This is a genomic window from Streptomyces sp. NPDC058051 (assembly GCF_042885475.1).
Classification (GTDB): domain Bacteria; phylum Actinomycetota; class Actinomycetes; order Streptomycetales; family Streptomycetaceae; genus Streptomyces.
In genome coordinates, this window is the sequence record NZ_JBHVRW010000019.1 from 112,200 (window position 1) to 165,241 (window position 53,042).

Here is a 53,042-nt window from a genome sequence, read left to right on the forward strand (position 1 = left end):
TTGCCGGGTCCGTGGATCCGGCCGCAGGCTCCTGTTCCGCGGCCGGCCCCTCCGCCCCCTCCGCACGCGCCCGCGACGCGCCCTTGCCGAAACCGTCTTTCCGGAGCATCCCCGTACGTGCGGGGCGCGGGCGGGGGATGCCGCGCCCCGCACCCGCGGCAGGGTCCGGCTGCTGCGGCAGCTCCACCGCCCCGCCCGCCGACGCGGCCGCGGCGGCGACCAGTTCATCCGGTGTGCCGAGCCTCCCGATGATGCGGCGGACCGCCGCCGGGGTGTCCGCGGACTGCGTTCCGCGCTGCCGGTCGATCTCGCTCCGCAGCGTCGAGACGAGCCTCATCCGGACGCCCGAGGACAGCTGTTGCTGCTGCGCCACGTCCCCGACACGGCTCAGATAGTCGTAGACGAGCTGGTCGCTCTCGATCCCCACGCGATGGTTCCCCTCTACCGCCTTGCACCGACGGTAGCGCCCTCGGGCCTGTCCGGAGCGACTACCGTGGGACGGATGGGGATGACCACACCACCGCGGACGCTCGCCGAAGCTCTCCGCGCCCGGGACGACGCGTCGTTGGCGGGGCTGCTGCGCGCCCGCCCCGATCTCCTCACCCCCGTACCGGGCGACATCACTCAGCTCGCCACGAGAGCCGGCACGCGTGCCTCCGTCGTCCGCGCGCTGGAGCACCTCGACCGGTTCGCCCTGCAGGCCGCCGAAGCGCTGGCCGTGGCACCCGATCCCGCCCCGTACGAGACGCTGCTCGGCCTCCTCACCGGCGACGGCCGGGGCGACGGCGAGCACCGTGACGACGCGGGCGCGGCGATCGAGGACGCGCTGCCCACCGCTCTGGCCACTCTGCGCGAACAGGCCCTCGTCTGGGGCGACGACGACCGGCTGCGGCTGGTGCGTACCGCGCGCGAAATCCTCGCGCCGTCCCCGCAGCACCCCTCCCCGACCGGCCTCGGCCCGACCGTCGCGGAGGCGACCGCCGGAATGTCACCGGGCCGCATCCAGGACATCCTGGCAGCCGCCGGACTGCCCACCACCCATGACCCGGTCTCCGCCGTGACGTCCCTGTCCGCGCTCTTCACCGACCGGGCCAGGATGGCCGCGCTGCTGGACACCGCCCCCGCCGAGGCCCTGTCCGTACTGGACCGGCTGGTGTGGGGACCGCCGTACGGCGAAGTGACGGCGAACCCCGCCCCGCCCGTGCAGTGGCTGCGCGACCGCGGACTGCTGCTGCCCGTGTCGACCCGCACCGTGGTACTGCCCCGCGAGGCCGCCCTGCACCTGCGGGCCGGGCGGGCCCACCGGGTACCGGAACCCCTGCCGCCCGCCGTCGAGCCGGTCGCGAAACGCGATCCCCAGGCTGTGGACAGCGCCGCGGCCGGGCAGGCGTTCCTGGCGGTGAGCACCGTCGAGGACCTGCTGAAGAGCTGGAACGGCGGTGGCCCCCCGATACTGCGCGCCGGCGGGCTCAGCGTCCGCGAGCTGAAGAGAACCGCCACCGCCCTCGACGTATCCGAACCGGTCGCCGCGTTCTGGGTCGAACTCGCCTACGCGGCCGGGCTGCTGGCCTCCGACGGCGAGGCCGACGAACGGTACGCGCCGACGCCCGCGTACGACGACTGGGCCGAACTCCCCGCCCAGGACCGCTGGACGCGCCTGGCCACCGCCTGGCTCGCCGCCACCCGCACCCCCGGACTGGTCGGCGGCCAGGACGCCAAGGGCCGTGCCCTGTCCGCCCTCGGCCCCGACCTCGACCGCTCCGCCGCCCCCGGGGTACGCCACCGGGTCCTCGCCCTCCTCGCCGCCCTGGAACCGGGCACCGCCCCCGACCCGGCGACGGTCCTCGCCCGGCTGCGCTGGGAACGCCCCCTGCGCGGCGCCTCCACCAGCACCGGAGACACCTCCGACCTGAGGTCCCGGATCGCCCTGTGGACGTTGAACGAGTCCGAGATCCTCGGCATCACCGGCCGCGGCGCGCTCGCCGCGCACACCCGCGCCCTGCTCGACTCCGGGCCCGCCGAGGCGGCAGCACTGCTCGCGCCCCTCATCCCGGAGCCGCTGGACCACGTCCTGCTCCAGGCTGATCTGACGGCGGTCGCCCCCGGCCCGCTGGAACGCCCCCTGGCGGACATGCTCTCCGCCCTCGCGGACATCGAGTCGAAGGGCGGCGCGACGGTCTACCGCTTCACCCCCGGATCGGTGCGCCGAGCCCTGGACGCCGGGCAGTCCGCGGCCGATCTGCACGCGTTCCTCGCCACCCACAGCCGCACGCCGGTGCCGCAGCCGCTCAGCTACCTCATCGACGACGTCGCCCGCCGCCACGGCCATCTGCGGATCGGCGCCTGCTCCTCGTACGTCCGCTGCGACGACGAGGCCGTGCTGAACGAGATCCTCGCCGACAAGCGCTCGGCCGCTCTGCGCCTGCGCCGCCTCGCGCCGACGGCCCTGGCCGCCCAGGTCGACCCGGCGTCCCTGCTCGACGGGCTGCGCGAGATGGGCTACGCACCGGCCGCCGAATCCGCCGAGGGCGACGTCCTGATCACCCGCGCGGGCGCCCGCCGCACCCCGCCCCGCACGGCCCCCGTCCCCGTGCCCGAGGGCCCTCCGGTCCCGGACGCCACGCTGCTCGGCGCGGCGGTACGGGCGATCCGCGCCGGGGACACGGCCGCCACAGTGGTGCGCAAGGACCAGGGTGCCCCCGACGCGCCCGGCTCCCTGCCCCGTACGACCTCCGCCGAGACCCTGGCCACGGTCCAGGCCGCCGCGATGACCGGCTCCGCGCTGTGGATCGGCTACGTCAACGCGGACGGGGCGGCCAGCCAGCGCGTCATCGCCCCGGTCCGGGTCGAGGGCGGGTTCGTCACGGCGTACGACCACACGGCGGACGAGGTCCGCACGTACCCGCTGCACCGGATCACCGGCGTCGCCGAACTGGCCGACGACGCCACGTCCTGACCGGCGTCCGGGAGGTGCCGGTCAGGACGTGGCGTCTGCGGAACCCCTGAGGTGCTCAGGCCCGTCCGTACCGTGACGCCTTCAACAACCCGACCAACCGGTCCACGTCCGTCCACGGATTGTCCGCGTGTCCCTTCGCCCCCTGCCGCCGCAACATCCGCGCGCGCTCCTCGGCCCGGTCGTATCCGTCGCGCAGACTCTCGTACGCCAGGTGCTTGCGACTGACGGAGTAGCCGCAGGAGTCGAGTCCCGCGAGCGCTTTTTGTGCGTCGGCCGACGTGCACGTCGGCCGACGTGCACGTCGGCCGACACGTCCTTGAAGTGCAGGAGAAGCCAGAGCTCGAAACACGGATTGGTGAGCGCCACCTCGATCCCGTGCTGTCCGGCCAGCTTCAGCGCATCCGCCAGCCCCTCGTGCGGAACGGGTGCTTCGACATCGATCACACACCAGACCTCGTCGTACTCCATCCACCGGTCGCTCGCGGAACGGAGAGCCCGCTTCTTATGCTCAATCGCCGCCTTGACAAGCGATTTCGGCTCGCCGTGCTCACCGCCGAGACAGATGGCGACGGGCAGCGTCCGCAGTTCGGTCCGTAACCCTTTGAAGTACTGGTCCTCCGTGCGCTCCCCTTCGCAGTGGACCAGAAACCTACGCTGCTCCGGGCGTGCGCCCTTCGTCCGCCTCAGCGGCTTGCCCCGCTTCACGTCCACCCCCATGCCGGATTGCCACGGCGACGTCCCGCAGCAGTTCGTCGTCCAAGTGGGGCACCGCCCCGTAGCGTCCGCCCAGGTATCGCTTCTCCAGGTTGTCCGTGGAATCGCGCACCGAGAACTCCGTCATGGGGAACAACCGCGTCGCGAGCGTGTGCGGATCCTTCTCCGTGAACCACACCTGGTCCCTGAAGAGTTCGGTCCGGACGTTCCGGCCCAACAGAGCCGCCTCGTGTGTGCTGAACACCAGTTGGGCTCCGGTCCGATTGGTCTCGGGCGACTGGAACATACCGACCAGAGCATCCACGAGGTACGGATGCAGACGTGCGTCCAACTCGTCCACGCAGAGCACACCTCCCTGCGCCAGTGTGGTGATCACCGGGCCGATGAGGCCGATCCACGTTCGGGTTCCGCTCGATTCCTGCGCGAGGTCGAGCGGGAAGACTCCGTCCGCCGTCCGGTGCTCGACGCGTACGCGCTTCCCGGGGTCGTGCTGGATCCTGACCTTCTCCCCCAACGCGTCCCTGAGCGCCCGGGTGATGCGTTTGTGGTCCTCCTGCGACCACTCGTCCGGCTCCTTGATCTCCAGCCCGGACACACCGAGATCCGCGAAACGGAGCAGAGCCATCGTCGATGCTGTTGTGCGCTCCACATCGTCGGCGAGGCAGAGCTGCACCGTCTGGTCGACCCGCTGCGGGAAGTCGTGATCGGTCGCCATCCGCAGACCGCGTCCGAACCAGCGGAACACCTCCCCGAGCTGGTCGTGCCCCTGGGCCGCCGCGACCGACAGGTAGAGGCTGTTCGGCCTCAGCAGTTCGGCGATCAGCTTGCGCCGCCCGGTGAGCCAGCGTCCGAAAACGACGCTGTCGTCGGAGCCTCGCTCGTAGATACGGCGCTGTCGGCCCTCGGGGTAGTAGTAGAGCCATTCCTCGGTCACCCGATCGTCATCGACGGAGAAACCGAACTGGTGACGCACTCCGTTCATGCCGAAGTCGACGGCGAACGAACTCGGGTACGAGGACGCGTCCCGCCTGAGGGCGAACGGCCGACGCGGGACTCCGCCACTCGGATCCCAGTGGCGGAACGACGAAAGCACCGCCGATCGCATCCAGCCGAGGGAGTCGATGACGTTCGACTTCCCGGAGGCGTTGGTGCCGTACACGGCCACGACAGGAACCGCACGGAACTCGCCACCCGCCAGTCCCGCCTCGGCGCGCTCCGGGTGGTGATCGGTGGCGACGAGAGACAGTTCCTGCTCCTCCAGGAGCGACGTGTGATTCGTGACCTGGAACCGAAGCAGCACGGCAGCTCCTCCAAGCATGGAACAGTGTCGCTGGACAGGGTTTTTCGTCGGAATTCGACGATACCGCCGGTCAAACGACATCGCAGAGGTTTCTCACCCTTCCGGGTCGGTGCGACACCGTGCTCACACCGGCCGGCAGCCGCCCGCTCCGGTCCGTCCGTCGCCGCGGAGTCCGACCGCTCACCGCCCGCATGCGGCACACTGGACGTTTGGCCGTTCCCGGCCGTCCCCGCAGCAGAAAGGGCTGACGCGCGTGACCGGACCCCTCATCGTCCAGAGCGACAAGACGCTGCTCCTGGAAGTCGACCACGACCAGGCGGACGCCTGCCGTCGTGCGATCGCGCCCTTCGCCGAGCTGGAGCGCGCGCCCGAGCACATCCACACCTACCGGCTGACGCCGCTCGGGCTGTGGAACGCGCGCGCCGCCGGGCACGACGCCGAGCAGGTGGTCGACGCGCTCGTGCAGTACTCGCGCTACCCCGTTCCGCACGCGCTGCTCGTCGACATCGCCGAAACGATGGCCCGGTACGGCCGCCTCACGCTCTCCAAGCATCCGGTGCACGGTCTGGTGCTGACCTCCACCGACCGGCCCGTACTGGAGGAGATCCTCCGGTCGAAGAAGGTCCAGCCGCTCGTCGGGGCACGGATCGACCCGGACACCGTGGCCGTGCACCCTTCGGAGCGCGGGCAGATCAAGCAGACGCTGCTGAAGCTGGGCTGGCCGGCGGAGGACCTCGCCGGGTACGTCGACGGCGAGGCGCACCGCATCGAACTGGCCGAGGACGGCTGGGCACTGCGGCCGTACCAGAGGCAGGCCGTCGAGGGCTTCTGGCACGGCGGCTCCGGTGTCGTGGTCCTGCCCTGCGGCGCGGGCAAGACGCTGGTCGGGGCCGGTGCGATGGCTGAGGCCAAGGCGACCACGCTGATCCTGGTGACGAACACCGTCTCGGCCCGGCAGTGGAAGCACGAGCTGGTGAAGCGGACCTCGCTGACCGAGGAAGAGATCGGTGAGTACAGCGGTACGCGCAAGGAGATCCGGCCGGTCACCATCGCCACGTACCAGGTGCTGACGACCCGCCGCAAGGGCGTCTACCCGCACCTGGAGCTGTTCGACTCCCGCGACTGGGGTCTGGTGATCTACGACGAGGTGCATCTGCTGCCCGCGCCCGTCTTCAAGTTCACCGCCGACCTCCAGGCCCGGCGGCGCCTCGGCCTCACCGCGACGCTGGTGCGTGAGGACGGCCGCGAGTCGGACGTCTTCTCACTGATCGGGCCCAAGAGGTTCGACGCGCCCTGGAAGGAGATCGAGGCCCAGGGCTACATCGCGCCCGCCGACTGCGTCGAGGTGCGCGTCAATCTGACGGACTCGGAGCGGCTCGCGTACGCGACGGCGGAGACCGAGGAGAAGTACCGGTTCTGCGCGACGACCGCGACGAAGCGGAACGTGACGGAGGCGCTGGTGCGCAGGCACCGGGGCGAGCAGACCCTGGTCATCGGGCAGTACATCGACCAGCTCGACGAGCTGGGTGAGCATCTGAACGCCCCGGTGATCAAGGGCGAGACGAGCAACGCCCAGCGCGAGAAGCTCTTCGACGCGTTCCGCGAGGGCGAACTCAGCGTCCTCGTGGTGTCGAAGGTCGCGAACTTCTCCATCGACCTCCCGGAGGCGACCGTCGCCATTCAGGTGTCGGGGACGTTCGGCTCACGGCAGGAGGAGGCGCAGCGGCTCGGCCGGGTGCTGCGGCCCAAGGCCGACGGGCACGAGGCGCGCTTCTACTCGGTGGTCGCCCGCGACACGATCGACCAGGACTTCGCGGCGCACCGCCAGCGGTTCCTGGCCGAGCAGGGGTACGCCTACCGGATCGTGGACGCGGACGAGCTGCTGGCCGAGGACTGAGGCCCGCGCGCGGGACGGTGGACGTCCGCGTTCTGCGCGTGCTCAGTGCGCGCGCCGGTGGACGCCTGCCTCCTGCGCCCGCGCGTGCTCAGTGCGCGCGCCGGTGGGCGTCCGCATGCTGCGCCCGCATGCGTTCAGTGCGCGCGCCGGTGGACGCCTGCCTCCTGCGCGTATTCACCGAGGACGGCCACGCCGAACGCGGCGCGGGCGTAGACCTTGACGGCGCGCAGGGCGTCGCCGACGAGGTGGTGGTACCGGTGACCGGTTGCCGCGGTCGCGCCGTGCGCGGGGCCGGTCCTGCGGGGGTTCAGAGAGACGGTGCTCATGTCTCCATGGTCCTGCGGTGGGCCCGTGCGGGCATCGGCCCGCGGTCGGAACCCGGGAGCGGTACGTGTAGGTCTCCGGTCGCATGCCGTCCCCTACGGGAAGGACCCGCCGCCGACGGACCCGCTACGGGACGGACCCGCTACGGGACGGACCCGCTACGGGACGGACCCGCTACGGGACGGCCCGGCCACGGGGAGAGGCGCGTCCGGCCGAAGGCCGGGCCCGGTCACGGACCGCGGCGGCACGGGGCGGGGCCGGCGGCAAACCGTTCGACCCCTACGGGAGCGGTCGATAGACTCGCAGGTCTGCCCGCCTCCCGCACCGTGGTACCGGCCGTCGCCGGCAGCCGGGGGAGCGCCGCCGACCGGACGGAAACCGGCCGACAGCCGTACGCGCACCTGCGTGCGTATCCCGTGACCGATCCCCGAGCGGACCGCATCGCCCCGAACCGTGACCGGGGCGAGGTGCGGCCCGCCGTCCTGCGTTGAAAAGCCGGAGGCAACACCGTGCCCGCGCACGCCTACGAAAGCGACACCACCACCGATCCCCTGGCTCGTGAACGCGCCCATCTCGCCGCGTCCCGCTCCGCGTTGCGTGCCATGCGCGAGGACGCCCAGGCCCTCGACATCCGCGACGTCACCGCGAACTGGGTCAACGCGGTCGTCCTGCAGGGCCAGATCGACGCGCGCATCAAGTCCCTCGCCGATCTCGCCCACACCCCGCTCTTCTTCGGCCGCCTGGACTATCTGCACCCGGTCGGTGCCGAGCAGGCGGAGGGTTCGCCGAAGGAGGCGGCGCACGGCGCCCCGGCCGAGGGCGGCGGGGAGCCGAGGGAGGGCGAGCAGTTCTACATCGGGCGACGCCACGTCCACGACGCCAACGGCGACCCGATGGTGATCGACTGGCGTGCGCCCGTCTCGCAGCCGTTCTACCGGGCCTCCAGGAAGGACCCCCAGGACGTCGGCCGGCGCCGCCGCTTCGGCTACACCGGAGGCGAGCTGACCGCGTACGAGGACGAGCACCTCGACGACCCCACGGAGGCCGAGCAGACCAGCAAACTCCTCCAGGCCGAGATCGAGCGGCCGCGTGTCGGTCCGATGCGTGACATCGTCGCGACGATCCAGCCCGAGCAGGACGAGATCGTCCGCAGCGGCCTCGGCGGAACAGTCTGCGTACAGGGCGGGCCCGGCACCGGCAAGACGGCCGTCGGCCTGCACCGTGTCGCGTATCTGCTGTACGCGCACCGCGAACGCCTCGCCCGTACCGGCACGCTGGTCATCGGGCCGAACCGCTCCTTCCTCCACTACATCGAGCAAGTGCTCCCGGCCCTCGGCGAGTTGGAGGTGCGGCAGGCGACCGTCGACGACCTGGTGACGGCCCACATCGAGGTGCGCGGCACGGACACGGCGGCCGCCGCCGTCGTCAAGGGCGATGCCCGGATGGCCGAAGTGCTGCGCCGGGCGATCCGTTCGCATGTGACGCTTCCGACGGAGCCGGTGATGGTGGTGCGCGGTTCGCGCCGCTGGCGGGTGCCCGCGTACGAGCTGGAGGAGATCGTCACCGAGCTGCTGGCCCGCGACATGCGGTACGGGGCCGCCCACGAGGCGCTTCCGCAGCGCATCGCGCATGCCGTCCTGGTCCGGATGGAGGAGGCCGGCGAGGCGCCCGACGACCGGGTGCAGAACGCGGTGGCCCGCAACCCCGCCGTGAAGGCGGCCGTGAAGGAGATCTGGCCGGTCGTCGAACCGGCCAAGCTGGTGCTGCGGCTGCTGGCGGACGCGGACTTCCTGGCCGCGCACGCGGAGGGGCTGCTCACCGAGGACGAGCAGAAGACGATCCTGTGGACGAAGGCGGTCCGGAGCGTGAAGTCCGCGAAGTGGTCGGCGGCGGACGCGGTGCTGATCGATGAGGCGAGCGACCTGGTGGCGCGTACGCACTCGCTCGGCCACGTCGTGCTCGACGAGGCGCAGGACCTGTCCCCCATGCAGTACCGGGCGGTGGGCCGCCGCTGCACGACGGGCTCGGCGACGGTCCTCGGCGACCTCGCGCAGGGCACGACGCCGTGGTCGACGGAGAGCTGGGCGCAGGCGCTGCACCACCTGGGCAAGCCGGACGCTCTGGTGGAGGAGCTGACGGCGGGCTTCCGTGTGCCGCGCGAGGTGATCGCGTACGCGTCACGGCTGCTGCCGTCGATCTCGCCCGGCCTCGCGGCGGTGGAGTCGGTGCGCGAGTCGCCGGGTTCGCTGGAGGTGCGGAGCGTGGGCGATCCGGCGGAGCTGGACGCGGTGGTGCTGGCGGCGTGCGAGGAGTCGCTGGCGCGCGAGGGGTCGATCGGGCTGATCGCTGCGGACGCGCGGATTCCGGCGCTGGCGGACGCGTTGGCCGCGGCAGGCCGCTCGTATCTGTCCCCCGGTGAGGAGACGACCGCCGAGTCCCGGCTGACCCTGGTTCCGGCGACGCTGGCGAAGGGGCTGGAGTACGACTACGTGGTACTGGACGAGCCGGCCGCGGTGGTCGACGGCGAGCCGGACGAGCGGACGGGGCTGCGGCGGCTGTACGTGGCACTGACACGTGCGGTGTCGGGGCTGACGGTGGTGCACGCGGCGGACATGCCGGGGGAGCTGGCGTAGCGGGAGATCGGGGGAGCGGGGGAGCGGGAGAGCGGGAGAGCGGGGGAGCGGGGGAGCCGACGGAGGGCCGGGAGCCGGGGAATGGCGTAGGGGCGGGGGCGCTGACGGAGGGCCGACAGCCGTGCGCCGGCGTAGGGGCGAGGGCGGGGGAGCCGCCGTCGGGTCGGTGCGGGTGGGCGTGCCTGGGGCGGGCCTGGTTCGGCCGGTGGTGCCCGGGGGCGGGCCCTGGAAACCGCCGGGCGGGGTGGCCCCAGGACCCTCGGGACGCCGATGGCATCCCCTCGGTCCGGGACCACCGGGCGCCCGGCCCTACGCGTCGAGGACCGTCCGCCACTCCCGTACCGCCGCGGCGTCCACCGGGCCCGCCCAGCCCTTCGGGCGTGCGGCGCCGCCGATGTGGACGGCGTCGATGCCCGCGGCCAGCAGCTCCGGCAGGTGTTCCAGGCGGAGCCCGCCGCCCACCAGGATCTGCGGCTCGTACCCGGGGGCGCCCTTGCGCGCCGCCTCGACCAGCAGCGTCGGGATGCCGTCGTCGACCCCCTTCGGCGAACCCGCCGTGAGGTAGGTGTCCAGGCCCGGCATGTCCGCCAGCTGTTTGCGCAGGGCGTCCCGGTCGGCGGCCCGGTCGATGGCGCGGTGGAAGGTCCAGTCGCAGCCGTCCAGCTCGGCGACGAGGCGTTCCACGGCGACCAGGTCCGCCTGGCCCTCGGCGTCGAGGAAGCCCAGGACGAATTCCTCGGCGCCCGCCGCCCGCAGCTCGCGCGCCCTGGCCACGAGCGCATCGATGTCGCCGGCCGCGAAGCCGTCCGCCAGCCTGAGCATCACCCGCAGTGGAATGTCCACCGCCGCCCGGATCTCCGCGAAGGTCGCACACGACGGGGTCAGGCCGTCCGCCGCCATGTCGGTGACCAGCTCAAGCCGGTCCGCACCACCCGCCTGAGCAGCGACCGCGTCCTCCGCGTCGAGAGCGATCACCTCCAGGACTGCACGGTTGCTCATGGGATCCCATCCTCCAGGAAACAGCGATACGTCAACAGGTCTAGTCCAATGGCCAGCCTACGGGGCGGTAGCCCGAGGGCGCAGCCTCCACGCGGTGTGGAGATATGTGAGGTCGGGCGCATATCAGGCGATCGGGTGCATGCGCCCGGGGTCCGGTGACGGGCCGGTGGCGGACCGGCCTTGCGTTCCATAGGGGTGGGGGGTATACCTGAATGAGTAATGCATACCCCCTAGGGGTATCAGGATCTCCGGCAGGGAGGACACCGTGTCCGCGCACACCGCCACAACCGGCACCAGCACCGGCCCCGGCACAACCACCGGCACCACCGTGGAGGTCGAGCTCGCGATCGGCGGCATGACCTGCGCGTCCTGCGCGGCCCGTATCGAGAAGAAGCTCAACCGGATGGACGGTGTCGAGGCCACCGTCAATTACGCCACCGAGAAGGCCAAGGTCGGCTACCGGGGCGAGGACGTGTCCGTGCGGGATCTGATCGCCACCGTCGAGAAGACCGGCTACACCGCGCAGGAGACCGCTGCCCGGTCCCGTGCCGAGGACGGCTCCGCCGCCGCGGAGACCGACGAGCTGCGGCCTCTGCGGCAGCGGCTGCTCACCGCCGTCGTGCTCGCCGTGCCGGTGATCGCCCTGTCGATGGTTCCCGCGCTCCAGTTCGACTACTGGCAGTGGCTCGCGCTGATTCTGACGGTCCCCGTCGTCACGTACGCCGCATGGCCCTTCCACCGTGCCGCCTGGACGAACGCCAGGCACGGCGCGGCCACGATGGACACCCTGATCTCGGTCGGCACCTCGGCCGCGTTCCTGTGGTCGGTGTGGGCGTTGTTCTTCGGCACGGCGGGCATGGTCGGCATGACCCATCCGTTCGAGCTGACCATCGGCCGCGGCGACGGCGCGGGGAACATCTATCTGGAGGCCGCCGCCGGAGTCACCGCGTTCATCCTCGCCGGGCGCTACTTCGAGGCCCGTTCCAAGCGAAAGGCGGGCGCGGCTCTCAGGGCGCTTCTGGAGCTCGGCGCCAAGGAGGTGACCGTGTTGCGCGGCGGCCGTGAGGTGACCGTGCCGACCGCCGGCCTCCGGGTCGGTGACCGGTTCCTGGTCCGGCCCGGCGAGAAGATCGCCACGGACGGCACCGTCGTCGAGGGCGCGTCGGCGGTGGACGCCTCCATGCTCACCGGCGAGTCCGTACCCGTGGAGGTCGGTGTCGGTGACTCCGTCGCCGGGGCCACGCTCAACGCGGGCGGACGGCTCGTCGTCGAAGCCACCCGGGTCGGCGCCGACACCCAGCTGGCCCGGATGGCGAAGCTCGTCGAGGACGCGCAGAACGGCAAGGCCGCGGCGCAGCGTCTCGCGGACCGGATCTCCGCCGTGTTCGTGCCCGTGGTGCTGGTGCTCGCGCTGGGCACCCTGGTCGTGTGGCTGCTCGTCACGGGGGACGTGACCGCCGCGTTCACCGCCGCGGTCGCCGTACTGATCATCGCCTGCCCCTGCGCCCTGGGTCTGGCCACCCCCACCGCCCTCATGGTCGGCACGGGGCGCGGCGCCCAGCTCGGCATCCTGATCAAGGGCCCGGAGGTCCTGGAGACCACCCGGCGCGTCGACACCGTCGTCCTCGACAAGACCGGCACGGTCACCACCGGCCGGATGACCCTGCTGGACGTGCACACGGCGGACGGCACGGACGAGGGTGAGGTGCTGCGGATCGCGGGCGCCCTGGAGCACGCCTCCGGACACCCCGTCGCGCGCGCCGTCGCCGCCGGAGCCGCCGAACGCACCGGCAGCCCGCTCCCCGTCCCCGAGGACTTCACCGACCTCGCGGGCCTCGGTGTCCAGGGCGTCGTCGAGGGCCACGCCGTTCTTGTGGGCCGCGAACAGTTGCTCGCCGAGTGGGAGATCGGCCTTCCGGCCGGTCTGGCACGGCGGAAGGCGGCGGCGGAGGCTGCGGGACGTACGGCCGTCGCGGTCGCCTGGGACGGCGAGGCGCGGGCGGTCCTCGAAGTCGCCGACGCGGTGAAGGACACCAGCGCGGAGGCCGTCGAGCGGCTGCGGGCCCTCGGCCTGACCCCGATCCTGCTCACCGGCGACAACCGGGCGGTGGCCGAGGCGGTCGCGGCCGAGGTCGGCATCGGGACGGTGTACGCGGAGGTCATGCCGCAGGACAAGGTCGACGTCGTCAAGGGCCTCCAGGCCGAGGGCCGTTCGGTCGCCATGGTCGGCGACGGGGTCAACGACGCCGCCGCCCTCGCCACCGCCGATCTCGGCCTGGCGATGGGCACGGGCACGGACGCCGCGATCGAGGCCGGTGACCTGACGCTGGTACGGGGCGACCTGCGGGCCGCGGCGGACGCCATCCGGCTCGCCCGCAGAACGCTGGGCACCATCCGTACGAACCTGTTCTGGGCCTTCGCGTACAACGTGGCCGCTCTGCCGCTGGCCGCGGCCGGGCTCCTCAACCCGATGATCGCGGGCGCGGCGATGGCCTTCTCGTCGGTCTTCGTGGTCGGCAACTCGCTGCGGCTGCGGGGATTCCGGGCAGCCGCGTAGGGCGGGGCGGGTGACTGCGTACGACGGTGCGGGCCGCCGCGCAGGGCCGTCGCAGGCCGCGGAGGTCGCAGGTCGCCGCAGGGGCGGAGGTATCAGGTGGCCGCGGGGGGCAGAAGTCTCAAGTGGCCCCAGGGCCGGGGCGGCCGGCGTGGGTCCTCAGCCCGCCCGCACGAAGCGCACCGGGGTTCCCGGCACCGCCTGTGCCGCCCCCGCGAGCGCGGTTTCGTGCACCACACCGGCGACCGGGTAACCCCCGGTCGTCGGATGGTCGTTGAGGAAGACCACCGGGCGTCCGTCCGGCGGCACCTGAAGGGCGCCGAGCACCATCCCCTCACTGGGCAGTTCGTCCTCGCGGGCGCGTGCCAGGGCCGGGCCCTCCGTACGCAGGCCGATCCGGTTGCTGTGCGGTGAGACCCGGTACGTGGCCGTGGTGAGCGTGCGCAGCGCCTCGTCCGTGAACCAGGTGTGGCGGGGGCCGAGGCTCAGGGGAAGGACGAGTGCGGTGGGCACGCCCGGCCACGGCACGGCGTCGGTGCCGAAGGGGCTCGGCGTCCCGTGCCCCAGGGGCAGTACGTCCCCCTCGCGCAGCGGGGCCGGGCCCAGCCCGGAGAGCAGGTCGGCGGACCTGCTGCCCAGCACCGGTTCCGGCAGCAGGCCGCCGCCGAACGCCAGATAGCTGCGCAGGCCCCTTACGGCGGGGCCTGCGTCGAGCACCGCGCCCGCCGGTACGCGCACGGGTGCCCCCCAGGCCACGGGCCGCCCGCCGACCGTGACCCGGCAGGGCGCCCCGCCGACGACGGCGACCACGGACCGGTCCGGGCGGACCGCACAGCCGGTGACCGTCGTCTCCAGCAGTGCCGCGTCCGACGGGTTCCCGGCCAGGCGGTTGGCCAGGAGGCGGGCCGGTGCGTCGAGCGCGCCGGCGCGCGGCACCCCGAGGTGTGCCCAGCCGGTGCGGCCCGCGTCCTGAACGGTGGTCAGGGCGCCGGCCCGGACCACCTCGATGGAGCCGGTCACGGCCGCACCTCCGCCGCGACGAAGCGCACCCGCGCCCCGGGGGTCAGCAACGCGGCCGGTTCGCGGGCCGGGTTCCACAGCTCGCCCGGCTCGGGCATCCGCCCGATGAGCTGCCAGCCGCCGGGCGACGGGCGGGGGTACACCCCGGTGTACGCCCCCGCGACGGCGAGCGCACCGGCCGGCACCCTGGTGCGCGGGGTCGCGCGGCGCGGCAGGTGCAGGTGTTCGGGGAGGCCGGTGAGGTAGCCGAAGCCGGGGGCGAACCCGCAGAAGGCCACCCGGAATTCGGTCCCGGCGTGGATGCGCGGCACGTCGGCGACGGTGACGCCCCAGGCCGCCGCGACGTCGTCGAGGTCCGGGCCGTCGTAGACGACGGGGATCTCGACGCCGTTGCCGGTGTCACGTCGCAGCGGCGGTATCGGCCAGGAGACGAGGGTGCGAGCGAGCCGCGCGGTGCCGTCCGGGGAGCGGTCCGCGATGCCGTCGAGCAGAACGGTCCGGGCGCCGGGAACGATCTCGCGTACGACGGGCAGCTCACCGAGCGCCCGCCGTCGCAGCAACTCGGCGTGGAAGGCCTCGGCGTGTTCACCGGACGGCAGCTCGACGAGCAGCGCTCCCGGTCCGGCGGGAAGAACCTCGATGCCGGCTCCGACGCCGCGCGCCCGCGCGCTCACGCGAACGCCCGCACGGCCACGCCCGCTTCTTCCAGCGCCGTCCTGATCCTGCGGGCCAGCGCCGCCGCGCCCGGGGTGTCGCCATGGACGCAGAGCGAGCGCGCCGCGACCGGTATCCGGCTGCCGTCGGACGCGGTGACGCCCCGGTCCACCGCCATGCCGACACTCCGGCGTACGACGTCGTCCTCGTCGTGCACCACCGCGCCGGGCTCGCGGCGCGGGACCAGGGTGCCCTGGGGGGTGTAGGCGCGGTCGGCGAAGGCTTCCTCGACCGCTGTGAGGCCCGCGGCCCCGGCGTGGGCGAGCAGGCGCGAACCGGGGAGTCCGAGGACCGCCAGGTCTCCGCCGGCCAGCCGGACCCCCCCGACCACGGCCGCGGCCTGGTCGTCGTCCCAGACGGCGCGGTTGTAGAGGGCGCCGTGCGGTTTGACGTACGAGACCGTGGAGCCCGCCGCTTCGGCGAAGACCCGCAGGGCGCCGATCTGGTAGGCGATCTCGGCGGTCAGCTCGGCGGGCGGCACGTCCATGGAGCGGCGTCCGAAGCCGGCCAGATCGCGGTAGGCGACCTGGGCGCCGATCCGTACGCCCCTGGCGGCGGCGGTGTCGCAGACCCGCCGCATCACGGAGGCGTCGCCCGCGTGGAACCCGCACGCCACGTTGGCGCTGGTGACGCAGCCGAGCAGCGCGTCGTCATCGGTGAGGGTCCAGTGTCCGAACCCTTCGCCGAGATCCGCGTTGAGATCCATCGGGTTCGCCGGGCTCACCGGGCTCACCGGGTTCGTCAGATCCGTCACGGGCGCACGCTAGCGATTGTTCAACAATCCGACAAGACCCGACTTGGGGCGTGAGACAGCCGTACGGTTCACTGGGCCCGGACCGCGCACCGGAAGAAGCGCGCGACGCCGTCGGGCTGCGAGGCAACGGGACGCCAGGACGGCAGGGCGCCAGGACGGCAGGGCGTCAGGGCAGCAAGGCGGCAGGGCGCCACGGCAGCAAGGCGGCAGGGTGTCAGGGCGGCACGGCGACGGAGCAACGAGCAGGGGACGGGGCATGGCGGGGACTGCGGGCGGCGGCCGGATCGTTCCGGATCTCTCGGACCTGGCCGCGGACAGCGCCTCCCCGGCTCGGTCCGGCACCGCCTCCCCGGCTCGGTTCGGCACCGCCGAGCGGGTCGCCGCCATCCTGCGGGACCGGATCGCCGAAGGGTACTTCCCGCCGGGCAGCCGGCTCTCCGAGGAGAGCATCAGCGGCGCCCTCGCCGTGTCCAGGAACACCCTGCGCGAGGCGTTCCGGCTGTTGTCGCACGAACGCCTCCTGGAACACCGCCTCAACAAGGGTGTCTTCGTGCGCATCCTCGCGGTCCACGATCTGGTGGACATCTACCGGGTCCGGATGCTCGTCGAGTGCGCCGCGCTGCGGACGCTGGGGGAGCCGCCGTACGACCTGACGGCTGTCGAGGCCGCCGTGTCGACGGGGGAGCGGGCCGCGCAGTCGGACGACTGGCCCGTCTGCTCGACCGCCAATATCCGCTTCCACCAGGCCCTGACCGGCCTCGCGAAGAGCCCCCGCACGGACGAGCTGATGCGCAGCGTCCTCGCCGAGCTGCGGCTGGCCTTCCACGTGATGGCCGACCCGCGCCGCTTCCACGAGCCCTACCTGACCCGGAACAGGGAGATCGCGGACCGGCTGGCCGAGGGTGACGCGGCGGGTGCCGAGCGGATGCTGGCCCTCTACCTGGAGGATTCGCGGCGCCAGTTGGCGGAGGCGTACGCGGAGCGCCTGACCGGGCTGTAGTGCCCGGTGCGTGCGGCACGACGTGACACTTCCACCCCGAGGTGTCACGTCCGTACAACACCCCACCCCCCGGAAGGCCGCTGACCGCCCGGGGGGCGTCCGTCCCTGGCCATGGGACAGCCCGCACGTACAGCCCGTAGGGTCGTTCCATGACCGACCGCCCGCACGGACACAGCGCCGGCGCCTCTCTCCGCGACCGCTGGCAGGAAGCGCTCATCGGCGCCCGGGGCACGGCATCCGGGCCCGACCCCCTGCCGTACGCCGACCGTCTGCTGGTCCACTGGGCCGAGCCGCAGCGGCGCTACCACACCACCGCGCACCTGGTCGCTGTGCTCGATCACATCGACGCACTCGCCGGATACGCGGCCGACGCGGACGCCGTGCGCCTCGCAGCCTGGTTCCACGACGCGGTCTACCGGCCCGACCGGTCCGAGAACGAGGAACGCAGCGCCGCCCTCGCCGAACGTGCCCTGCCGGAGGCCGGCGTACCGGCCGACGTCACGGCCGAGGTCGCCCGGCTCGTCCGCCTCACCGTCACCCACGATCCGGCGGACGGCGACACCAACGGCGAGGTGCTGTGCGATGCGGATCTGGCCATTCTGGCGTCGGACCCGAAGGAGTACGCGGCCTACGCGGCGCAGGTGCGCGAGGAGTACGGCTTCGTGCCCGACGACCTGTTCCGGGAGGGGCGGGCGGCCGTGCTCCGTCAGCTGCTCGGGCTGCCGCGCCTGTTCCGTACACCGCACGGGGTGGCCCAGTGGGAGCCGCGGGCACGACAGAACCTGCTGACCGAGTGGGAACTGCTCAGCCGCTGAGCACGCGGCGGGACGGCGGCCGGAAACCGGCAGGGGCGGATGACGACGGGAAGGGGTCCGGGAATGCGCCGCCCGTAGTGGCTGTTGCGAGCTGTCATGCCCGACTCTCCCGCACGCCGCTCCCGCATGCCCCTTGCCGTCTACATCCTGGGCCTCTCGGTCTTCGCCCTGGGCACCAGTGAGTTCATGCTCTCCGGCCTGCTGCCGCCCATCGCCGAAGACATGAACGTGTCCATCCCCCGGGCCGGGCTTCTCATATCCGCCTTCGCGATCGGCATGGTGATCGGCGCCCCGCTGCTCGCCGTCGCCACGCTCCGGCTGCCGCGCCGCACCACCCTGATCACCCTGATCTCCGTCTTCGGCCTCGGCCAGGTCGCCGGTGCGCTCGCGCCGACGTACGAGGTGCTCTTCGCCTCCCGTGTCGTGAGCGCCTTCGCCTGTGCCGGGTTCTGGGCGGTGGGGGCGGCGGTCGCCATCGCGATGGTGCCGGTGAACGCCCGGGCCCGTGCGATGGCCGTGATGATCGGCGGCCTGTCCATCGCCAACGTGCTGGGCGTGCCCCTGGGGGCCTTTCTGGGGGAGAACCTCGGCTGGCGGTCGGCGTTCTGGGCCGTGGGCGCGGCGTCCGCCGTGGCGCTGGTCGGCGTGACGACACTGATCCCGCGCATTCCGATGCCGGAGCAGAGGCCGCAGCTCAGGCAGGAGATGAGCATCTTCCGGGACCGGCAGGTGTGGTTGTCGATCGTGATCACGGCGCTCGCGGCGGGCGGTGTCTTCTGCGCGTTCAGCTATCTGGCGCCGCTGCTCACGGACGTCGCCGGGCTGGACTCGGGCTGGGTGCCGACCGTGCTCGCCCTGTTCGGGATCGGTGCGCTGGTCGGTACGACGATCGGCGGCCGGGTCGCGGACGCGCACCTCTTCGGCGTGCTGATGAGCGGAATCGCGGCGTCGACGGTCTTCCTGATCGCGTTGGCGCTGCTCGCGTCGAACCAGGTCGCCGCGGTCGGGCTCTCGTTCCTGCTCGGCCTGTCGGCGTTCTACACGGCTCCGGCACTGAACGCCCGGATGTTCAATGTCGCGGGCGCCGCTCCGACGCTGGCGGGTGCGACGACGACGGCCGCGTTCAACCTGGGCAACACGGGCGGCCCCTGGCTGGGCGGCACGGTGATCGACGCGGACTTCGGCTTCGAGGCGACCGCGTGGGCGGGAGCGGCGATGACGGTGGTGGCGCTGGTGGCCGTGGTGTTCTCGCTGCGTCTGCACAGCGGAGGCCGGTCGCGACGGGTGACCGGATCGTCCGTCGCAGCCGCGGCGGACGTGCCGGCCAGGACGTCGGAGACATCACCCGCGGCGTAGGCGAGAAGAGCGGTCCGCGGAGGCACGGAACGCCGCCCGGGCCGTACGAACAGCACGACGCGTCCCCGTCGGCCGTACGAAGAGCACGACGCGTCCGCCCGGCCGTACGAAGAGCACGACGCATCCCTCCCCGGTCGTACGAAGAGCACGGCCGGGGCGCCGAGAGCGCGGTGGGGCATGGCACTCAGCGGCCGGGAGCCGGACGCCCCTTGGGCCGTCGCAGTCCGGCCGCCGTGATCCGGCGGACGAGTTCCTTCGAGCCGATCTGCCGCGCCCCGGCTCGTACCGCGTCCTCGTAGCGCGATTCCGGTACGTCGTAGTGGTCGCGCTCGAACGCGCGTGGCGGGCAGCCGATGGAGGCCGCGAAGGCGTGCAGTTCGTCGAAGGACACATCGCTGACCAGATGCGACCAGAGCCGCCCGTGCCCCGGCCAGTCCGGCGGGTCGATGTAGACCGTCACCGCCGCAGTATCCCGCCCAGCGAACCGACCGGTGCGACGGCCACGGCCGCTTTGGAGCACACCCAGTGCGGGTCCGGGCCCAGCTCCGGTTCGACGTCCAGGGCGTGCGGGTCTCCCGCGTCGCAAACCGGGCAGAGCGGCCACCGCCCGTACCGTTCGAGCAGGGCGTCCTGCACGTCCTGAGCGACGAGGCCGACGACGAACGACGCGCCGTCGGGCCACTGCTCGACCCACCAGCGGCGGTGGGTGACCGCGTCCTCGACCAGCGAGACGATCCCGGCCTCGGCAACGTCACCTGCGGCGAGATCGGCCATGACCAGCGCGCGGGCCGTGTGCAACGCCTGTTCCAGGGGATTCATCTCCATGCGCCCATTGTCGCCCCGCCCGCGAACCCGCTTCTCGCACCCGCGCGCACCATTTCCGCGCTGTCTGAAGGGTTACCGGACGGGGCTGCCGGACGGGCCGCCGGAGGTGAAGCGGAGACACTCCCGGATGCCGAGTCGGAGGAAGGGACCAAAGGGGGGTTGACGGACACCCCGGTTGAAAATATCTTTCAAAGGTGACCCGTGATGTGAAGGAAAGTTTCAGCGCTGACTCGCCGCCCGCGCCGGCGGCGCTCGCGGCCAAGGTGCGTACGCTCGCGCCGTCCATGACCCGCTCCATGCAGCGCGTCGCCGAGGCCGTCGCCGGTGACCCCGCAGGCTGCGCCGCCCTCACGGTCACAGGTCTCGCCGAACTCACGGGCACCAGCGAGGCGACCGTGGTCCGCACGGCCCGCCTCCTCGGTTACCCGGGCTATCGCGATCTGCGCCTGGCGCTCGCCGGGCTCGCCGCGCACCAGCAGTCGGGCCGGGCCCCGTCCGTCACCGCGGACATAGCGGTCGACGACCCGATCGCCGATGTGGTCGCCAAGCTGGCCTACGACGAACAGCAGACCCTCGCCGACACGGCCGCAGGGCTCGACACCGTCCAGCTCGGTGCCGCGGTCGCCGCCGCCGCCACCGCCCGGCGCATCGACATCTACGGTGTGGGCGCCTCCTCCCTCGTCGGCCAGGACCTGGCGCAGAAGCTGGCCCGTATCGGGCTGATCGCGCACGCCCACATGGATCCGCACCTCGCGGTGACCAACGCAGTGCAGCTCCGCTCCGGCGACCTGGCCATCGCGATCACGCACTCCGGCTCCACCGTCGACGTCATCGAACCGCTGCGGGTCGCCTTCGACCGCGGTGCGACGACGATCGCGATCACCGGCCGGCCCGACGGCCCCGTGACCCAGTACGCCGACCACGTGCTGACCACGTCCACCGCCCGGGAGAGCGAGCTGCGGCCCGCCGCCATGTCGAGCCGCACGAGCCAACTGCTCGTCGTGGACTGCCTGTTCATAGGCGTCGCTCAGCGCACGTACGAAACGGCCGCACCGGCACTCTCCGCCTCCTACGAGGCGCTGGCCCACCGCCACACGCCACGTCCACGCTGACCCCGCCCCGAACCGCCCCGGCAACGACCGGCCCACGAACCGCCCCCGACCACGAACCGCACCCGCCCCGTAGCCGCACCCGCCCCGTAGCCGCACCCGCATCTGCACCCGCACCCGCACCCGCTGAACCGTACGAGATCGAGAAAGCAGAGCCGCTCTCCATGACCTCCAGCACCGGCGCCGACACCACCCCCGACGGATACGGGGAACTGCGCGCCCAGCTCGACACCCTCACCACCGAGGCGTTCCGGCCCGAGCTCGCCGAGATCGACCGCCTGGGCACGCTCGACATAGCCCGCATCATGAACGGCGAGGACCAGGCCGTCCCGTCGGCCGTCGCCGCCCGGCTGCCCGAGATCGCCGCCGCGATCGACGGCACCGCGGAGCGCATGGCCCGCGGTGGCCGACTGATCTACGCGGGGGCGGGCACCGCGGGCCGGCTCGGCGTGCTGGACGCCAGCGAGTGCCCACCCACCTTCAACACCGACCCGTCCGAGGTCATCGGCCTGATCGCGGGCGGCCCGTCCGCCATGATCAAGGCCGTCGAGGGCGCCGAGGACAGCAAGGAGCTGGCAGCCGCCGACCTCGACGCCCTGGGCCTCACCGCCGACGACACCGTGGTCGGCATCTCCGCCTCCGGCCGTACCCCGTACGCGATCGGCGCAGTCGAGCACGCCCGCACCAAGGGCGCACTGACCATCGGGCTCTCCTGCAACGCGGACTCCGCGCTGGGCGCCGCGGCCGAGCACGGCATCGAGATCGTCGTCGGCCCGGAACTGCTCACCGGCTCCACCCGGCTCAAGGCGGGCACGGCCCAGAAGCTCGTCCTCAACATGATCTCGACGATCACGATGATCCGGCTCGGCAAGACGTACGGGAATCTGATGGTCGACGTCCGCGCCTCCAACGAGAAGCTGCGGGCCCGCTCCCGTCGCATCGTCTCGCTCGCCACCGGAGCAGCCGACGAGGAGATCGAGGCCGCCCTCGCCGCGACCGACGGCGAAGTGAAGAACGCCATTCTCACCATCCTCGGCAGGGTCGACGGCCCCGCCGCCGCCACCCTGCTGTCCGCGTCCGAAGGCCACCTCCGGGCCGCCCTCGCCGCAGCCCCCCGCACGACCACCTGACCCACCGGCTCCACCCCCGCACAGCAAGTTGCCACGCACCATGGCAACAGAAGACAAGAACCGCGCCACGGCCGCCGCGATCCTTCCGCTCGTCGGTGGCGCCGCCGACGTCAGCTCCATCGCCCACTGCATGACCCGGCTCCGGCTGGGCCTGCACGACCGCTCACTCGTCGACGACGAGGCCCTGAAGGCGATACCCGCCGTCATGGGCGTGGTCGAGGACGACACGTACCAGATCGTCCTCGGCCCGGGCACCGTCGCCCGGGTCACGGCCGGAGTTCGAGCAGCTGGTGGAAGAGGGCAGACCCTCTTTGGTCTCCACCTCGGTCTCTCCACGGCCATCGGCCCGTCCGGCTGGGCCCTGTTCCCCTCCTCGACGGCGACCACGGCCTGGGCACCACGATCGCGATCTACGGGGGCGGGCTGCTGGTCGGCTACCTCGCCGGCTTCCTCGCGACGTACTTCTTCGGTTTCGGCAAGGACCTGCTGGCGGAGTTCAACGTCTCGCGGGAACCGGCGGGCTCCACCGCCGTGACAACGGGCCCGGCAGCCCCGACGACCGGCCCGGACACCCCGACGAAGGAACCGGCCGGAGTCTGACCCCGGCCCGCGGACACGCGTGAGGGGCGCCACCCGGCACCCGGGTCGTTGTTGGTGACCAACAGCGTCCCGCGTGTCGCTGCCGCCCCTCATCCGCGCGGCGCGCCCCCCTCGGGCACGTCCAGTTCGCGCCATGTCTGCAGCAGGCAGTCCCACGGGTGGCCTGCGGAAACCTGGTCGTTCTCGACCAGCGCGGCAGGCATCGCGGATCCCTTCTCCTGCGGCCTGTGCGTGGGGGCGCGGATCGACGGTTCCGCGGCAGTCCACCACTCCCGCGTGCGTCCCACGATCGTGTGACGCACGCACCGAGCCGTCCCCGTCCGCTCCCTCCCGTCACAGCTGTGGTGCCCGCCGTGCTCAGTCGCTGGGCACGGCCGCTGGGCACGGCCGCTGGGCACGGCCGCTGGGCAACCCCGGCGTTACCGCTGGGGCGACCCCGCCCGGACGGACCGCACCACGCCCGCCGCGGCGATCAGGAAGCCCACCCCCATCAGCATGCACAGCGACCACGCGATGGGCGGCAGCGGATGGGTGCCGAGGAACAGCGGGGCCATGGTGGCCAGCGTGGCCAGGGCGCCGATGAGGAAGACGATCGCGCCGATCCGGACGAGCCGGTCACCTGCGCCAGAAGGAGTAGTGCTCACCCCGTCAGGGTAGTGGCCCGCGCCGGCGGTCCCGGCGCACGCCCGCACCCGCGGCCCCACAGCATGGTGGACCACGCACAAACCGAGCATGGTTTCTGGACAGCGGGCCGGATGACCAGGCTTGACGAGGGGTACGTCCCCTGGGGAGGCTTCTGCCAGCAGGGGAGCACCACCACTGGATAGCCTGACCTGCTGAGGCTTTGTTCCGGCGTACGGGTTGAGATGGGGTGCGTGCTTTGCCGACTGGCAAGGTCAAGTGGTTCAACAGCGAGAAGGGCTTCGGCTTCCTCTCCCGCGATGACGGCGCTGACGTCTTCGTGCACTCCTCGGTGCTCCCCGACGGTGTCGACGCACTCAAGCCCGGCCAGCGCGTCGAATTCGGTGTCGTCGCAGGCCAGCGCGGAGACCAGGCACTCTCGGTGGCGATCCTGGACCCGACTCCGTCCGTCGCGGCCGCGCAGCGCCGCAAGCCGGACGAACTCGCGTCCATCGTGCAGGACCTGACCACCCTGCTGGAGAACATCACTCCGATGCTGGAACGCGGGCGCTACCCCGACAAGGCGGCAGGCAAGAAGATCGGCGGCCTGCTGCGCGCGGTCGCCGACCAGCTCGACGTCTGAAGACGTCTGAAGACGTCTCAACCGGACCTCGGACCTCGGAAGTCGGAAGTCGGAAGTCGACAGACCTCGGACGTCGCCGGATCTCAGACGAACGACAGCGCGTCCGGGCCGAGGGGCGGTACCAGCCCCTCGGCCGCCGCGCGTGTCAGCAGTCCGCGGATCGCCGCGTAGCCGTCCTCGCCGAGGTCGGCGGTGAACTCGTTGACGTACAGCCCGATGTGCTGGTCCGCCACGGCCGGGTCCATCTCCTGCGCGTGTTCCAGCACGTAGGGCCGTGACACCTCCGGGTCGTCCCAGGCCATCCGTACCGAGGTGCGCACCGACTCGGCGAGCAGCTTCAGCGTGTCCGCGCCCAGTGACCGCTTGGCGATGATCGCGCCCAGCGGGATCGGCAGCCCGGTCGTCTCCTCCCAGTGCCGGCCCATGTCGGCGAGGTTGTGCAGGCCGTAGTTCTGGTACGTGAAGCGGGCCTCGTGGATGACGAGACCGGCGTCCACCTTCCCGTCGCGCACGGCGGGCATGATCTCGTCGAACGGCATGACGACGATCTCGCCGACCCCGCCCGGCACCACTTCCGCCGCCCACAGCCGGAACAGCAGATACGCGGTGGAACGCTCGCTGGGCACGGCGACGGTCTTTCCGGTCAGATCCGTGCCCACCTCCCTCGTGAGGACGAGCGGTCCGCACCCCCGGCCCAGGGCCCCGCCGCACGGCAGCAGCGTGTACTCGTCGAGTACCCACGGCAGCACCGCGTACGAGACCTTGAGCATGTCGAGTTCGCCGCGCTCGGCCATTCCGTTGGTGAGGTCGATGTCCGCGAAGGTGACATCGAGGGCGGGCGCGCCGGGAACCCTTCCGTGCGCCCAGGCGTCGAAGACGAAGGTGTCGTTCGGGCACGGCGAGAAGGCGATGTTCAGCGGCGCGCCGGGCAGGTCGTGCGTCGTGTCGGTCATGGTGGGTTCAACCTTCCAGTACGGGGACGAGCTTCCCGAACGCCCCGGTGAGCGCGGCCAGTGCCTCGCCGATGCGCCAGGCGCTCCGGTCGCGCGGGCCGACGGCGTTCGACACCGCTCTCAGTTCCAGCACCGGTGTGCCCGTCCGTTCGGCGGCCTCGGCGACACCGAAGCCCTCCATGGCCTCGGCGGCGGCGTGCGGGTGCGCGGCGATCAGGGCGGCGGCGCGCTCGGCGCTGCCGGTCACGGTGGAGACGGTGAGGACCTCGCCGGTGAGCGCGCCGGTGGCGGTGGCCACGTCGCGGACCAGCGCCGGCGACGGCGTGAACCGGTCGCGGCCGAAGCCCAGACCGGTGACGGGCACGAAGCCCTCGGGCGTCTGCGCACCCAGATCCGCCGCGACGATTCCGCTCGCCACGACGAGCGAGCCGACGGGGGCGGTGGGCACGAACCCGCCGCCGATGCCGGCCGAGACGACGAGGTCGTACGGTCCGCGGGCGAGGCCGAAGGCCGTCGCGGCGGCTGCGGCGGCCGGTCCGGCGCCGCCTGCGAGGACATCGACGACACCACGGCCGCCGGGGCCGCCCACGCGGTGCAGCTCGGCGCCGGGTACCTGGCGCACGGTCATGTCCGGCCCGTCCCCGAACGCACGCGTGACCGCGTCCCGTTCTGCGGGGACAGCGGTCACGACGAGCACACGCACGGGGGAGATCCTCCGGGGCCGGGAGGGGGTCAGGAGGTCTTCTTCAGCTCGAAGTGCCAGATGCCGATGAGGTTCTTGCCCTTGGTCTCCACGATGCTGATCTGCGTCTTGTCCGTGGTCTCGCCGGTCTGGCTGGAGAAGAAGGCGCTGCCCGGGATGGACCGGTAGGTCTTCTTGTACGGCTCCTGCTCGGCCTGCTGGCCGTTGATGAACAGCGTCCAGCCGTTGTCCGCGATCTCCGGGTCGACGCCGAAGCGGACCTTGTCGTCCATCGCGACCTTGACGGACTTCTCCGCCTTCATGTTCAGGCAGCCCTGGAGTTTCGACGTCTTGATGGCCTTGCCGTCGTTGTAGCAGGACGCCTCGGTGCTCACCGAGTTGCCGCCGACCGTTACGGTCGCGAGCGGCGTCGGCTTGTCGCAGGCGGAGAGGACGAGAAGTCCTGCGGACACGGCACCAAGAGCGACGCCGATTCGGCGGCCCTTACCGGAGAAGAACGCAACGGTCATGGGCCGAAGGTTATCGGTCGCTCCGGCTCACGCCACGCGGGGGTGCGGCGAGCCGCGCCGCGCGGCGCTCAGCAGCCCCCGTACGGACGTGACGGCGCCGAGGGCGAGGAGGCTCGCGGCGACGGACATGCCCAGTACGCCGTTGAGGGGGAGGGCGATGCCGATGCCGCCGCCGACGACCCATGCCATCTGGAGCACGGTCTCGGACCGGGCGAACGCGGAGGTCCGTACCTCCTCCGGCACGTCGCGCTGGATCATCGCGTCCAGCGACAGCTTCGACAGGGCCTGGGTGAAGCCCGCGGTCGCGCTGAGCGCGGCGACCATGACGGTGCTGAAGAAGAGCGCGGCGAGCACGGCGACGCCCAGGGCCAGGGACAGCACGGAGGCGACGATCACCTCGGGGCCGCGGGCCCGGAGCCAGGCACCGACCGCCGTACCGAGCGCGTTGCCCAGCCCGGCCGCCACGCCGGCGATGCCGAGCGAGACGGCGGCGCTCTGCCCGGCGAGCGGCTGCTCACGGAGCAGGAACGCCAGGAAGAAGATGAGGAAGCCGGAGAGTGCGCGGTGCGCGCTGTTGGCCTGGAGCCCGTTCAGCACGGACGGCCCCACGGACCGCAGCCCGGGCCGCTTCTCGCCGTTCCTCTCCCGGCCCCTTGCCCTTCTGTTCCACCTGTTCCACCTCGGCCCGTTCCTCCTCGGCTCGGGCCGTGGCGGTGTCACGTCGTACGTCGGCACCAGTCGGGCCCTGCGCTCGCCCTTCGCGGAGTCGACCTTGGGCGGCAGGGTGAAGGCGAGGACGGTCCCCGCGGCGAAGATCACAGACGCGCCGTACAGCGGCCAGGACGGCCCGAGGAGGTGCAGCCCTGCGCCGACCGGGGCGGCGAGCCCGGTGGCCAGGAGCCCGGCCAGGGTGACCCGGGAATTCGCCTTCACCAGGGAGAAGCGGGGCGGCAGCAGGCGCGGCACGACAGCGCTGCGTACGACTCCGTACGCCTTCGAGCAGACCAGGACGCCGAGCGCGGCCGGATACAGCTCCAGGCCGCCGGTGGCGACCGCGCCCGACATGGTGAGCGCGAGGACCGCACGGGCCAGCATCGCGCCGGCCATCGCGGCGCGGCGGCCGTGCGGCAGACGGTCCAGGAGCGGGCCGATCACGGGAGCGAGGAGGGTGAAGGGCGCCATGGTGATGGCGAGGTAGAGGGCGACCCGGCCGCGGGCCTCGTCCGTCGGCACGGAGAAGAACACCGTCGAGGCGAGCGCCACGGTGATCATCACATCGCCCGCGCCGTTCACCGCGTGCAGCTCGATCAGTTTGCCGAGCCCCGACTCCCCGGCGCCGTGGGCGTGCGTCGCCTTCCGGATACCTCGTGCGGTGCCGGTGAACGGGGTGCGCAGGGCATGACCGATCGCCCGGCCCGTCCTGCGGAACGGGCCGGGATCCTTGTGCGACCGGGCGGAAGTCACTTCGTCATAGTGCCCCAGTCCCGCCGGTGGCGAACCGGGACGGGCGCGGGGGCGCGGCGCACTCCGCCCTGTCGGGTCAGTGACCGGCCCGGACACGGCCGGTCACGTTCGGGGTCTTTCGGCCGGAGTGACGGTTCAGGGGCGGACTTCGTGCGGACCGCGGCACCGGATACGGCCTTCTTTGGGACGGGCAGGTGGGCGGGGGGCGGCAGAGAGGGTAGCGTGCGTAACGCGCCACCGGCGGTTGTTCTCGGCCGCGCGCCTATCGGCGATCCCGCAGAATGGATGGCAGAAGGTGCGCCCGAGGCAGGCACAACGGGTGTGGACGTCGACGCGGCCCCCAGGTCCGCTCCGCCCACAACCGTGATGGCCGAAATCGATGGATGTGCTGGCGCGCTCGTGAGACTGGCGTAGGAGAGAAGCGAGACCTGTGAGTGCTGCGACGACGCGAAGCCGTACCCGTACCCCTGTCCCCGACCGCCTGTGCGCCGAGGCGGTAGACCTCGCCCGCGCGGCGGCCGAGGAAGCGGCCGCGCCGGGGGTCGTCGGTGAGCATGTGGCCGTGGTCGCCGAGGGGGACCGGGTCGTCACGCACTTCTTCGAGTGCGAGGAGCCGGGCTACCGGGGCTGGCGCTGGGCGGTGACGGTCGCCCGGGCGTCCCGTGCGAAGAACGTCACCCTCGACGAGACAGTTCTGCTCCCCGGCAGCGACGCTCTCCTCGCCCCGGAGTGGGTGCCGTGGAGCGAGCGGCTGCGTCCCGGGGACATGGGGCCCGGCGATCTGCTGCCGACCGAGGCGGACGACATCCGCCTGGAACCCGGATACACCGGCGACGACGAGCCGCCGGCGAACTCCGCGCTCTCCGAGATGTCGGAGGAGATGGCCGACCTCGTCGACGCGGAGGACGCGGAGCTGACGACCCGCCCCGCGACGACGAGCCGGGGCTCGATCGCGGCGCTCGCCGAGGAGCTCGGCATGCGGCGGGCGCGCGTGCTGTCGCGGTACGGACTGCATACGGCGGCCGACCGGTGGGACGAGGCGTTCGGCGCGAAGACGCCGATGGCCCAGGCGGCTCCGGCCTCGTGCGTCACCTGCGCGTTCCTGGTGCCGTTGGCGGGTTCGCTGAGGCAGGCGTTCGGGGTGTGCGCGAACGAGTTCGGTCCGGCGGACGGGCATGTGGTGTCGCTGTCGTACGGGTGCGGTGGGCATTCGGAGGCGGCGGTGATGCCGAAGCCGCCGAAGCCGGCGCCGCACGCGCTGGACACGATGCAGGCGGACGAGTATCCGTTGCGCCCGGCTCGGGACTCGGGCTCGGTCCCGACGGAAACGGACGGCACGACGGAGGACCTCGGCCACTCCTGAGGCGGGGCGCGGTGGGCCTCGGTCACTCCTGGCACCCGGCCCGGACGGGCCGGGTGGTGCGCGGCGCGCCGGACCGCGGCGGCGTTCCGTGTGTGCCGTGTGCGCCGTTCCAGGGGGCGTGACAGCGGCTTCACGAGGGGCAGCGGGCCGGACGGCGGGGCGGGGCCACGATCCGTCCCAGGCGGGACGGAGCCGCGATTCGGTCCTGGCGGGGCCGAGCCGCGATGCGGCCCCGGACACCGGACGGAGCCGCCCGCGCCCGTCCAGCGGCCTCCCCGGCCCGTCCGCGCACACGCCCGCACCCGGCGCGCCCGCGCCCGTCCCGCGACTCCCCCGCCCTTCCACGGGCGCGCCCGCGCCCGGCGCACCCGGCGCGCCCGTGCCCGTCCGGTGGTCGAGACAGAGCCGGGACGGTGTGCGCGATACGGCAGAATCCGGCCCGGTCGAGGGCAACCCGGGGCCGCCCCTGCGCGGAGTGCCGTTCACGGCGCCCCGCCCGGCGAGAGGACCCGGTACCTTCGGGCGCACACTGGCGGCACGGACAACGCGTAACCCGAAAGAGCGGAGTCAGAGCGTGAGCATGAATGCGACCGAGGGGGCCGACCCGTTCGGGACCGCACGGCTGCGACGCGGCGTGCTCGACTCCTGGGGCGCCGGCCCCGCCAGGTTCCGTGAGGACGCCAACGCCGAGGAGGACCTCGCGCTCGGCGGCTACCGCGACCGCCTCGTCGTCGAGCTGGCCCAGAACGCCGCCGACGCCGCCGCCCGCGCGCAGGTTCCCGGCCGCCTCCGCCTCACCCTTCACCCGGCGACCGCGAACTCCCCGGCCGTGCTCGCCGCCGCCAACACCGGCGCCGCCCTCGACGCCACCGGTGTGGAGTCGCTCTCCACCCTGCGCGCCTCCGCCAAGCGCGAGGGGCACGAGGGGGCCGTCGGCCGGTTCGGCGTCGGCTTCGCCGCCGTGCTCGCGGTGAGCGACGAGCCCGCCGTCGTCGGCCGCCACGGCGGCGTCCGCTGGTCCCTCGCCGAGGCCCGCGACCTCGCCGCGGCGGCGGCCGTGGCCAGCCCCGGCCTCGGCGACGAGCTCCGCCGCCGCGACGGCCACGTCCCCCTGCTGAGGCTCCCGCTGCCCGCCGAGGGCACCGCGCCCGACGGCTACGACACCGTCGTCGTCCTCCCGCTGCGCGACGGCGGCGCCGAGGACCTCGTGGTCCGGCTGCTCGACGCGGTCGACGACGCGCTCCTGCTCACCCTGCGCGGCATCAGCGAGATCGTGATCGAAACGCCTGGCACCGTAAGGACGTTGAGCCGCTCGCAGCACGGCCCGTACACCCACGTCGAGGACTCCGCGCGCGGTACGCACCGCTGGCGCACCGCCACCCACCACGGCCCCGTCGAGCCCGCCCTGCTGGCCGACCGGCCCCGCGAGGAACGGCTGCGCCCCCACTGGTCGGTCACCTGGGCGGTTCCGGTGGACGCGGAGGGCGCCCCGGTGCGTCCCCGTACCGCCCCCGTCGTCCACGCGCCGACCCCCACCGACGAACCCCTCGGCATCCCCGCCCTGCTCATCGCGTCGCTGCCGCTCGACACCACCCGCCGCCACCCCGCACCGGGGCCGCTCACCGACTTCCTGGTGCAGCGCGCGGCCGACGCGTACGCGGAACTGCTCGCCGACTGGCAACCGGTGTCCGTCGACACCATCGACCTCGTTCCCGGGCCGCTCGGCAAGGGCGCGCTGGACGGTGCGCTGCGCGGCGCGATCCTGGAGCGGCTGCCGCGTGTCGCGTTCCTGGCGCCCGCCGTCCCGCGCGACGCCGGCACGGAGACGGACCGGTGGGCCGGCTGGGACGCGGACGGCATCCGCGAGAGCGCCACCACCGCGCTGCGGCCCCTGGAGGCCGAGGTGCTGGAAGGGGTGGGCGCCGAGACCGTACGGGTGCTCGCCGAGGTCCTGCCGTGCCTGCTGCCCGCCGGGCTCGAACGCCGCAGCGAACTGCGCACCCTCGGCATCGCCCGCGTCCCGCTGACCGAGGCGATCGACCGTCTCGCCGGTCTGGAGCGCGACCCCGGCTGGTGGCGGCGGCTGTACGACGGCCTGTCGGGCATCGACCCGGACCGCCTCTCCGGCCTGCCGGTCCCGCTCGCCGGCACGCCCCGGGCGCGGGACTCCGAGGCCCCGGCCACCCCCCGCACGGCCCTCGGACCCCGCCAGGTCCTCCTCCCGCTCCCGGACGCGCTCACCGGCCCCGTCCTGGAACGTCTCGCCAGGCTCGGGCTGAAGGTCGCGCACCCGGACGCCGCCCATCCGCTGCTGGAGAAGCTGGGCGCCCTGCCCGCCACGCCGCGTGCCGTGCTGACGACCCCGCAGGTGCGGGCCGCCGTCGCCGGATCGCTGGACGCGGGCGAGATCTGGGACGAGGACGCGCTGGACGCCGACGAGCTCGCGGACACCGTCCTCACCCTCGTGCGCGACGCCGATCTGGCACCCGGCGACGAACCCTGGCTGGGCGCGCTCGCCCTGCCCGACGAGGACGGCGAACCCGCCCCCGCCGGTGAACTCGTGCTGCCCGGAAGCCCGTTCGCGGCCATCATGCGGGAGGGCGAACTGGCGCTCTGCGACCGCGAACTGACCGACCGCTGGGGCGAGCAGCCGCTCACCGCCTGCGGGGTGCTCGCCACCTTCGCACTCGTGCGCGCCACCGACGTCGTCCTGGACCCGGACGAACTGGAGCCCCGGGAGGGCGACTTCGCCGAGCCGGACGACGCCGGGCTGCTCGACGCCGTGGACGTGTGGTGCGAGGACGTCCTCGACCAACTGCCCGACAGCCCTGTGCCGCCGGTCGCCACCGAGCTCGTCGCCGTCCGCGATCTGGACCTCGTCGACGACGACGCCTGGCCGCAGGCGCTCGCACTGCTCGCCCGGCCGCCGCTGCGCGACGCGCTGACCCAGCCGGTGCGGGTGCTGCTGCCCGACGGCACGACCCGGTCCGTGCGCCCCTACACGGCCTGGTGGCTGCGCGACCACCCCGTGCTCGACGGCCGCCGCCCGGCCGGTCTGCGGGCCGCGTCCGGCGACCCGCGGCTGACCGGACTGTACGACTCCGCCGACGCGACCGGCTTCGACGACGCCCAGGTGCTGCGCGCCCTCGGCGTCCGCACGTCCGTGTCCGCACTCCTCGACGAGCCCGGCGGCGCCGCCGAACTCCTCGGCCGGCTCGCGGACGAGGACCGTGCGGTCGGCCCCGAGCAACTGCACTCCCTGTACACGGCACTGGCCGACCTCGATCCCGAACAGGTCACGCTGCCCGACGCGCTGCGGGCCGTGGTCGACGGCGAGGTCCGGGTCGTCGACGCGGCGGACGCCCTGATCGCGGACGCCCCCGATCTGCTGCCGCTCACCGACGGGCTCCCGCTGCTCCCGGTCGCCCCGACGCGCGCGGCCGACCTGGCCGAGCTGTTCCAGGTACGGCGGCTCGGCGAGAACGTCGAGGCGGAGGTGACGACGGACGGCGAGGAGCACCGCGTACCGCATGCGGTACGGGTACTGCTGGGCGCCGGAACCCCGGACACGTACGTCGAGCACGGCGAACTGCGCGCGGGAGGCGTCGAACTGGACTGGCGCCGCGCCCCCGACGGCACCGTGCACGCCGCCACGCTGGAAGGCGTCGCGGCCGGGCTGGCCTGGGCCGCGGGGCAGTGGCCGCGCCGCTTCGAGGTCGCGGCGCTGCTGGAGGACCCGTCCCGTACGGAGGAGCTGGCCCGGGACCGCTGGTTCGACTGAGCCTCGCCGCACGCGGGCACCGAAAGCGGAAATCTTCGCAATAAATTCAGCTCCGTGCACAACCCTTCACATATGTCGCGGGTCTGGCCTGTCGAGTCAGCAGACTCACCAGACCACTTGAGCCCCGCCCGGGTCGTATCACGTGCTCGCGGGGCCTTTCTCCACTGGGGAAACACATGCGTATTCGTGCCACCGTTGCCGCCGCATCCGGCGCCCTGGCTCTGTCCGCTCTGGCCGTCCCGGCCGCCCACGCGGGCGACCACTCCGCGCATCTGCACAAGCCGACGTCGGCCGCCGAGGTGTTCGGCACCGCCGCCACGGGCTCGTCGAAGGCCCGCGCGGCAGCCGCCGCGGCCACGGCGGAGCCCGTCATCTCGAAGGTCGTCGTCAACGGCGGCAAGAACATCGTCCTGGGCACCACGGACCCCAGGACGATCTCCGTCTCGGTCACCGCGTCGCACGCCTCCGGTGTCGTCGACGCCTACGCCGACCTGTGGCACGGCACGGACCCGTCCTCGGAGGACACCCTGGACGGGGCGATCCTGCCGAACGAGGACGCGGCGAAGTGCACCAAGGTCAACGCGACGACCTCGACCTGCAAGCTGACCTTCACGGTCTACCCGCGCTACGACCTGTACAAGAACGCCCTGGCCGGCACCTGGCACGTCTCCGCGGGCGCCCTCGCCGGCAACAACACCGATGTCGCCTACACCGACTTCTACGGCACCGCCCGCGTGCAGCGCCTGTCGAAGCTGACGGTGAACGCCGCTCCGGAGCCCGTGAAGAAGGGCAAGACGATCACGGTCACCGGCAAGCTGTCGCGGGCGAACTGGGAGGACCACAAGTACCACGGCTACACCGTGCAGCCGGTGAAGCTCCAGTTCCGCAAGAAGACCAGCTCCACCTACACCACGGTCAAGACGATCAAGACGAACAGCACGGGCAACCTGAAGACGACCGTCAAGGCGTCGGTCGACGGCTACTGGCGCTACAGCTTCGCCGGTACGTCCACCACTCCGGCCGTCACGACCGCGGGCGACTTCGTCGACGTGCGGTGACCCGTGTGAAGTGACTCGCGTGCAGTGACCCGCGCGAGGCAACCCGCGCGAGGTAACCCGTGTGGGTACCGCGCGCGGGAGTCACCTCACACAGGGAAGCGGCGGCCGACCAGTCGCCAGGCGTACTCCAGGCCGGCCGCCGCCACCACCGCGATCCCCACCGCGGTCCACGGCATCGACGCTCCCACCAGCTTCAGCGCGAAGAAGTTCTGCAGCCACGGCACCACCAGCACGATCAGGAACGCCAGCCCCATCGCCACCACCAGGCAGATCCGCCACCAGGTGTACGGGCGGGCGATGATCGCCAGGACCCACATCGAGACCAGGAACAGCGTGAGCGTCGCCGCGCTGGTCTCCGCTTCCAGCGCCCCCGTACCGGAGTAGTGGTGCCGGGCGATCAGATAGGTCACGAAGGTGGCGACGGCCGCGATGACGCCCGACGGGATGGCGTACCGCATGACCCGGCGCACGAAGTGCGGATGGGCCCGTTCCTTGTTGGGCGCGAGGGCCAGGAAGAACGCCGGGATGCCGATCGTCAGCGTCGACAGCAGCGTCAGGTGGCGCGGCAGGAACGGGTAGTCGACCTGGAAGCAGACCACCAGGACCGCCAGCAGTACCGAGTAGACGGTCTTGGTCAGGAACAGGGTGGCGACCCGGGTGATGTTGCCGATCACCCGGCGGCCCTCCGCGACGACGGACGGCAGCGTCGCGAAGCTGTTGTTGAGCAGCACGATCTGGGCGACGGCCCGGGTCGCCTCGGAACCCGAGCCCATGGAGACGCCGATGTCGGCGTCCTTCAGCGCCAGCACGTCGTTGACGCCGTCGCCGGTCATCGCGACGGTGTGGCCGCGGGACTGGAGCGCGCCGACCATGTTCCGCTTCTGCTGCGGGGTGACCCGGCCGAAGACCGCGTTCTCCTCGACCGCCGTGGCCATGTCGTCCGGGTCGGTGGGCAGCCGGCGGGCGTCCAGGGTGTTCTCCGCGCCCGGCAGGCCGAGCTTTCCGGCGACCGCCCCGACAGAGACCGCGTTGTCGCCGGAGATGACCTTCGCGGCGACCCGCTGGTCGGCGAAGTAGGCCAGCGTCTCCCCGGCGTCGGGCCGCAGCCGCTGCTCCAGGACGATCAGCGCGCTCGGCACGGCCCCGGTGGCGATGTCCGGCCCTTCGAGTCCGCCCTGCGCGCGGGCCAGCAGCAGCACCCGCAGCCCCTGCTCGTTGAGCTGCTCGATCTCGGTGAGGGCCGGGTCCTGCTCGGGCAGCAGCACGTCGGGGGCGCCCAGCAGCCAGACCGACGCCCGGCCGCCGCCCTCGTCGAACGCGGCGCCGCTGTACTTGCGGGCCGAGGAGAACGGCAGCGACTGCGTGCACCGCCACTCCTCCCCGTCCGGGTAGGCGTCGACGATGGCCTGGAGGCTGGCGTTGGGCCGGGGGTCGGACGCGCCGAGCGCGCCCAGCACCCGCCGTACGTACGTGTCCTCCGCACCGCCCAGCGCCCGCACCTCGGTGACGTCCATGCCACCCTCGGTGAGGGTTCCGGTCTTGTCCAGGCAGACGACGTCGACCCGGGCCAGGCCCTCGATGGCGGGGAGCTCCTGCACCAGGCACTGCTGGCGGCCCAGCCGTACGACCCCGATCGCGAAGGCGACCGAGGTGAGCAGCACCAGGCCCTCCGGGATCATCGGGACGATACCGCCGACGGTCCTGGCGACCGACCCCTTGAAGTCGTTGTCCTTGACGACGAGCTGGCTGATGATCAAGCCGATCGCGGTCGGCACCATCATCCAGGTGACGTACTTGAGGATGGTGGAGATACCGGTGCGCAGCTCTGACTGGACGAGGGTGAAGCGGGACGCCTCCTCGGCGAGCTGCGCGGCGTAGGCCTCGCGGCCCACCTTGGTCGCGGCGAACGAGCCGCCTCCCGCGACGACGAAGCTCCCGGACATGACGGGGTCGCCGGGCTGCTTCACCACCGGGTCGGCCTCGCCGGTGAGCAGTGACTCGTCGATCTCCAGGCTGTCGGCCTCGGCGACCGTGCCGTCCACGACGACCTTGTCGCCGGGGCCCAGCTCGATGAGGTCGCCGAGAACGATCTCGGAGGTGGAGATCTCGGCCGAGACCCCGTCGCGCCGCACCGTCGGTTTCGCCTCGCCGATGACGGCGAGGCTGTCGAGGGTCTTCTTGGCCCGCCACTCCTGGACGATGCCGATGCCGGTGTTGGCGATGATCACGAAGCCGAAGAGGCTGTCCTGGATCGGCGCGACGAACAGCATGATCAGCCAGAGCACGCCGATGATCAGGTTGAACCGGGTGAAGACGTTCGCGCGGACGATCTCGGCGACCGAACGGGACGAGCGGACGGGCACGTCGTTGACCTCGCCGCGGGCGATCCGTTCGGCGACCTCCGCCGAGGTCAGTCCCCGGGTGTTCGCGGCCGGTGCCGGCAGCTGCACCGGGTGGACCGGGTCGAGCTCGGCCCCGGCGTCGATCATGGACCGTTCCGAGTGGCCGGTGGTGCCGGATGCCTCGGGGGTGTGCTCGCCGAACGAATGGGGTGCCCGCTGCGTCATGGTTCCGACGGTACGGGTGGATCGCCCGATTCACCCACTGGGGGGTCCGAAGATCAGACCGTGGGAGGAGGGGAATGGTCCTCCGGCAGTACGCGGACGCCGGTGCGCGTGGCGTAAGGCGGTGCGCGTGGAGTCGGGCTGCGGTGCCGTGCTGTGGTGCCGAGCCGTGGCGTCAGGCCGTGGTGCCGGGCCCGTCCTCGGTGTCCTTCCGGGCTCCGGGCGCTGTGGCGTCGGACCCCGGGGCCCCGGCCGGCTGCTCCGCCGCTGTGGCCGCCGCCGTGTCCGCAGCCGCCGCGGCCCGCTTGATCGCCGCGTCGCGCCCCCGTACGTACCAGATGCCGATCAGGCCGAGCCCCGCACCGGCCAGGCAGGTCCACAGCCACCACAGGTGGTTGTGGTCGTCGAACCAGCCGTAGAACGGCAACTGGACCAGGAAGAGGACGAACCAGAGGATCGTGCCGCCGGTGATGGTGGCGACGACGGGCCCCTCCAGGGGCTCGGGTGCCTCGTGCTTCGGTGTCCACTTCGCCATGACCTCAGTGTATGGGCCCACCCGAGACCCCCTCCGCTGCCCCGTAAAGACGGCATACATAAAGACGGAGAGGCCAGGCGGCCCAAGGGTCTACGCGCGGAGATAGCGATCTTCGCCTTATGTATTCATACTGAATCTGCTTGCGGCTGGCTCGAATTATTCGTGTGAAAGCCCAAAGTTGACCACTTTTAACCCCCCTACGCATCACTGAGGTCATACATGTCCCCCTCGGCCACCGCTTCGGTCGACTCCGCGCAGTCTTCGGCTCCTGGGCCGAACAACGGCATGGATCGTTTCTTCAAGATCTCCGAGCGGGGGTCGTCGGTCGCGCGCGAGATCCGCGGCGGATTCGCCACGTTCTTTGCGATGGCGTACATCATCGTCCTCAACCCGATCATTCTCGGCAGCGCGAAGGATATGTACGGGCATCAGCTCGACGGCGGCCAGCTGGTCACCGCCACCGTGCTGACCGCCGCGTTCTCCACGCTCCTGATGGGTGTCATCGGCAATGTGCCGATCGCGCTGGCCGCCGGACTCGGCGTCAACACCGTCGTGGCCCTCCAGCTCGCCCCCAGGATGAGCTGGCCGGACGCGATGGGCATGGTCGTCCTCGCGGGCATCGTGGTGATGCTGCTGGTCGCGACCGGGCTGCGTGAACGCGTGATGAACGCGGTACCCGCCTCGCTCCGCAAGGGCATCTCGATGGGGATCGGCCTCTTCGTCCTGCTCGTCGGCCTGGTGGACTCGGGCTTCGTCTCGCGCATCCCAGACGCCGCGCAGACCACGGTCCCGCTCCAGCTCGGCGGCGACGGTCACCTCAACGGCTGGCCGGTCCTGATCTTCGTCCTCGGCGCGCTGCTCACCCTCGCGCTGATCGTCCGCAAGGTGCCGGGCGCGATCCTGATCTCGATCGTCGCCATGACCGTCGTCGCGCTGATCGTCGACGCGGTCGCCGATCTGCCGGCCGGGGCCTGGGGCCTCACCGTTCCGCAGTGGCCGGGCAATCCGGTGGCCGGTCCCGACTTCGGGCTGATCGGCCATGCCAGTCTGTTCGGCGGCTTCGGCAAGGTCGGTGTGCTCACCGGCATCCTGTTCGTCTTCACCGTGCTGCTGTCCTGCTTCTTCGACGCGATGGGCACCATCCTCGGTGTCGGCGACGAGGCGAAGCTGACGGACAAGGACGGCAACTTCCCCGGCATCAACAAGGTGCTGTTCGTGGACGGCGTCGCGGTCGCCGCGGGCGGAGCGAGCTCCTCCTCCGCGAGCACCTGCTTCGTGGAGTCCACGGCGGGTGTGGGTGAGGGAGCCCGCACCGGCCTCGCGAGCGTCGTGACGGGTCTGCTGTTCACGGTGGCGCTGTTCCTGACGCCGCTGGCGACCATGGTGCCGTCGCAGGCGGCCACCCCGGCCCTGTTGGCGGTCGGCTTCCTGATCGTCGCCAGCTCGGTCCGGGACGTGGACTGGAGCGACTACACGCTCGCGATCCCGGCCTTCCTGGCCATGGTGATGATGCCGTTCACGTACTCGATCACCAACGGCATCGGCATCGGCTTCATCGCCTTCTGCGTGCTGCGCGTGGCGGCCGGGCGTCGGCGCGAGGTGCCCCTGGCCATGTACGTGGTGTCGGCGGTCTTCGTCTTCTACTACGCGATGCCGGCCCTCGGCCTCACGTGACCTCTTCGGCCCTGATCCCCGCGGCTCCCTTCGAACCGTAGAACTTCTCCGTCTCGTCGACGGCCGCCTTGAAGCGCTCGTCGAAGTCATCGCGAATGAGCGTCCGGACGACATAGTCCTGGACGCTCATTCCGCGTTTGGCGGCATGCTGCCGTAGCCGGTCGAGCAGCTCACCGTCTATCCGCAGGCTGAGCACAGTCGATCCCATGGCAAGCAGGGTTACGGCCCGGACGGCCGACGCGCGTCACTTTCCGGTACCGACTCACTCGATTGGGTGATCGATGGGGGCGAGGTGGCCCTCGCGCGTGTAACACGAATGGTCTTTAGAGTAGGTAATGAGTTACGCTAATAAACATGCCTGACCTGATCCACGACGGCGACAGTGCGGCCGCCGTGAGCTCCCTTCGTGCCGCCGTGATGCTGCTCGGCCGGCGCCTGAAGCACCAGCGTGTCGACGAGTCACTGAGCCCCACCGAGATGTCGGTGCTCGGCACACTCGCGCGTTGCGGTTCGGCCACGCCCGGTGAGCTGGCCCGCAAGGAGCACGTGCAGCCTCCGTCGATGACGCGCATCGTCGCGCTGCTGGAAGCAAAGGGACTGGTCAGACTGGAACCGCACCCCGACGACCGTCGCCAGAAGATGGTCAGCCAGACGGAACAGGCGGAGGCCATGCTCGAAGAGAGCCGATCCAAACGGAACGCCTGGCTGACCTCCCTCGCCGAGGGTCTGGACGAGGAGGAGTGGGAGACGCTGCGCAAGGCGGCGCCCGTGCTGGAGAAGCTCGCCCACCTGTAGCGGGGCCGGCCGCGCCGTCCACAGCCGGCGCGGCGACACCACCGCCGCACCTCGTCAGCCAGCGAATGTATACGCCCGAGGAGGCGAACCCTTTTGAGTACGGGATCCGGAGCAGACTCCGCCCCCGCACCGACTTCCACCCACGAGAGCAAGACCGGCGGGACCTTCTCGTCGCTGAAGATCCGTAACTACCGCCTGTTCGCCACGGGCGCCGTGATCTCCAACACCGGTACCTGGATGTCCCGCATCACGCAGGACTGGCTCGTCCTGAGCCTCACCGGGTCCGCCACCGCCGTCGGCGTCACCACGGCCCTCCAGTTCCTTCCGATGCTTCTCTTCGGCCTGTACGGCGGCGTCATCGCCGACCGCCTCCCGAAGCGGAAGCTCCTCCTCGTCAGCCAGGCGGCGCTCGGCCTGTGCGGGATCGCCCTCGCGGTGCTCACGCTCTCCGGTGTCGTCCAGGTGTGGCACGTGTACTTCATCGCGTTCCTGCTCGGCATGGTGACGGTCGTCGACAACCCGGCCCGCCAGACGTTCGTCTCCGAGATGGTCGGCCCGGCCCAGCTGCGGAACGCGGTCAGTCTCAACTCGGCGAACTTCCAGTCCGCCCGGCTCATCGGCCCCGCCGTCGCGGGTGTCCTGATCACCACCGTCGGCAGCGGTTGGGCCTTCATGTTCAACGGCCTGTCCTTCACGGCCCCGCTCATCGGCCTGATGCTGATGCGTCCGAGCGAGCTGCACAAGGCCACGGTCGTCCCGCGCGCCAAGGGGCAGCTGCGGGAGGGCCTGCGCTATGTCTCCGGGCGCCCCGAGCTGATCTGGCCGATCGTCCTGGTCGGCTTCGTCGGCACGTTCGGGTTCAACTTCCCGATCTGGCTCACGGCCTTCGCGGACGAGATCTTCCACGGCGGCGCCGGGATGTACTCGTTCTTCAACATCCTCATGGCGGCCGGCTCCCTCGCCGGCGCCCTGCTCGCCGCCCGCCGCCGCTCCTCGCGGCTGCGGATGCTGGTGGCCGCGGGCACGGCGTTCGGTCTGCTGGAGATCATCGCCTCCCTGTCGCCGTCCGTCTGGCTCTTCGCGATCCTGCTGGTCCCCATCGGCATGATCGGCCTGACGACCAACATCAGCGCGAACACGACCGTCCAGATGGCCTCCGACCCGGCGATGCGCGGCCGGGTCATGAGCCTGTACATGATGGTCTTCGCCGGCGGGACGCCGGTCGGCGCCCCGATCGTCGGCTGGATCAGCGACACGTACGGGGTGCGCACGGGCATGGCGGTCGGTGGCGCGTTCTCCCTGCTGGCCGCACTCGCCGTCGGCTTCGTGCTGGCCCGCGCGGGCGGCCTCCGCCTCAAGGTCGACCTCCGCCCCGGCCGGCCCCATGTGCGCTTCGTCCCGCGCGAGGAACTGGCCACGGCGGCCTGAGCGGCCTGAGCGGCCTGAGCGGCCTGATCCGGGTCTGACGCCGACGTGCCAGGGCCCCGACCGGTGGACACCGGTCGGGGCCCTGACATGCGTGGGGCCGCGTGTCAGTCGCGGGGGAACTCGCCGGTGCGGAGGACCAGACCCACCGGGGTGTCGGTCAGGTCGATGTCCGTGCCGAACAGCACGCTCAGCTTGGATCCGTACGTACCGTGCGCGACGTTCCGGAAGACATGACATTCGCCGGTGTACGGGTCGGCGATCAGATAGACCGGAACGCCGGCCGCGGCGTACGCGTCCTTCTTCGGCCCGTAGTCGTCCGCCGCGGTGCCCTTCGAGATCACCTCGGCCACGAACTCCACTCCCTCGAACAGCCAGTTCCCCTTGCTGTCCTTCGGGGCGTTCTCCTTCAGCGCCAGCACGTTCGCGGCGAACCCGTTGAGATGACCGGGGAAGTCGACCCGCACATCGGACTTCAGCCGTCGGCGCGGGTACGTGCCCCGAAGCTGCTCGAAGAGGCCGGCGATGATGTCCCAGTGGGTGTCCCGCTGCGGTGACAGGAAGATGTTTCCCCCGACGATCTCGGTCATGAATCCCTCGGGGACGGGCATCTTTTCGAGCCACTCGAACATGGAGTCCAGAGTCCGCTCGTCGCCTTCTGCGGCCATCTCGATCCTGTCGCTCGCTACGACGGTCACAGCGGCGCTCCTCCCCGCTGCCACACAGGCGCGCGGACAGCCGCGTAGTACAACGATACGTACGGGGCCCGGGACACGCCGTCACGGTGCGACACTCGGCCCATGAGCAGCCTCAGACTCTTCGTCGCGGTCGTGCCGCCCGACCGCGCGGTCCAGGAACTGCACCGTGCCGTGGAACCGCTGCGCTCGCTGCCCGGGGCCGGGAAGCTGCGCTGGACCGGCACGCCCGGCTGGCACTTCACACTCGCGTTCCTCGGGGCCGTGGACGAGGACGTACTGCCCGAGCTGGGTGAGCGTCTCGCACGGGCGGCGCACCGTACCGAACCCTTCCCGCTGTGCGTCCACGGCGCCGGCCGGTTCGGCGGGCGGGTCCTGTGGGCGGGGGCCGCGGGGGCGATCGGCACGTTGCGGCTCCTCGCCGAACGCGCCGACGCCGCCGCCCGCCGCGCCGGCATCCCGATGGAGGAGCACCGCCGCTACCACGCGCACCTCACCCTCGCCCGCAGCCGCACCGACGTCGACCTGCGCCCCTACGTCGAAGCACTCGCGGACTTCGAGGGCACGCCGTGGGAGGTCGGCGAGCTCGCCCTCGTACGCAGCAACCTGCCGGGCGGCGGGGTGCCGGGCGAGCGGCCGCGGTACGAGACGATCGCATCCTGGCCGCTGAGCCACTGAGCGCTCCGGTTACGCTCGAAGGGTGGATCCGAAGACCAGAAACCGCGTCATGGCCGCCGTGCTCGTGTTGATGTTCGTCGTCGTCGCCGTGGCAGCCGCCGTCGGGCAGTGACGCGGGCAGTGACGTGTGCGGCGGTGGCCGGTGACGGGGCGTGCGCGGCGTAGGTCCGCGACGGGACGGGAGGCCACCGGGGTTCCCGGGGGCGTACGCCCTCCCGAGGCCCGAGCGGGCCGCCGCTCCCGTCCCCGCTTCCGCCCCGGCTCCCGAAGCGCAAGCGGGCCGCCGTCGCCCTCGCCCCGACGGTGCGGGGAGGGGCGGCGGCGGCCCGTGCCTGTGGGGCGGACGGCCTGTCAGGCCGTCGTCGTCACCAGGCGAACGCCTCCGGCGAAGGACCCGGACCGGGGAAGATCTCGTCCAGCGCCGTCAGCAGCTCCTCGGAGAGGTCCAGCTCCAGCGCCCGCAGCGCCGAGTCCAGCTGTTCCCGGTTGCGCGGTCCGACGATCGGTCCCGTCACTCCCGGCCGGGTGAGCAGCCACGCGAGGCCGACCTCACCCGGCTCCAGACCGTGCTTGTCGAGCAGGTCCTCGTACGCCTGGATCTTCGCGCGCTGCGAGGAGTCGTTCAGCGTCTCCGCGCTGCGGCCGGTGGTCGAACGCCCCGCCGCGCCCGCGCGCTCCTTCTTCAGCGCGCCGCCCAGCAGACCGCCGTGCAGCGGGGACCACGGGATGACGCCGAGGCCGTACTCCTGCGCGGCCGGGATGACCTCCATCTCGGCGCGGCGTTCCATCAGGTTGTAGATGCACTGCTCGCTGACCAGGCCCAGCGAGCCGCGCCGGGCGGCCAGCTCGTTGGCCTGGGCGATCTTGTAACCGGCGAAGTTCGACGAACCCGCGTAGAGGATCTTGCCCTGCTGGACCAGGACGTCGATCGCCTGCCAGATCTCGTCGAAGGGGGTGTTCCGGTCGACGTGGTGGAACTGGTAGAGGTCGATGTAGTCCGTCTGGAGCCGCTTCAGCGACGCGTCGACCGAGCGCCGGATGTTCACGGCGGAGAGCTTGTCGTGGTTGGGCCAGGCTTCGCCGTCGGCGCCCATGTTCCCGTACATCTTGGTGGCCAGGACCACCTTGTCGCGGCGTTCGCCGCCCTTGGCGAACCAGGTGCCGATGATCTCCTCGGTGCGGCCCTTGTTCTCGCCCCAGCCGTAGACGTTCGCGGTGTCGAAGAAGTTCAGACCCGTGTCCAGCGCCGCGTCCATGATGGCGTGGCTGTCCACCTCATTGGTCTGCGGGCCGAAGTTCATGGTGCCGAGGACGAGGCGGCTGACCTTGAGTCCGGTGCGTCCGAGCTGCGTGTACTTCATGGTCACCAAGCCAACGCCTTCGAGTCCGCTCGAAGCAAGAGCGGCCCGGAACGCGCCCTGCCCCCGGCGGGTGCCGGGGGCAGGGCGCGTATGTGTGTCCGCTGCGGACCGTACGTCTCAGGCGGTCACTTCAGGTACACGATGCCGTCGGTGGTGACCGTCGGGCGGCCGGACGTGGCCACGACGACGATCTTGATCGTGTGCTTGGCGCTGCTGGACCAGCTCTTCGTCCACAGGGCGTCGCGGTACTTGGTGGTGCTGGACTTCAGGTCCACCGTCGACACCTTCACGCCGTCCACGTAGACGTACACCTGGCCCGAGGTCGCGGCCCTGGAGGCCACCAGGGCGACCGAGCGGCCGGTGAACGTCCAGCTCAGGCTGGCGTTCTTCGACGAGCTGGAGTACGACTTGCCGCCGAGGTAGCTGGACGAGGACTTCGTCGTCCAGGTGCCCTTCTTCGTCGCCGAGCTCTCCTGGACGATGACCGGCGTGCCGGAGACCGACGCGGCGGCGGTGTTGCCCGCCCGGTCGTACGCCGTCATGGCCCACTTGGTGGCCACACCGGACTTCGCGGTGTGCGAGGCGCTGGTGGTCGTCGGGCCGTACGTCTTGGCGACCGGGGCGGTGAGCCTGACCTCCTTGAGCGAGGCGGTGTCGGTGGCCTTCCACTTCAGGGTGAGGGGGACGGCCGTGGTGTTCACCGTGCCGGTGCGCAGGGTCAGGTTCGGCTTGGTGGTGAAGGCGGGTGCCGTCTGGTCGGCGACGACGGTGGCCGCGGCGGAGGTGGTGACCTTGCCCGACTGGTGGGTGGCGCGGACCTGGACCTTGTGGGAGCCGACGGCGAGGGTCGCCTTGGCGGAGGTGGCGGTGCCCGCGGTGGTGGCGACGGACTTGCCGTCGACGAGCAGTTCGTGCTTGGAGATGAACGCGCTCGGGGTGGTGGCCGACCAGCCCACGGTGACCGCGGACTTGGCGTAGTACGTGGTGCCCGAGAGCCCGGCACCGGTCACCGACTTGACGGCCAGTCCGGTGACGGGGCCCGCGGCGAGGCTGCGGATCGCGGGCAGCTGCCCGTACAGCTTGAGGCCGGGGCACTGGGTGTTGAAGCCGTCGCGGTGGCCGGAGATCTGGTTGAAGGTGTACTTCGTACCGGCGGTGAAGGACTTCCCGAAGTTGTTGCCACCCGTGGCGCCCGCGGTGAGCAGCGTGGTGCCCGCCGGGTCGCCCTTGTACTGGCCGAGCTTCCACGCGGCGATCCGGGCCACCGAGGTGGTCACCGCACTCGGGGCGGCCGTGTCCGTGTAGGTGCCGAGGACCGCGATGCCGGCCGACTCCCGGTTGAAGCCGTAGGTGTGCGCGCCGAGGACCGGCCGGTCCACCCCGCCCTTACGGCCCTCGAAGATCGTCCCGCACTTGTCGACCAGGAAGTTGTAGCCGATGTCCTTCCAGCCTTCGCTCTTGACGTGGTACGCGTACACGCTGCGTACGACCGCCGCGGAATCGGCGCACGAGTAGCTGTTGGTCCCGGCGGTGTGGTGGACGAAGACGGCCTTGACGGTGGTGTTGTACTCCGGCGCCTCCGGGCTCATCGACTCGTCGGCGCCCCAGCCCGCACGCGAGGTCATGGGCGGCTTGGGCACGGTCGACGCCGGCGCGGGCGGCAGCGTGTCGGTCGGGGACGCACTCGGGGAGGCGGAGGGGCTCTGGCTCACCGGGGGAGTGGTCGGCGCCGTGGCCGTGTCCGACGGGCTCGGTGACGCCGTGCCGGACGGGGTGGTGTCGGCGGCCGGCTCCGTGGTGTCGCTCGGAGCCGGTGTCTCGGGCGCGGCCGGGTCCGACGGGTCGGCGGAGGGATCCTCCGTCGCGTCGGCGTCGGGAGCGTCGGCGGCGGGGGCGTCGGCTGCGAAAGCGGCCGGGTCCGCGTTCAGGGTGCCGTTCCGGCCCGGATCCACGGTGTCCAGCCGCAGTCCCGCGGGCAGTTTCGTGGAGACCGTGCCGCCCGCGTTGATCCGTACCTCGACGCCGTTGGACGGGCCCACCCAGCGCGGCTCGGTGCTGCCGCGTACGCCGGACCGGCCGGTCTCCGTGCGCCCGTCGACATCGGTTTCGAGCGGCAGCCAGGACGACCAGTTCCCGTCGGCGGCGGACCTGGTCCGCACCTCCACGGTCCCGGTGACCTTGACCGCCGGGTCGGTCCAGGTGATGCCCAGCATGCTGAACGGCTTGGCGTCCCGCTTGCCGAGGGCCGCGGACGTGCCGCCGTCGGCGACCTTCAGCGCGGTCGCGTCCACCCGGGCGTCGGTGGAGCCGGACTTGGCGTCGGCGTCCACCGAGGGGTTGCCCGTCACCCCCTCGAAGACCAGGACACCCGCCACAGCGGACGTGGCCAGGGCGGCCGTGACCCAGGTTCTCTTCTTCGCTCTCACGTCGTACCCCACGGATCGTGTCGGACATCGGTTTCGTCAGGCACTGCGTCCGGCGACTGCACTGGCTCATGACGAGACCGGTGGGGGTACGAGTGCTGTCGCGCTTACAGTGAGCACACAGCTTGCCATGCCGGTCCGCCCCATGGGCCCCTGCCCCGTCCTCGTGGCCCCCGGGCGTCGCGCGTCACGCCTCCGTCCACGGCCGGGCAAACCGGTCCAGCGCCGCGAGCACCGCCCGGCTCGTCGCCCTGCCGCCCAGATGCCCCGCACCGTCGATCACGGTCAGTTCCGCGTCCGGCCACGCCTTCACGAGCTCCCACGCGGTGATCAGCGGCCCGCCCAGATCGGACCGTCCGTGCACCAGCACGCCCGGAATACCCGCCAACCTCCCCGCGTCCCGGATCAGTTGCCCCTCCTCCAGCCAGGCGCCGTGGGAGAAGTAGTGCGAGCAGATCCGCACCAGCGCCTGCTGTGCCCGGCCGGGCCGCCCGCTGTACGGCGGCGGTCCGGTGTACGCCTCCTGGGAGAGCACCGCGTCCTCCCAGGCGCACCAGTCGGCCGTCGCCCTCTCCCGCACCCCGGCGTCAGGGCTCTCCATCCGCCGGGCGTACGCGGCGAGGACGTCCGGCGTGGCGTCCCCCACGGCCTCCGGCACCCCGGCCCGGAACAGGTCCCACGCCTCGGGGAAGATCCGTCCGACACCCCGGTACAGCCAGTCGATCTCGCTGCGCCGGGTCGTCGTGACCGCCGGGATCACGATCTCCGAGACCCGCTCCGGGTGCTGTTCGGCGTACGCGAGGATCAGCGTCGAGCCCCAGGACCCGCCGTACAGAAGCCAGTGGTCGATCCCGAGGCGTACACGCAGGCGCTCCATGTCGGCGATCAGCCGGTCGGTCGTGTTGGCGCGCATGTCGGCGGCCGGGTCGCTCGCGTGCGGAGTGGATCGTCCGCAGCCCCGCTGGTCGAAGAGGACCACGCGGTAGCGGTCCGGGTCGAAGTACTGCCGGGGCCGCTCGGTGCACCCCGACCCCGGGCCTCCGTGCACGACGAGTGCGGGTTTGCCGGCCGGGTTGCCGCACACCTCCCAGTACACGAGGTTGCCCTCCCCGACATCGAGCATGCCGTGTTCGTACGGTTCGATCGGCGGGTACTTCTCGTCGGGCTCACGGTCCATGGCGGCGGCTGCCCCTCGTCTCTGCGGGTCTTCGTGGCGGTGGCTCTTCGCGGGTCTTCGCGGTTCTTCGTGGGTCTTCGTGGGGGTGGAGCTTCGAGCCCGTGGGGCGCCGGAGCGAGGGGCCCTCGGGGCATTCGGGCAAAGACGTCAGCGTACGGCGGGCGTAGCCTGAGCGCTGTGAATTCCGCACCCCGGGTACTGGCCGTACTCGACGACCTGCTCACCGCCGCCACCCGTGACGACCGCGGCGCCCTGTGGCAACTGGCCGAACAGGGAAGGGAGTTGGATGCCAATCTGGTCCGCCTTCCGTCCGGCGCGGAGGTCGGTGGGCATCAGGAGGATGTCCTGGACGTCCTGCTCGTCGTCATCGCGGGTGGCGGCCGGGTCGTCACCGCGGACGGTGACTCGCTGACCCTGACCCCGACCACGGTTGTCTGGCTGCCGCGCACGTCCCGCCGTGCGCTGGCCGCGGGACCGGACGGCCTGGCCTATGTGACCGTCCACCGCCGGCGCCCCGGCCTGACCATCAAGCCCCCGGCCGTGTCGCCCCCGGCCGCGTCCCCGGTCGTGCCCCCGGTGGCGTACGAGGGCGGTGAGGCGCCCTGCATGCTGGACCGGGTCTGCTCCGCGTGCGGCCGGCTCTCGCAGGATCCGGAGCCGGTGTTCTGCAGCCGGTGCGGGGAGCGGTTCGCCGGCCTCTGAGCCGCCTGAGGCGCCCGCCGCCCCGTTCCCGCGCCCGCTCCCGTACCGGTGGCGGCACCGCCGTCAATAGCTCGCATACAGAGATAAAATGGGCACATGGTGGCGGGTGATCTCCCTGAGGAGTTCGCCGGACTTCTGCCCCGCATCCAGAGGCTCGCCCGGCGGCGGCTGCGGAGCGGCCTGCCGACGCCCCGGCTGCGCGGGGCGCATGCCGAACTGCTGCGGCTGGTGGCCGACGGGCCCGGTATCCGCGTCTCCGTGGCCGCGCACGGCCTCTGTCTGGCACCCAACTCGGTCAGCACCCTGGTGAACCACCTCGTCGCCGAAGGGCTGCTGCGGCGGGAGAGGGATCCCGGCGACGGGCGGGCCGCGCTGCTGTACCCGACCCCCGCGGGGGTCGGGAAGCTGCTCGACTGGCACGCCCGCCGCGAGGCTCTCTTCCGCGAACACCTGGCCGGGCTGGACGCGGACGACCGGGCGGCACTCGTCGCCGCACTCCCGGCCCTGCACCGGCTCGCCGACTCGCTGCGCGAAGCCGACTCGCTGCGCGAAGCCGACTCGCTGCGCGAAGCCGACTCGCTGCGCGAAGCCGACTCGCTGCGCGAAGAGGAGAAGACCCCGTGACCACGGAAACCGCTCCCGCCCTCAGCTGCACCGGTCTGACCTACAGCTTCGGCGACGCGAAGGCCGTCGACGGCCTGGACCTGCTGGTCGGCCAGGGGGAGGTGTTCGGCCTCCTGGGGCCCAACGGCGCGGGCAAGACCACCACGATGCGCGCGATCACCACACTCCTGCCCGTGCCGCCCGGCGTCATCGAGGTGTTCGGCCACGACGCGGCCCGGAACAGGATGGCCGTACGGCGCCTGCTCGGCTACGTACCGCAGCAGTTGTCGGCCGACGCGAGCCTCACCGGCCGGGAGAACGTCCAGCTCTTCGCCCGCGTCTACGACGTGCCGCGCCGCGAGCGGGCCGCGCGGGTCTCCCAGGCGCTGGACGCGGTCGGCCTCGGCGATGTCGCGCACCGGCTCGCCGCCACGTACTCCGGCGGCATGGTCCGCCGGCTCGAACTCGCGCAGGCCCTGGTCGCCGCCCCCCGGCTGATGATCCTGGACGAGCCGACCATCGGCCTGGACCCCATCGCGCGGGACAGTGTCTGGGACCGCATCACCGACATACGCCTCGGCACCGGCATGACCGTGCTGGTCACCACCCACTCCATGGACGAGGCCGACCAGCGCTGCGACCGGCTCGCGCTGATGCACCTCGGCAGACTCCGCGCGTCCGGCACCCCCGCCCAGCTCAAGAGCGAGCTCGTCGCCCACCGTCGGAGCACGGGCGCGACGGACCTTCCGACACCGTCCCTGGAGGACGTCTTCCGCTACCACTCCGGAAGCGGACTGAACGACCCCGGCTCGGCTTCCGACTCCCGTTCCGACCACAGGAAAGGAGCGTTCCGAGATGTCCGCCGTACCCGTCGCACCGCATCCCGCCTCGGCTGAGCCCGGCCCGGTGGAACAGCGGTTCGCCCTGCTGCTGACCCCGCCCCCGCCTCGCACCGGCTGGCGCGTCGTACCGGCGAGAGTGGCCGCGATGTGCGTCGTCGAGATGCAGAAGCTGCGTCACGACCGCACCGAGATCTACACCCGCGCCGTCCAGCCCGCGCTCTGGCTGCTGATCTTCGGCGTGACGTTCTCCCGTATCCACGCCATTCCCACCGGCGGCGTCCCCTATCTCGACTTCCTCGCACCCGGCATCATCGCCCAGTCCGCCATGTTCATCGCGATCTTCTACGGCATCATGATCATCTGGGAGCGGGACTCGGGCGTCCTCACCAAACTCATGGTCACACCGACGCCCCGGACCGCTCTGGTGACCGGAAAGGCCTTCGCCGCCGGAGTGAAGGCCACGATCCAGGCAGCGGTCGTCCTCGTGATCGCCGCGCTGATCGGTGTCGGCATGACCTGGAACCCGTTGCGGCTGCTCGGCGTCGTCGTGGTGGTCGTTCTCGCCTCGGCGTTCTTCTCCTGCCTGTCGATGTCGATAGCCGGGATCGTCCTGACCCGCGACCGTTTGATGGGCATCGGCCAGGCCATCACCATGCCGCTGTTCTTCGCGTCCAACGCGCTCTACCCGGTCGCCCTGATGCCCGGCTGGCTCCAGGCCGTCAGCAAGGTGAACCCGCTGAGTTACGAGGTCGACGCCTTGCGCGGACTGCTCATCGGCACCCGGGCGGACCTCGGTCTCGACTTCGGGGTCCTCGCCTTTGCGGCACTGGCCGGTATCGTCGCCGCCGGTTCGCTGCTGGGCCGCCTCGCCCGCTGATTCCCCGCTCGCTGCGACGGTGGTCCCGCCGGTGACGGCAGCGGATGAAGCGACCTCATCGTGCGGCGTACGAGGGGAAGTTGACCCGCCGGGTCGCAGCGGCGCTCGTTAGGCTGTCGGTATGAGTGACGTGTATGCCGTGGACCTTGCCCTGGACATCCGGGCCTCCGTGCCGGGCTCCGTGCTCGCCGAGCTGCGATGGCACCTCGGCATCGAGGGCGGAGAGGCCGCCCCGGACGGCATGTACCCCCTGCTGGCGGCGCGGGGGCCCGCAGTGCGCATCGGCGGGCTCCTGGTCGGCGAGCTGGCCCGGACGGACGACGGGTGGTCGCTGACGGCACGTCAGGAAGTGCATGAGGAAGTCATCGCCGAACTCGACTCGCTGGCCGAACGGCTTGTCCGGCATTCCGGCACCGAGGGGGTCGTCGGGCAGATCCGCTTCTACGAGGAATACGTCCCCGAACTCCTGATCAACAGGGCCGGTGAGCTGGTGAAGATGTCCTTGGTGCCGACGGCAGGGCAGATCTGACGTCACCGGAATTCATCTGCCGCCAGATCGCTCCGGATGACACCGAACGACGTCACCTGATGGCAGGTGGCGTTCCGTGTACGCGGTTGCCTCTACCGGCGACCGATACCGGCGTCATCCGCCCAGCGCGTCTTCATCGATGGTCGGTGTGACGTGCAGGACAGCTTCCGCGTTTGCGATCATGCGGCCGATTTCAATGGGAAGGTGCTGGAATTCTTCCATCACCACGTCGTAGGGCTCCGCCTGATACGTCTTCCCGTCGAGTCCCCTGGCTGCGACGAGGTAGCGGTAACCGACCGGTGAGCCGGGGTCGTCGGCCTTCTTCCATACGGCCCCGCGACGCCGTACGAGCAGGTCACCGAGGTACGACGTCAGATCCGTGTGGAGCGCGATCCAGTCCGACTGCTCGAATTCGTCCAACGGCAGGCGGTCCACATAGTTCTGGAGGCCCGGCAGAAGCGCCAACGGGTCCGCCGCGTACTGCTCGGGCCCCACGCCGAGCACGGTCGCCAGACCGATGGCGTTGGCGTGCGCACCCTCCGTCCACTCACGGACCTCGGCGTCCGCGGCGTCCGGGGTGTTGCTCTGCGACATTCTGTGTGGCCCTTCGGTCGATCCGGAGCGATCCTACTTCGTCTTCGGCGACGGATCCCACTGCTCCTACTTGGGTGAGGGACCGTATTCCAGGAATATGATCTTCGCTTCCTTGAGATAGTTGCGAAGTTCCGCCGAGGGGCCCGCATGGGTGAACGACCAGCGCGGGTCATAGCCGGGATCCATATTCCTCAGGGCGATGTCCTTGTGGATCTGCTCCTTGATGTGTGCGCTGAGCGGGACCTCGTTCTTGATCGTCTGGTGCGTGCCGTCCTTGAGCGTGAGGGTGCGGTAGGGGCCGTACGTCTTGACCTCGACAGCGACCGTACGCCCGTCGGGCATGTCGACGGGAACGTCGACCTTCCTGCCGCCACTCGCGGTTACGGGGTAGCGCGAACCTTCGCTCGTGGGGACCGGGTAGTGCCGCTCGGGGCCGCCTCCCCACATCTGGCGATGGAATTCCTCACCGCGTTCCCAACGGGTGCGGACGTCGCGCGTATTGCGGACGTCCCTCAGCGTGAGAGGGCCGTCCGCGGGGAGGAGAGCGGGCCGTGAATAGTCCGGTTCGTGCCCCGCGTAGGGGTCGTCGGAACCGGGCTTCGGGTCGGGATCCACCGCGTCCGGCTGGTCGTCCGCCGGGTTCGGGCCGTCGGCGTCGTCGGTGTGCGCGGGTCCGTCGTCGTGGCCTGTCCCGTCGCCGTGCTCGCCGGGCGCATCGTCGGTTCCGCGGCCCGCGCCGTCGGTCGCGTCGTCACCGGCGCGCCCCAGGTCGTCGACGTTGCCTGCGCCGGGTGTCTCGGGAAGGCGCGGCAGGGTGTCCGTCGTGGATCCGCCCGGCCCGCCGTGACCGGGGGCGGGGCCGGTGTCGGGCCCGTCCGCGACTCGGGAGGGTGGCGGCAGGTGGTCGGCGACCTGTCCGGCCGGGACATGGCTGCTCGGGGGCAACGTGGTGTCTCCGGCATGGGCGCTCGGGAGGTTGTCGCCCGCGTGTCCGCCGGGGAGGTTGTCGCCGACGTGCGGGGTGGTGCTGCCCGGGACGTCGTCGCCGACGCGGCCGATGTCGCCGAGGTCGGTGTCGAGGCTGTTGCCGAGGTGAACGGCCTGGTCGGGGCTGGTGGCGGCGTGGGCGGCGTTGTCGGCGGTGTGGGCGCCCGCGCCGACGAGGGCGGGTTCCCTGGTGGGGGAGGGGGTGTCGGTGTGGGGGGTGGTGGTGTCCGGGGTGTCGGTGTGGGGGGTGGTGGGGGTGGCTTCGACGGGTGCGTCCTTGGCGTGCTGGACGATGTCGCCGTTGTGGTCGAGGAGGTTGCCGTCGTGGTCGAAGTACTGGACGGGTGTATCGGCGTGGGTGGGTAGTTTCGTGGTGTTCTCGGGCAGGACGGGGACGTCGTCGGGGAGTTTGACGTTGCCGTCGGGGAGCTTGATCCCGCCGTCGGGGACGGCTGCGCCGTCAGGGAGGTGGATCGTGCCGTCGGGGAGTTTGAAGGAGCCCTCGGGGAGGGTGATCGCGTTGTCGGGGAGGGTGGGGATCTCGATGTTGCCGATGCCCTTGAGGCCCTTGGTGATGTCGCCGATCTTGGAGAGGCCGGCTCCGGCGCCTTTGGCGATGTAGGTCATCGGGTCGATGACCTTGCCGGCCTTTCCGGCGACGGAGAGGACCTTGGCGACGGCTCCGGCTTTCCCGGCTCCGGCGGCGGCGCCGCCGGCACCGCCGGTGAAGACGGTGGTCAGGACGTTGAAGGTGACGGCTCCGGCGGCCCGGCCGGGGTTCTTGCC

Annotated in this window: 46 protein-coding genes and 2 pseudogenes (1 of these 48 only partly in view); 23 read left to right on the plus strand and 25 right to left on the minus strand. The window is 71.8% G+C overall.

Features of this window, described 5'->3' with window-relative positions; genetic code table 11:
- Window positions 1–427, minus strand: partial view of a hypothetical protein gene (locus tag ACFVUT_RS26710; protein WP_389654737.1) — the beginning only. Its footprint begins 731 nt before the window's first position; 427 of the gene's 1,158 nt are visible here — the first part of the coding sequence; it begins with the start codon at window positions 425–427; the stop codon falls past the left edge of the window.
- Window positions 428–502: 75 nt separating this feature from the next.
- Here ACFVUT_RS26710 and ACFVUT_RS26715 point away from each other — a divergent pair, with 75 nt between their 5' ends.
- The gene (locus ACFVUT_RS26715; RefSeq protein ID WP_389654735.1) at window positions 503–2,956 is read left to right on the plus strand and encodes a helicase C-terminal domain-containing protein; all 2,454 of its coding nucleotides are present in this window, start codon (window positions 503–505) and stop codon (window positions 2,954–2,956) included.
- A gap of 81 nt (window positions 2,957–3,037) precedes the next feature.
- Here the strand turns inward: ACFVUT_RS26715 and ACFVUT_RS26720 are convergent, their stop codons facing one another.
- Window positions 3,038–3,673, minus strand: coding sequence for an RloB family protein (locus ACFVUT_RS26720; RefSeq protein WP_389654733.1), 636 nt, complete (start codon window positions 3,671–3,673; stop codon window positions 3,038–3,040).
- Complete coding sequence (locus ACFVUT_RS26725) at window positions 3,606–4,970, minus strand: ATP/GTP-binding protein (protein ID WP_389654731.1); 1,365 nt, start codon at window positions 4,968–4,970, stop codon at window positions 3,606–3,608. Before ACFVUT_RS26725 ends, ACFVUT_RS26720 begins: the two co-directional genes overlap by 68 nt.
- Before the next feature lie 253 nt (window positions 4,971–5,223).
- Here ACFVUT_RS26725 and ACFVUT_RS26730 point away from each other — a divergent pair, with 253 nt between their 5' ends.
- On the plus strand, window positions 5,224–6,867 hold the full coding sequence (locus ACFVUT_RS26730; protein ID WP_389654729.1) for a DNA repair helicase XPB: 1,644 nt from the start codon (window positions 5,224–5,226) through the stop codon (window positions 6,865–6,867).
- Between the two features lie 134 nt (window positions 6,868–7,001).
- Here ACFVUT_RS26730 and ACFVUT_RS26735 read toward each other — a convergent pair whose 3' ends face one another.
- On the minus strand, window positions 7,002–7,193 hold the full coding sequence (locus tag ACFVUT_RS26735) for a hypothetical protein (RefSeq protein WP_389654727.1): 192 nt from the start codon (window positions 7,191–7,193) through the stop codon (window positions 7,002–7,004).
- A gap of 507 nt (window positions 7,194–7,700) precedes the next feature.
- On the opposite strand from ACFVUT_RS26735, the gene ACFVUT_RS26740 reads away from it, so the two are divergent.
- Window positions 7,701–9,824 carry a HelD family protein gene (locus tag ACFVUT_RS26740; protein ID WP_389654725.1) on the plus strand — a complete coding sequence of 708 codons (2,124 nt, stop codon included), beginning with the start codon at window positions 7,701–7,703 and terminating at the stop codon, window positions 9,822–9,824.
- A gap of 309 nt (window positions 9,825–10,133) precedes the next feature.
- Here ACFVUT_RS26740 and ACFVUT_RS26745 read toward each other — a convergent pair whose 3' ends face one another.
- Window positions 10,134–10,823 (minus strand): copper homeostasis protein CutC, encoded by a 690-nt coding sequence (locus ACFVUT_RS26745; protein WP_389654723.1) that lies wholly within the window; start codon window positions 10,821–10,823, stop codon window positions 10,134–10,136.
- 265 nt (window positions 10,824–11,088) lie between these two features.
- Here ACFVUT_RS26745 and ACFVUT_RS26750 point away from each other — a divergent pair, with 265 nt between their 5' ends.
- A complete protein-coding gene (locus tag ACFVUT_RS26750; protein ID WP_389654721.1) occupies window positions 11,089–13,380 on the plus strand; it encodes a heavy metal translocating P-type ATPase in 2,292 nt (763 codons plus the stop codon).
- A 156-nt stretch (window positions 13,381–13,536) separates the two neighbouring features.
- Here the strand turns inward: ACFVUT_RS26750 and ACFVUT_RS26755 are convergent, their stop codons facing one another.
- Genes ACFVUT_RS26755 through ACFVUT_RS26765 form a run of 3 tightly spaced genes read right to left on the minus strand, consistent with a single transcriptional unit; the run spans window position 13,537 to window position 15,817 of the window.
- Window positions 13,537–14,397, minus strand: coding sequence for a biotin-dependent carboxyltransferase family protein (locus ACFVUT_RS26755; protein WP_389654719.1), 861 nt, complete (start codon window positions 14,395–14,397; stop codon window positions 13,537–13,539).
- Window positions 14,394–15,071: an allophanate hydrolase subunit 1 gene (locus ACFVUT_RS26760; RefSeq protein ID WP_389654717.1), complete on the minus strand. Its 678-nt coding sequence runs from the start codon at window positions 15,069–15,071 to the stop codon at window positions 14,394–14,396. Before ACFVUT_RS26760 ends, ACFVUT_RS26755 begins: the two co-directional genes overlap by 4 nt.
- Complete coding sequence (locus tag ACFVUT_RS26765) at window positions 15,068–15,817, minus strand: LamB/YcsF family protein (RefSeq protein WP_389654928.1); 750 nt, start codon at window positions 15,815–15,817, stop codon at window positions 15,068–15,070. Before ACFVUT_RS26765 ends, ACFVUT_RS26760 begins: the two co-directional genes overlap by 4 nt.
- A gap of 304 nt (window positions 15,818–16,121) precedes the next feature.
- Here ACFVUT_RS26765 and ACFVUT_RS26770 point away from each other — a divergent pair, with 304 nt between their 5' ends.
- From ACFVUT_RS26770 to ACFVUT_RS26780, 3 genes are all read left to right on the plus strand, one after another.
- A complete protein-coding gene (locus tag ACFVUT_RS26770) occupies window positions 16,122–16,865 on the plus strand; it encodes a GntR family transcriptional regulator (RefSeq protein ID WP_389654715.1) in 744 nt (247 codons plus the stop codon).
- Window positions 16,866–17,014: 149 nt separating this feature from the next.
- On the plus strand, window positions 17,015–17,680 hold the full coding sequence (locus ACFVUT_RS26775) for a hypothetical protein (protein WP_389654713.1): 666 nt from the start codon (window positions 17,015–17,017) through the stop codon (window positions 17,678–17,680).
- Window positions 17,681–17,806: 126 nt separating this feature from the next.
- Window positions 17,807–19,036: a Cmx/CmrA family chloramphenicol efflux MFS transporter gene (locus ACFVUT_RS26780; RefSeq protein WP_389654926.1), complete on the plus strand. Its 1,230-nt coding sequence runs from the start codon at window positions 17,807–17,809 to the stop codon at window positions 19,034–19,036.
- Window positions 19,037–19,220: 184 nt separating this feature from the next.
- On the opposite strand, the gene ACFVUT_RS26785 is transcribed toward ACFVUT_RS26780, so the two are convergent.
- Complete coding sequence (locus tag ACFVUT_RS26785; RefSeq protein ID WP_389654711.1) at window positions 19,221–19,496, minus strand: DUF4031 domain-containing protein; 276 nt, start codon at window positions 19,494–19,496, stop codon at window positions 19,221–19,223.
- A complete protein-coding gene (locus tag ACFVUT_RS26790) occupies window positions 19,493–19,861 on the minus strand; it encodes a hypothetical protein (protein ID WP_389654709.1) in 369 nt (122 codons plus the stop codon). The genes ACFVUT_RS26785 and ACFVUT_RS26790 overlap by 4 nt, the downstream gene beginning before the upstream one ends.
- A 194-nt stretch (window positions 19,862–20,055) precedes the next feature.
- Between ACFVUT_RS26790 and ACFVUT_RS26795 the strand changes: the two genes are divergently transcribed.
- The 3 genes and pseudogenes from ACFVUT_RS26795 to ACFVUT_RS26805 form a co-directional block, all read left to right on the plus strand.
- Window positions 20,056–20,973 carry a MurR/RpiR family transcriptional regulator gene (locus tag ACFVUT_RS26795; RefSeq protein WP_389654707.1) on the plus strand — a complete coding sequence of 306 codons (918 nt, stop codon included), beginning with the start codon at window positions 20,056–20,058 and terminating at the stop codon, window positions 20,971–20,973.
- 161 nt (window positions 20,974–21,134) lie between these two features.
- A complete protein-coding gene (gene murQ / locus ACFVUT_RS26800; RefSeq protein ID WP_389654705.1) occupies window positions 21,135–22,100 on the plus strand; it encodes an N-acetylmuramic acid 6-phosphate etherase in 966 nt (321 codons plus the stop codon).
- A 40-nt stretch (window positions 22,101–22,140) separates the two neighbouring features.
- Window positions 22,141–22,456 (plus strand): annotated as a pseudogene (locus ACFVUT_RS26805) (PTS glucose/sucrose transporter subunit IIB); the annotation flags it as partial.
- Between the two features lie 333 nt (window positions 22,457–22,789).
- Here the strand turns inward: ACFVUT_RS26805 and ACFVUT_RS26810 are convergent.
- Complete coding sequence (locus tag ACFVUT_RS26810) at window positions 22,790–23,002, minus strand: hypothetical protein (RefSeq protein ID WP_389654703.1); 213 nt, start codon at window positions 23,000–23,002, stop codon at window positions 22,790–22,792.
- 117 nt (window positions 23,003–23,119) lie between these two features.
- Window positions 23,120–23,344, minus strand: coding sequence for a hypothetical protein (locus ACFVUT_RS26815; protein WP_389654701.1), 225 nt, complete (start codon window positions 23,342–23,344; stop codon window positions 23,120–23,122).
- A 236-nt stretch (window positions 23,345–23,580) separates the two neighbouring features.
- Between ACFVUT_RS26815 and ACFVUT_RS26820 the strand changes: the two genes are divergently transcribed.
- Window positions 23,581–23,964: a cold-shock protein gene (locus ACFVUT_RS26820; RefSeq protein WP_389654699.1), complete on the plus strand. Its 384-nt coding sequence runs from the start codon at window positions 23,581–23,583 to the stop codon at window positions 23,962–23,964.
- Window positions 23,965–24,047: 83 nt separating this feature from the next.
- On the opposite strand, the gene ACFVUT_RS26825 is transcribed toward ACFVUT_RS26820, so the two are convergent.
- Genes ACFVUT_RS26825 through ACFVUT_RS26840 form a run of 4 tightly spaced genes read right to left on the minus strand, consistent with a single transcriptional unit; the run spans window position 24,048 to window position 27,593 of the window.
- Window positions 24,048–24,917 (minus strand): 1,4-dihydroxy-6-naphthoate synthase, encoded by an 870-nt coding sequence (locus ACFVUT_RS26825; protein WP_389654697.1) that lies wholly within the window; start codon window positions 24,915–24,917, stop codon window positions 24,048–24,050.
- Between the two features lie 7 nt (window positions 24,918–24,924).
- Window positions 24,925–25,620 carry a futalosine hydrolase gene (locus ACFVUT_RS26830; RefSeq protein ID WP_389654695.1) on the minus strand — a complete coding sequence of 232 codons (696 nt, stop codon included), beginning with the start codon at window positions 25,618–25,620 and terminating at the stop codon, window positions 24,925–24,927.
- 29 nt (window positions 25,621–25,649) lie between these two features.
- The gene (locus tag ACFVUT_RS26835; RefSeq protein WP_389654693.1) at window positions 25,650–26,129 is read right to left on the minus strand and encodes a DUF2771 domain-containing protein; all 480 of its coding nucleotides are present in this window, start codon (window positions 26,127–26,129) and stop codon (window positions 25,650–25,652) included.
- 27 nt (window positions 26,130–26,156) lie between these two features.
- On the minus strand, window positions 26,157–27,593 hold the full coding sequence (locus ACFVUT_RS26840; protein WP_389654691.1) for an MFS transporter: 1,437 nt from the start codon (window positions 27,591–27,593) through the stop codon (window positions 26,157–26,159).
- A 430-nt stretch (window positions 27,594–28,023) separates the two neighbouring features.
- Here ACFVUT_RS26840 and ACFVUT_RS26845 point away from each other — a divergent pair, with 430 nt between their 5' ends.
- From ACFVUT_RS26845 to ACFVUT_RS26855, 3 genes are all read left to right on the plus strand, one after another.
- Window positions 28,024–28,956, plus strand: a complete 933-nt coding sequence (locus ACFVUT_RS26845) for a DUF3027 domain-containing protein (protein WP_389654689.1) — start codon at window positions 28,024–28,026, stop codon at window positions 28,954–28,956.
- A gap of 580 nt (window positions 28,957–29,536) precedes the next feature.
- Window positions 29,537–32,737, plus strand: a complete 3,201-nt coding sequence (locus tag ACFVUT_RS26850; RefSeq protein WP_389654924.1) for a sacsin N-terminal ATP-binding-like domain-containing protein — start codon at window positions 29,537–29,539, stop codon at window positions 32,735–32,737.
- 176 nt (window positions 32,738–32,913) lie between these two features.
- Window positions 32,914–33,795: a DUF5707 domain-containing protein gene (locus ACFVUT_RS26855; RefSeq protein ID WP_389654687.1), complete on the plus strand. Its 882-nt coding sequence runs from the start codon at window positions 32,914–32,916 to the stop codon at window positions 33,793–33,795.
- Window positions 33,796–33,881: 86 nt separating this feature from the next.
- Here ACFVUT_RS26855 and ACFVUT_RS26860 read toward each other — a convergent pair whose 3' ends face one another.
- Both ACFVUT_RS26860 and ACFVUT_RS26865 read right to left on the minus strand, forming a co-directional pair.
- Complete coding sequence (locus ACFVUT_RS26860; RefSeq protein WP_389654685.1) at window positions 33,882–36,362, minus strand: HAD-IC family P-type ATPase; 2,481 nt, start codon at window positions 36,360–36,362, stop codon at window positions 33,882–33,884.
- A 172-nt stretch (window positions 36,363–36,534) separates the two neighbouring features.
- Complete coding sequence (locus ACFVUT_RS26865; protein ID WP_389654683.1) at window positions 36,535–36,894, minus strand: DUF2530 domain-containing protein; 360 nt, start codon at window positions 36,892–36,894, stop codon at window positions 36,535–36,537.
- Between the two features lie 219 nt (window positions 36,895–37,113).
- Between ACFVUT_RS26865 and ACFVUT_RS26870 the strand changes: the two genes are divergently transcribed.
- Window positions 37,114–38,568, plus strand: coding sequence for an NCS2 family permease (locus tag ACFVUT_RS26870; protein WP_389654681.1), 1,455 nt, complete (start codon window positions 37,114–37,116; stop codon window positions 38,566–38,568).
- Here ACFVUT_RS26870 and ACFVUT_RS26875 read toward each other — a convergent pair.
- Complete coding sequence (locus ACFVUT_RS26875; RefSeq protein ID WP_389654679.1) at window positions 38,561–38,776, minus strand: ribbon-helix-helix protein, CopG family; 216 nt, start codon at window positions 38,774–38,776, stop codon at window positions 38,561–38,563. The genes ACFVUT_RS26870 and ACFVUT_RS26875 overlap by 8 nt on opposite strands.
- Window positions 38,777–38,922: 146 nt before the next feature.
- On the opposite strand from ACFVUT_RS26875, the gene ACFVUT_RS26880 reads away from it, so the two are divergent.
- Window positions 38,923–39,363 carry a MarR family winged helix-turn-helix transcriptional regulator gene (locus ACFVUT_RS26880; RefSeq protein WP_389654677.1) on the plus strand — a complete coding sequence of 147 codons (441 nt, stop codon included), beginning with the start codon at window positions 38,923–38,925 and terminating at the stop codon, window positions 39,361–39,363.
- Between the two features lie 93 nt (window positions 39,364–39,456).
- A complete protein-coding gene (locus ACFVUT_RS26885; protein WP_389654675.1) occupies window positions 39,457–40,791 on the plus strand; it encodes an MFS transporter in 1,335 nt (444 codons plus the stop codon).
- Window positions 40,792–40,895: 104 nt separating this feature from the next.
- Here the strand turns inward: ACFVUT_RS26885 and ACFVUT_RS26890 are convergent, their stop codons facing one another.
- The gene (locus tag ACFVUT_RS26890) at window positions 40,896–41,456 is read right to left on the minus strand and encodes a Uma2 family endonuclease (RefSeq protein ID WP_389654922.1); all 561 of its coding nucleotides are present in this window, start codon (window positions 41,454–41,456) and stop codon (window positions 40,896–40,898) included.
- A 132-nt stretch (window positions 41,457–41,588) separates the two neighbouring features.
- On the opposite strand from ACFVUT_RS26890, the gene thpR reads away from it, so the two are divergent.
- Window positions 41,589–42,161, plus strand: coding sequence for an RNA 2',3'-cyclic phosphodiesterase (gene thpR / locus ACFVUT_RS26895; protein ID WP_389654673.1), 573 nt, complete (start codon window positions 41,589–41,591; stop codon window positions 42,159–42,161).
- Between the two features lie 365 nt (window positions 42,162–42,526).
- Here thpR and ACFVUT_RS26900 read toward each other — a convergent pair whose 3' ends face one another.
- The 3 genes from ACFVUT_RS26900 to pip all read right to left on the minus strand — a co-directional run bounded on the left by ACFVUT_RS26900 (window position 42,527) and on the right by pip (window position 47,122).
- Window positions 42,527–43,522 carry an aldo/keto reductase gene (locus tag ACFVUT_RS26900; protein ID WP_389654920.1) on the minus strand — a complete coding sequence of 332 codons (996 nt, stop codon included), beginning with the start codon at window positions 43,520–43,522 and terminating at the stop codon, window positions 42,527–42,529.
- 125 nt (window positions 43,523–43,647) lie between these two features.
- Entirely contained in the window at window positions 43,648–45,948 is a 2,301-nt protein-coding gene (locus ACFVUT_RS26905; RefSeq protein ID WP_389661112.1) for an N-acetylmuramoyl-L-alanine amidase, read from the minus strand.
- Between the two features lie 184 nt (window positions 45,949–46,132).
- Complete coding sequence (pip, locus tag ACFVUT_RS26910; protein ID WP_389661114.1) at window positions 46,133–47,122, minus strand: prolyl aminopeptidase; 990 nt, start codon at window positions 47,120–47,122, stop codon at window positions 46,133–46,135.
- A gap of 177 nt (window positions 47,123–47,299) precedes the next feature.
- On the opposite strand from pip, the gene ACFVUT_RS26915 reads away from it, so the two are divergent.
- The 5 genes from ACFVUT_RS26915 to ACFVUT_RS26935 all read left to right on the plus strand — a co-directional run bounded on the left by ACFVUT_RS26915 (window position 47,300) and on the right by ACFVUT_RS26935 (window position 50,675).
- Window positions 47,300–47,824 carry a hypothetical protein gene (locus tag ACFVUT_RS26915; protein ID WP_389661116.1) on the plus strand — a complete coding sequence of 175 codons (525 nt, stop codon included), beginning with the start codon at window positions 47,300–47,302 and terminating at the stop codon, window positions 47,822–47,824.
- A 96-nt stretch (window positions 47,825–47,920) separates the two neighbouring features.
- Window positions 47,921–48,448, plus strand: coding sequence for a MarR family winged helix-turn-helix transcriptional regulator (locus ACFVUT_RS26920; RefSeq protein ID WP_389661118.1), 528 nt, complete (start codon window positions 47,921–47,923; stop codon window positions 48,446–48,448).
- Complete coding sequence (locus ACFVUT_RS26925) at window positions 48,445–49,323, plus strand: ABC transporter ATP-binding protein (protein ID WP_389661120.1); 879 nt, start codon at window positions 48,445–48,447, stop codon at window positions 49,321–49,323. The genes ACFVUT_RS26920 and ACFVUT_RS26925 overlap by 4 nt, the downstream gene beginning before the upstream one ends.
- Complete coding sequence (locus ACFVUT_RS26930; RefSeq protein ID WP_389661122.1) at window positions 49,283–50,146, plus strand: ABC transporter permease; 864 nt, start codon at window positions 49,283–49,285, stop codon at window positions 50,144–50,146. Before ACFVUT_RS26925 ends, ACFVUT_RS26930 begins: the two co-directional genes overlap by 41 nt.
- 121 nt (window positions 50,147–50,267) lie before the next feature.
- Window positions 50,268–50,675 (plus strand): hypothetical protein, encoded by a 408-nt coding sequence (locus ACFVUT_RS26935; RefSeq protein ID WP_389661124.1) that lies wholly within the window; start codon window positions 50,268–50,270, stop codon window positions 50,673–50,675.
- Window positions 50,676–50,789: 114 nt separating this feature from the next.
- On the opposite strand, the gene ACFVUT_RS26940 is transcribed toward ACFVUT_RS26935, so the two are convergent.
- Entirely contained in the window at window positions 50,790–51,269 is a 480-nt protein-coding gene (locus tag ACFVUT_RS26940) for a hypothetical protein (RefSeq protein ID WP_389661126.1), read from the minus strand.
- 66 nt (window positions 51,270–51,335) lie between these two features.
- Window positions 51,336–53,042: pseudogene (locus ACFVUT_RS26945) on the minus strand (hypothetical protein); the annotation flags it as partial.

Coding starts and splice junctions, on each gene's coding strand:
- ACFVUT_RS26715 (WP_389654735.1), top strand. CDS start 503: ATGGGGATGACCACACCACCGCGGACGCTCGCCGAAGCTCTCCGCGCC.
- ACFVUT_RS26720 (WP_389654733.1), bottom strand. CDS start 3,673: ATGGGGGTGGACGTGAAGCGGGGCAAGCCGCTGAGGCGGACGAAGGGC.
- ACFVUT_RS26735 (WP_389654727.1), bottom strand. CDS start 7,193: ATGAGCACCGTCTCTCTGAACCCCCGCAGGACCGGCCCCGCGCACGGC.
- ACFVUT_RS26745 (WP_389654723.1), bottom strand. CDS start 10,823: ATGAGCAACCGTGCAGTCCTGGAGGTGATCGCTCTCGACGCGGAGGAC.
- ACFVUT_RS26765 (WP_389654928.1), bottom strand. CDS start 15,817: ATGGATCTCAACGCGGATCTCGGCGAAGGGTTCGGACACTGGACCCTC.
- ACFVUT_RS26770 (WP_389654715.1), top strand. CDS start 16,122: ATGGCGGGGACTGCGGGCGGCGGCCGGATCGTTCCGGATCTCTCGGAC.
- ACFVUT_RS26775 (WP_389654713.1), top strand. CDS start 17,015: ATGACCGACCGCCCGCACGGACACAGCGCCGGCGCCTCTCTCCGCGAC.
- ACFVUT_RS26780 (WP_389654926.1), top strand. CDS start 17,807: ATGCCCCTTGCCGTCTACATCCTGGGCCTCTCGGTCTTCGCCCTGGGC.
- ACFVUT_RS26790 (WP_389654709.1), bottom strand. CDS start 19,861: ATGGAGATGAATCCCCTGGAACAGGCGTTGCACACGGCCCGCGCGCTG.
- murQ (WP_389654705.1), top strand. CDS start 21,135: ATGACCTCCAGCACCGGCGCCGACACCACCCCCGACGGATACGGGGAA.
- ACFVUT_RS26825 (WP_389654697.1), bottom strand. CDS start 24,917: ATGACCGACACGACGCACGACCTGCCCGGCGCGCCGCTGAACATCGCC.
- ACFVUT_RS26835 (WP_389654693.1), bottom strand. CDS start 26,129: ATGACCGTTGCGTTCTTCTCCGGTAAGGGCCGCCGAATCGGCGTCGCT.
- ACFVUT_RS26850 (WP_389654924.1), top strand. CDS start 29,537: ATGAATGCGACCGAGGGGGCCGACCCGTTCGGGACCGCACGGCTGCGA.
- ACFVUT_RS26855 (WP_389654687.1), top strand. CDS start 32,914: ATGCGTATTCGTGCCACCGTTGCCGCCGCATCCGGCGCCCTGGCTCTG.
- ACFVUT_RS26860 (WP_389654685.1), bottom strand. CDS start 36,362: ATGACGCAGCGGGCACCCCATTCGTTCGGCGAGCACACCCCCGAGGCA.
- ACFVUT_RS26865 (WP_389654683.1), bottom strand. CDS start 36,894: ATGGCGAAGTGGACACCGAAGCACGAGGCACCCGAGCCCCTGGAGGGG.
- ACFVUT_RS26870 (WP_389654681.1), top strand. CDS start 37,114: ATGTCCCCCTCGGCCACCGCTTCGGTCGACTCCGCGCAGTCTTCGGCT.
- ACFVUT_RS26875 (WP_389654679.1), bottom strand. CDS start 38,776: ATGGGATCGACTGTGCTCAGCCTGCGGATAGACGGTGAGCTGCTCGAC.
- ACFVUT_RS26880 (WP_389654677.1), top strand. CDS start 38,923: ATGCCTGACCTGATCCACGACGGCGACAGTGCGGCCGCCGTGAGCTCC.
- ACFVUT_RS26890 (WP_389654922.1), bottom strand. CDS start 41,456: ATGGCCGCAGAAGGCGACGAGCGGACTCTGGACTCCATGTTCGAGTGG.
- thpR (WP_389654673.1), top strand. CDS start 41,589: ATGAGCAGCCTCAGACTCTTCGTCGCGGTCGTGCCGCCCGACCGCGCG.
- ACFVUT_RS26900 (WP_389654920.1), bottom strand. CDS start 43,522: ATGAAGTACACGCAGCTCGGACGCACCGGACTCAAGGTCAGCCGCCTC.
- pip (WP_389661114.1), bottom strand. CDS start 47,122: ATGGACCGTGAGCCCGACGAGAAGTACCCGCCGATCGAACCGTACGAA.
- ACFVUT_RS26920 (WP_389661118.1), top strand. CDS start 47,921: ATGGTGGCGGGTGATCTCCCTGAGGAGTTCGCCGGACTTCTGCCCCGC.
- ACFVUT_RS26930 (WP_389661122.1), top strand. CDS start 49,283: ATGTCCGCCGTACCCGTCGCACCGCATCCCGCCTCGGCTGAGCCCGGC.
- ACFVUT_RS26935 (WP_389661124.1), top strand. CDS start 50,268: ATGAGTGACGTGTATGCCGTGGACCTTGCCCTGGACATCCGGGCCTCC.
- ACFVUT_RS26940 (WP_389661126.1), bottom strand. CDS start 51,269: ATGTCGCAGAGCAACACCCCGGACGCCGCGGACGCCGAGGTCCGTGAG.